This is a genomic window from Caulobacter sp. FV1ye6ST, from assembly GCF_058681225.1.
Window position 1 is genome coordinate 4,269,808 of record NZ_CM178733.1, and the last position, 57,509, is coordinate 4,327,316.

The window sequence follows — 57,509 nt, forward strand, 5'->3', positions numbered from 1 at the left end:
CAGCTATCAGCTGTCCGAGCACGGGCCGTTGCTGCGGGCCTCGTCGCTGGGCGCCCTGCCCGACACCCTGCGCCACGACATGGCCGACGGCTATATGCGCGGCTGGCAGCGCTTCGCCTCGATCATCTCCGACGGCATCGCCGACGGCTCGGTCCGCCCGATCGACCCCAGCATCGCCGCCCACATGATCAACTCGATGCTGAACGCCGCCGCCAGCCTGGAAGCCTGGACGCCGGGGCTTGAACGGGAGGAAGCGGCTGAGCTCTTCGCCAGGCCGCTGCTGACGGGGGTCTTGAACTAAGCCGAGGAACCGAAAACCCCGTCCTTCGACAAGCTCAGGATGAGGTTTTCTACGGCGACGTCGAGAAAGTAGTCCTCATCCTGAGCCTGTCGAAGGACGAGGACGGACCAAAGGTCGCGACCTATTAACCATAGTCTCGCCTCCCCCGACTGACGGCTGTACCCTGACGCGACTGAGTCGCTTCGAGCCCCGCCGTCATGACGACGATCAATCCGTATTCGTCGAACTACGCCCCCGGCCTGACCGCCGGGCAGACGGCCGCGCAGCGCGCCCAGCAGGCCGCCGCCAACGGGACGACCCGCGACCAGAGCCCGACGATCAACACCCCGGCGGTGAACGTCACCCTCTCGGCCGCCGCCCAGGCCGCGCTGAAGGCCCAGACCGACTCTCGCTCCGTCGACACGGTGGTCTCCGACGCCCGCGCCCAGATCGCCAGCCTGCTGAAGGCCGCCGGAACCAAGAGCGCCCTGAACAATGGCGACGCGACCATCGACCTCTCGGGCATGGACCGCCGCGGCCTCTACGCCGTGGCGTCGAACAAGGGCGGCCAGTTTCCGATGGACCAGCAGGTCGTCGCGTCCCTGGCCTTGAAGGACCAGCACGACACCGCCCTGGCCAGCCCCGCCGCCCAGGCGCGGCTGACCGGCGACTATGCCAGCCTGTACCAGGCCGCCCTCGACCAGATGGACGCCGCCGGGCCGGAGGAGAAGGCCTCCACCGCCTGGACCACCGAGCGCGCCGCCCTGGTCGAGGGCCGCAAGCAGGCCGTCGCCCGCCCGGGCCTGGCGCCCGCCGGCATCGAGAACGACAGCGTCGCCGCCTACATGAAGGAAACCGGCAGCGTCGTGGCCGGGGCCAAGACCCGCGACTTCGGCAAGGTGGCCGGCGACGTACGCACCGCGCTGGACAAGCAGTACGAGCTGGCCGTCGCCCCCGACGCGGCCAAGGACGGCGGCAGCGGCGCGATCGACTTCCGCCGCTTCGACGACCGCTCGCTGTCGGCCGTGGCCCTGAACAAGGACGACCAGTTCTCGACCCACGAGGTCGCCCAGGCCAAGGCGCAGATCCGCCAGCGCGATAGCGACGCCATCAAGGCCAGCTACCAGTCGACCTCGGACGCGGACGGCGGCTTCGGCAAGGCGATGATCACCCGCTACGCCGGCATGAGCACCGAGGAACGCGACGCCGCAGGCTGGACCCCGGAGGTCTACAACAAGATGGTCGAACTCCAGGCGGCCAGCGACAAGCTGGCCGAGATGTTCAACGCGGATGGCGAGGTGGCCGGGGCGCCGAGCATGTTGGATTATCTGTAAGGGCGCCCGTGAAACCCTCTCTCTTTGAGAGAGGGAGGGGCCCGCCGCCGCAGGCGGTGGGAGGGTGAGAGGTTTCACCGCTGGTCGGGAAATCCCGATTCCTTCCGTTGAGCGCCGGCTAGACCTGCGCCCATCCTGTTTCCATGGACAAGCTCGCCATCGCCCGCCGTCTGCGCCGGGACCAGACACTTGCCGAAAGGACGCTCTGGGCGCTCGTGCGCAACCGTCACCTGGGTGGGTTCCGGTTCCTGCGCCAAGTCTCGATAGACCGCTACTTCGCGGATTTTGTCTGCGAAGCGGCGAAGGTGATCGTGGAGCTGGATGGCGCCGCGCATGAGGGGCGCGAGGACTATGACGAACGCCGCACGGAAGTGCTGGAACTCTACGGCTATGTGGTTCTGAGATTTCGCAATGAGCGGGTCCTAACCGATCCTGGCGGCGTGGCGAATGAGATCCTAGCGGTGCTTCGTTCGGCGAGGCTGTAACCTCTCACCCTCCCACCGCTGCGCGGCGGGCCCCTCCCTCTCTCAAAGAGAGAGGGATCCATACGCCCCCTACCGCCTCTCCCCCGCCGTCTCGGCGCGGATGGCCTTGAACTCGGAGCCCGCCTTCCAGTCCGGCCAGGCGCGGGAATTGGCCAGGGCCTTGCCGGCTTCATAGGTCAAAGCGACGTCCTGGGCGGCGCCGCGCAGGTCCCAGTCGGGGCTCCAGGCGTCGCAGGGCTGGTGGTAGCAGCGGCTGGTGTAGTCGGCGACCCAGGCGTCGCCGGCGGCGCGACCGCCCTTGATCAGGTCCGCCCCGCCGCCCAGGCCCATCAGCAGCAGCACCGGCACGCCGCGGCGGGCCAGCGAGAAGTGGTCGGCGCGGTAGAACAGCGCCCGCTCGGGCTTGGCGTCCGGGGTGATGGTCCGGCCCTGCCTGGCGGCCTGGGCCGCGAGGCCGTCCTCCAGCGCGTTCTGGCCCGCGCCCACCAGCACCACGTAGCGCGCCGGCCCCACGGTCTGCAGCACGTCGAAGGTGTAGTTGGCCACCGTCTTGCCCAGCGGCGCGGTCGGGTGGTTGGCGTAGTATTCAGAGCCCAGCAGGCCGCGCTCCTCGGCGGTCCAGGCGGCGAACAGGATCGAGCGGTCGGGGCGCGGACCCTCGGCGAAGGCGCGGGCGGCCTCGATCACCGCCGCCACGCCGATGGCGTCGTCGGCCGCGCCCCGGCGGATGGTATTGCCCTGCGCGTCCGGCGCGCCGACGCCGTAAGCGTCCCAGTGGGCGGCGTAGACCACGGTCTCGTCCGGATGCTTGGCGCCCGGCAGGCGGGCCAGAACGTTGGCGCTGTCCATCGCCTGGTGGCTGACGGCGTAGTCGGCCGACAGGCTGGCGCCGGCCAGGGCGACGGGCTTGAAGGCGGCGGTGCGGGCCGCGCGCTTGAGCGCCTCGAAATCCAGGCCCGAACGCTTGAACAGATCGACCGCCACGTCGCGCTGGATCCAGCCCTGCATCAGCAGCTTGTCCTTAGCGGGATCGGGGCGAACGATGTCGTAGCCCTCGCCGTTCGAGGCCTTGACCGTCGTCCAGCCATAGCCGGCGCCCAGGCTCTCGTGGACAATCAGCGCGCCGATCGCCCCGCGCCGCACGGCCTCCTCGTACTTGTAGGTCCAGCGGGCATAGTAGGTGGCGGCCGAGCCGCCGAACTTGCCGGCCACGGGCTCGCCCGGCGCGGCCTCCAGGTCCGGGTCGCCGATCAGGAAGACCGCGATCTTGCCCTTCAGGTCGACGCCCTTGAAGTCGTCCCACGCCCGCTCGGGCGCGGCGACGCCGTAGCCGACGAAGACCAGCGGGGCCTTGTCGATCTTGACCTTGTCGACGGGGCGCAGGGTCATGACCTGCGACTGCTCGCCCTGGTTCAGGGTCAGGGGGCCGGTCTTGGTCGCCACCGTCAGGGTCGCCGGGCCATTGATCCGTGTACGGACCAGCGCCACCTTTTGCGTCCAGGCGCCGTTGTCGCCAGCCGGCTCCAGGCCCAGCGCCTTGAACTGGGCGCTGATGTATTCGATCGTCGGCGCCTCCCCTTCGCCGCCTGGCGCGCGGCCGGCGAAGCGGTCGGAGGCCAGCTCCCGCGTGATGTCCGACAGCCGCGCCGGATCGATCGGCCCGCTGTCTTGTGCGGCAGCGGCGGACGCGAGGATCAGGCCCGAGGCCAGGGCGAGGAGAGCGGCTTTGGACATGGACGGACCTTCGATCGACGGGAGACGATTGGTAGCGTGATCCCGCACCCCGTCACAAGAAATCGGCGCGCCCCGCGAAGGGCGCGCCGCAAGTTACCCACGTGCTCGAGGGAGGTCGCTAGAGCATTTTCCGACGAAGTGGGTACCGGTTCGTCGTCAGAAAATGCGCAACAACAAAACGCTAGAACTTCTTGCGCAGGCCCACCTTGTAGGTGCGGCCCAGCGGGTCGCCGGTGAACGGGTCGTAGCCCAGGTCGAGGCGGGCGTAGGACGGGTCCTTGTCGAACAGGTTGGTGATCGCCAGGGTGGCCGTCGTGTCCCAGGGCAGGAAGACGCGGTAGGCCAGGTCCGTCAGGATCTGCTTCTTGATCGTCTTGCCCGCGCTGACCGTGACGCCGGCGCCGGTGGTGTCCTTGTAGGCGTTGGCCGCGAACGGGGCGGTGCGCTGGTCGGTGTAGGAACCGATGTAGTGGACCGACAGGCGCAGGTTATGCGGACCCATGTTCCATTCGGCGAAGACGTCGCCCTTCCACTTGGGGATCGGCACGACCGTGGTCTGGTAGTTCAGCAGGCCCACGGCGTCGAAGGCCTTCTCGACCGTGATGCCTTCCACGACCGTGGCGCCGACCTTGTACTTCTGGATGTAGGTGGCGTTGCCGCCGAGGGTCACGTCGCCGCCGGCCACGTCCCGGAACCGGTAGTCGGCCGAGAAGTCGAAGCCGGCGTTCTTCACCGGCGCGCCGTTGATATAGGCGGTGCGCAGGCGGGCGATGCTGGTGGTCGGGGTCCCGCAGGCGCCGTTGAAGGTGAAGCGCGAGACCAGGCCCGCATAGGCCGGGTCGGCGCAGTTGTTCGCCCCGGCCGCGCCGTTCGGATAGAGCGAGGCGACCATGCCCGCCACCGGCTCGGCGACGATCGGATTTTTGAAGTCGAAGTAGAAGTAGTCGATGCTGGCCTTGAACTCTCCGGCCTTGAACAGCGTGCCGAAGTTGTAGGTCCTGGCCTTTTCCGGCTTCAGGTCCGGGTTGCCGAAGATGTCGACGGCCCGGAACACGCCCAGGATGCCCTGCAGCGAGGTCACCGAGGTGGTGGTGGTCAGCGGATCCGGCGGCCCCCGGAAGGTCGAGCCGGCCGAGGCGCGGAACGCCAGCCACGGCAGGGCCTGCCAACGCAGCGAGGCCTTGGGGTTGAAGGTCGAGCCGATGCCGTTGCCGTACTTCTCGTAGCGGGCCGCCAGTTGGGCCTGGAAGTCCTCGGTGATCGGGATCGACAGCTCGCCGAAGCCGGCCATCACGTCGCTCTGGTTATCGGCCTCGTTGCCGACGCCCAGGAACATGAAGGGGCCGTTGCGGGCCGAGCCGGTGCAGGTGGTCACCCCGAAGTCGGGGGTGTTCACGCACGGATTGATCGCGGCGTTGCTGATGTCGTTGTAGTCGGCCTTGAAGTAGGTGCGGCGATACTGGACGCCGGCCGCCCAGGCGACGTCGCCGCCCGACAGGGTGATGTTGGTCTTGCCGTTCAGCACCGCCTCGCCGACGAACAGGCGCGAGGACTGCTTGGTCGACAGCTTCTTGAAGAACCAGTCGACCAGGTCCTTGTTGTTCTGCAGCGTGGCGTTGTAGCCCGGATTGGCCGTGCCGGTGATGACGTTGGACGGGATCGCGCTGGCGAAGGGGTTGTAATACATGCAGCCGCCGACGCCCGGCGTGCCCTGGATGCCGGGCGTGCTGGGGCTGGTGTCGCACAGCGGACCGCCAAGGCCCTGCAGGGCCAGGGCGAAGCGGTTGACCAGGGTGTCATAGCCGGTGCGGATGCCGACTTCCTGCGAGTAGGTCAGGGCGATGTCCCAGCCGATGCCGTTGTCGAACTCGCCCGACAGGTCGCCAGAGACGCGGAAGGCGTCGAACGACCGCGCGCCGATCGAGGGGCCGTAGCCGAACTTTGGGTTGCCGCCGATCCCGAACGGCCGGTTCGCCACGTCCAGCGCCCCGCCGGCGAAGATGGCGCCAGGCACGGTGGTGACCGCCCCCGTCGCCAGGCTGTTCAGCTGAACCGTCGGATTGGCGGCGATGAAGGCCGCCAGCCCCGGATTGGTCGCCGGCACGAAATAGCGGCCGGTCAGGGCGGCGATCGGGGCCACTTCAGCGGTCGGCACGGCCAGGGCGGCGTAGGACGGCGAGGTGTTCCACTCGGGCACGTCGGTGTGGGAATACAGCACCTCGGCGTGGAACTTGGTCTTGGCCGACAGGTCGGTATTGACCTCGGCATAGGCCTGAACCGCGTTGGACTTTTCCACGACGTTGTCGAACGGCGTGTAGTGCCAGTAGCAGACCGGCGTCAGGCCGCTGAAGCCGGCGAAGCCGCCCAGGCCCGAGCAGCCCGGGTCGCGCATCGCGTTGGTGCTGCTGGCCAGGGGGATGAAGGTCGAGGGATTGCCCGCCGCCGACCAGCCCGCCTCGGGATTGCTGAGGTAGGACCGGTTCGCCCAGTCGCGGTCGGCGACCGACAGCTTGGACCGGTGCTGCCAGCCCACGCTGGCCAGGACATTGCCGTTGTCCCAGGTCTGGCCCCAGGTCAGGCTGCCGCCGTAGTCGCCCTTCGAGCCGCTGATGTGGCGGTAGTCGGCGGCCGCTTCCAGGCCGTTGAAGTTCTTCTTGGTGATGAAGTTGACGACGCCGGCGATGGCGTCGGAGCCGTAGGTCGCCGCGGCGCCGTCCTTCAGCACCTCCAGACGGCCGATGGCGGCGGCCGGAATGATGTTGGTGTCGACGATGCCCGCGCCGGCCTGGCCGAACGGGTTGATCGCCAGGCGGCGGCCGTTCAGCAGCACCAAGGTCCGCTGCGAGCCCAGGCCGCGCAGGTTGACCGAGCCCGAGCCCTCCGAGCCCTGGGCCCGGCTGTCGAACTGGTTGGTGTCGCCCAGCACGCCGTTGGAGATCGACAGGGCCTTCAGCAGTTCGACCGTCGAGGGCGAACCGCGCTTCTGGAGTTCCTCGGCGCTGACGACGTCGACCGGCAGGGCGGCGTCCTCGGGCGTCCCCCGGATGAACGAGCCGGTGACGACGACTTCCTCGACCTCGGTCGGCGCGTCGCTCTGTTTCTGCTGGGCCGCCGCCGCGCCCGCCATTCCGCCCGATACGGCGATGGCCAACGCGAGGCAGGAGCCTCCGCGCAGGAAGCTGGTTCGTCTCATGATGTTCCCTCCCTCGATTATCTTTGGATGGCCGGTCGTCTTCGCGGGGCCATTGGAGTTTTTCAGCTAGGTGGAAATCTCCCGGACAGGGCGGACGTCAGCCGTCGCGCACCGAAGCCGGCGCGCCGCGAGGAGCGTCCTTTTTCGAAACCCGACGATGCGCCCTGATAAGCCGACAAGCTTGGTTCCCCCCGGGGCCGAGTGCTTGAAAAGCCACGCATACTGCCTTGGCTTCGCAACCAAGGCGGATGCAGACAAAACATGTCGAACATCTGTTTCGATGATGCGGTATGTTTTGCCGTCACGTCAACCGCCCGAACAAATTGCAACGCTGACACGCGCTTCAAGCCCCGGATCAAACATTTCGCCGAGGCGATGTCGGAAAATCGGTTCGCCGTTCGTCGTTCCAGGGATCACGCCCCCAGGACCAGAATGCAGCCCCGCCCCTTTTACCGCCGGCTAGACGGCCTAAATGAACGACGATACGCCAGATCGTCGCCCCGCCGGACGCCGGGCCAAACGCGCGCCGGGACAGCTGCCCATCAAAAATACTTAAGCAGATTGACTGCTAAGCAGCTTAATAATATCGATCCGACCGTGACCTGCGATCCACCCTTGACCGGTCCGCGCTGGGGACCAGCCCACGTGCCGAGCGACCCCATCGCTCAACGCCTGAAGGCGATCGCCATGCTGAATCGCGAGATCGGCAAGAAGATCGGCGAGGCCCTGGGGGTGAACGTCACCGACATGGCGGCTCTGGAGCATCTCGTTAAGGACGGTCCGCTGACGCCCAGCCAACTCGCCAGCTGCCTCAAGGTCTCGACCGCCGCCGCCACCCAGATCGTCGATCGCCTGGAGCGCGCCGGACACGTCTCGCGACGCCGAATGGACGACGACCGTCGCAAGATCTTCGTCGTTCCCACGGAAGCTTCGATCGAACGCGCCTTCGAACACTTCGCGCCGGTGATCAAAGCCATGGACGAGACCTTAGCCCGCATGACCCAGACCGAACGACAGGTCGTCGAGACCTTCCTGGACCAGGTCATCTCCGTCTACCGCAATGCGACGACCCCGCCCCCCGCGTCCCCGGAAAACCCTTGAGCCCGATGCCTCCTCCGCGCCCGCACGCGCCGCGCCGTCTTCCGCCCACGGGCCTCGCCCTTGTGGCCTTGGCTGGCCTTAGCCTGGGGGCCTGCACCACGCCCTCGCGCCAGGTCGACGTGAAGCTGCCCAACACCTACGAGGCCCCGGCCGGAACCGTCCTGGCCTCGCGGGCTCTCGATCAGTGGTGGACCGCCTTCAACGACCCGGTCCTGGACGATCTGATCACGACGGCCCTGGCCCAGGCCCCCGACGCCCGCCTCGCCGCCGCCCGGCTGGAAGAGGCCCGCGCCGTCCGCGAGGGCCAGATCCGCCAGATCTACATCCCGCAAACCCCGCTGACCGGCTCGGCCAAGCGCACCGACACCCACATCATCGACCAGAGCGGCGCGGGCGGCTTCACCCAAGGTGGGGTCAGCAAGACCTATTCGGCCAATTTCGATGTCTCGTGGGAACTGGACCTGATCGGCCGTCGCGGCGCCGCGCGCCGGGTGGTCGACAACGACCTGGCCGCCGCCCGCTTCGTCTATGAAGGCGCCCGCGCCGCCCTGGCGGCCAATGTCGCCCAGAGCTATTTCGAAGCGCGCGGCTACGCCGTGCAGCTGGAGGACGCCCGCCAGAACGCCCGCATCGCCGAGAGCCTCTACAAGGTCTCGGACGAGCGGGGTCGCCGGGGCCTGTCGGCCACCTCGGAAGGCGACCGCACCGCCGCCGACCTGGCCCAAGCCCAGGCCCAGGCGGCCGCCCTGGAGGCCCAACTGCGGGCCTCGCGCCGCGGCCTGCTGATCCTGGTCGGCAAGGGCGTCGATCCGCTGGCCAGCCTGCCGGTCGAGCCGATCCTGGCCAAGGCGCCGCCGGTCCCGGCCGCCGCCCCGGCCGAGCTGCTGGCCCGCCGCCCCGACATCCGCGAAGCCGCCGCCCGCCTGGCTTCGGCCTCGGGTAATCTGAACATCAGCGAGCTGGCCCTGTTCCCGACCCTGACCCTGACGCCCGGCGTCGGGATCTCCAAGTCGATCAATCCAAGCTTCCTGCAGGCCGGTTCGGCCGTCTCGACCACCAGCTCGGCCTGGACCCTGGGGGCGAACCTGTCGATCCCGGTGCTGAACATCCCCAAGCTGATGTCCGACATCAAGGTCAGCGGCGCCCAGGTCGAGCAAGCCGCCGTGACCTATGAACAGACCGTCCAGAGGGCCTTCGGCGAGACCGAAAGCGCCCTTGTCCAACAGGAAGCCGACGAGCGCCGCGTCACCCTGCTGGCCGCCGGCGAACGCCGCGCCGCCGTGGCCTATGAGGCCAGCCGCAAGGGCTACGCCATGGGCCTGACCGACCTGACCACGGCCTTGCAGGCCGAGCAGGCCTGGCGCGGGGCCCGCACGGCCCTGACCGGGGCCCAGACCCAGGCGCTGCAACGCGCCGTCCAGACCTACAAGGCGCTCGGCGGCGGCTGGTCGCCCGCGTCCATTCCCTCCAAGCCTGCCGATCTTGGCAAGCCTTCCGCCCAATGAGACCCGCCCCGATGACGACCCGCTCTCCGATCGCCACCGCCCTGGTCTGCTCCGCCCTGCTTGTCGCGGGAACCGGCCTCACCGCCTGTGGCGGCAAGAAGGACAAGGAAGCCCCCGCCAAGACCGCCGCCGCCGCCTCCGCCGCCCAGGCGCGCACGGTCAGCATCGGCAGCGTCGAGACCCGGCCGCTGGGCGGCGGGGTCGAGGCCTCGGGCCTGCTGGTCTCGCGTGAAGAAGCCGCCGTCGGCTCGGAACTGACCGGCTACCGCGTCGCGCGGCTCTATGCCGACGAAGGCGACTGGGTCCGGGCCGGGCAGCCCCTGGTCCAGCTGGACGACACCCTGCTGCGCGCCCAGATCGAGCAGCAGGCGGCCGTCACCGCCCAGTCCCAGGCCGAGGCCAAGCGCGTCGACGGCCTCGACGGCCAGGGCGTCCTGTCCCAGGAGCAGATCGAGACCCGCCGCTATCAGGCGAAGGCGCAAGAGGCGGCGCTGAAGGAGCTGCGCACCCGCGCCGCGCGCATGACCATCACCTCGCCGGTCAGCGGCCGGGTGCTGTCGCGCGGCGTGCAACCGGGCCAGATCGCCGGCGGCGGCACGACCCCGTGGTTCACCATCGCCCGCGACGGCCTGGTCGAGCTGGACGCCGAGGTCAACGAGGCTGATCTGGCCGGCATCCGCGTGGGCCAGACCGCCCAGGTGTCCCTGCCCGGCGGCCAGTCGATCTCGGGCGTCGTGCGCCTGATCAGCCCGCGCGTCGACAGCGCCAATCGTCTGGGCAAGGTGCGCGTGCGCCTGCCCGTGCGTCCGGACCTGCGCCCCGGCGGCTTCGGCCGCGCCACCTTCGGAGCCTCGGGCGCGGCGGTCACCGCCATCCCGGAATCGGCCATTCGCTATGAAGCCGATGGCCTGTTCGTGATGACGGTCGACAGCGACAACCGCGCCCACATGGTCGGCGTGAAGATCGGCCGGAAGGGCGGCGGCTGGGCTCAGCTGGTTCAGGGTCCGCCGGCCGGAACCCGCATCGTCCTGGGCGGCGCGTCCTTCGTCACCGACGGCGACGTGGTGCGCCCCACCCCCGCTTCAGCCCCGCGGGCCGCCCGCTGATGGCTAGCCAGCAGAAGCCTCCAGAGCACAAGACCGGCGAGCTGCGGGTCTCCGCCTGGGCGATCCGCAATCCGATCCCGGTAGCGGTGGTGTTCATCGCCCTGATGATCGCCGGCATCGGCTGCTATCTGGGCCTGCCGATCAAGCAGTTCCCGAACGTCGAGTTCCCGGCCGTGACCGTGACGGTCACCCAGAGCGGCGCCGCGCCCGGCGAGATGGAGACCCAGGTCACCCGTCCGATCGAGGACGCGGTGGCCAGCATCTCCAACGTCAAGACCATCCGCTCGTCGGTGGTCCAGGGCGCCTCGACCACGACGATCGAGTTCAATCTCGGCGAGGACCTGCAGAAGGTCACCGACGAGGTGCGCTCCAAGGTCGACCAGACCCGCTCGCTGCTGCCCCGCGAGGTGGACGAACCGATCGTCCAGCGGCTGGAGATCACCAGCGCCCCGATCATCACCTACGCCGTCTCGGCCCCGAACATGAGCCCGACCGAGCTGTCGTGGTTCATCGACGACACCGTCACCCGCGCCCTGCAGGGCGAAAAGGGCGTGGCCCAGGTGGCACGCGTCGGCGGCGTCGATCGCGAGATCAATGTCATCCTCGATCCGGACCGCATGGCCAGCTTCGGGATCACCGCGCCGCAGCTGAATACGGCCCTGGCCAGCTTCAGCGTCGACGCCCCCGGCGGCCGCGCCAATGTCGGCGGTCGCGAGCAGACCCTGCGGGTGCTGGGCGCGGCGACCACGGTCGAGCAGCTGCGCCAGATCACCATGCCGATCGCCGGCGGCCGCTATGTGAAGCTGACCGACGTGGCCCAGGTGGGCCAGGGCGCCGAAGAGCAGCGCGGCTTCGCCCGCCTGGACGGCCGCCCGGTCGTCGCCTTCCAGGTGATGAAGACCCGCGACAGCAGCGACGTCGCCGTCGAGGACAACGTCAAGAAAGCGATCGACGCCCTTGGCCAAAAGCAGGCCGGCGTGTCGTTCGTGAAGATCTTCTCGACCGTCGACGAGACCCGCGCCAGTTTCGCGGCCACCGAGCACACCCTGCTGGAAGGCATGTTGCTGGCCTCGCTGGTGGTGTTCCTGTTCCTGCGCGAGTGGCGCGCCACCCTGATCACCGCCATCGCCATGCCGGTGTCGCTGGTCCCCACCTTCGCCTTCATGGCGATCATGGGCTTCTCGCTGAACGTCGTGACCCTGCTGGCCCTGACCCTGGTCATCGGCATCCTGGTCGACGACGCCGTGGTCGAGATCGAGAACATCGAGAAACGCGTGGCGCGCGGCCAACGTCCGTTCCAGGCCGCCATCGAAGGCGCCGACGCCATCGGCCTGGCGGTGGTGGCCACCACCTTCACCATCGTCGCGGTGTTCGTGCCGGTGTCGTACATGCCCGGCACACCCGGCCAGTTCTTCAAGGAGTTCGGCCTGACGGTCGCCGTGGCCGTGCTGTTCTCGCTGGTCGTGGCCCGCCTGCTGACCCCGCTGCTGGCCGCCTATTTCCTCAAGCCCGCCAAGAACCCGCACCCGCGCAAGGAATTCAGCGGCTTCTATCGCCGCGTGCTGGACTGGTCGCTGGACCACCGGATCCTGGCCTGCGTCATCGGCGGGCTGATCTTCATCGGCTCGATCATGCTGGCCGGCCTGTTGCCCACGGCGTTCCAGCCGGCGGCCAACAACAACTACTATTACCTGAAGGTCCAGGGCCCTCCCGGCGCGACCGTGGCCGACATGGAGCGGACCGTTCAGTCGGTGACGACCCTGTTCCGCAAGCGCCCGGAAGTGGCCCACGTCTTCGCCCAGGTCGGTTCTAACATCGGCAGCGGCTGGGGCGGCCAGAGCGGCGCCGACATCCGCGACGCCACCATCACCATCGTCCTCAACAGCGATCGCGACCAGACCGTCACCGAGATCAAGCAGGATGTTCGCCGGAGCCTGCACGACATCCCCGACGCCCGGGTCAACCTGCTGGGCGACTGGGGCACCTCGGAAGTCCAGACCATCCTGATCGCCGAGGACGGCCCGCTGCTGGAGCGCACCGCCGCCCAGATCGAGCGCGAAATGCAGAAGCTGTCCACGGTCGCCGATCCGCGTCCCTCGTCGCCGCCCAGCGGCCCGGAGATCCTGATCCGCCCCAAGGCCGACGAGGCCGCGCGCCTGGGCGTCAACTCGGCCGACATCGCCGCCATCGCCCGCGTGGCCACGGTCGGCGATATCGACGCCAATGTCGCCAAGATGACCCAGGGCGAGCGGCGGATCCCGATCCGCGTGCGCCTGCCGGCCGATAGCCGCCGCGACCTCGACGCCCTGGGCGCCCTGCGCGTCCCGACCGCCAATGGCGGCACGACCCGGCTCGACACCGTGGCCGACCTGTCGTTCCAGGCCGGTCCCGCCAAGATCGACCGCTTCGCCCGCAAGCGGCAGGTGACCATCGAGGCCGACCTCAACAATGGCGCTCAACTGGGCCAGGCCATGACGGACGTCGCCAAGCTGCCGACCATGGCGAAGCTGCCCGAAGGCGTCGGCCCGGCCTCGGCCGGCGACCAGGAGGCGTTCGTGGAGCTGTTCACCGGCTTCGCGGTGGCGCTGCTATCGGCCGTGGGCCTGGTGTTCGGCGTGCTGGTGCTGCTGTTCCGCAGCTTCTTCAAGCCGATCACCATCCTGTCGGCCCTGCCCCTGGCGATCGGCGGCGCGTTCTTCGCCCTGCTGGTCACCGGCCAGTCGCTGTCGATGCCGTCGCTGATCGGCTTCCTGATGCTGATGGGCCTGGCGGCCAAGAACTCGATCCTGCTGGTCGAGTACGCCATCGAGCAGGAACGCGACGGCATGACCCAGCGCGAGGCCATCCTCGACGCCTGTCACGAGCGCGCCCGCCCGATCGTCATGACCACCCTGGCCATGATGGCCGGCATGTTGCCGACCGCCATGGGCATCGGCACCGGCTCGGAATTCCGCCAGCCCATGGCCGTGGCCGTGATCGGCGGACTGATCACCTCGACCGTGCTGTCGCTGGTGCTGGTGCCGGTGGTCTATGAGATCGTCGACGACATCGAGATGTGGCTGAAGCCCAAGCTCGGCCGCATGACCACCCCGCGAGAGGCGCCCGAGGGCCACTAAGCGGCGCGTCCTACTCCGCCCTCGGCGCGTAGCTCAGCCGGCACACGGTCCACGCCCCCTCGCGCGTCATCTCGAACTGGCCGTTCAGCTGCTGGGCCATGGCGCGGACGATGCGCAGGCCCAGGCTCTTGGAACCGGCCGGATCGAAGCCGTCGGGCGGGCCGGCGCCGTCGTCGCGGACCGTCAGGACGTGGGTGTCGCCGGACTGGTCGAGATCGACGCGCACCTGGCCCGCACCGGCCGCGCCGAAGCCGTGCTCCAGCGCGTTGTTGAAGCTCTCCAGCATGACGAGGGTGACGGGCGTGGCCTGGTCGGGGTGCAGGGGCTGGTCCCCGCCCTCGATGGTCAGGACGACCTTGGCGCCGGCCGCCTGAGAGGCCTCGTTCAGGACAATCTCGGCGAAGGCGCGGAAGGGCGCCGGCTCGCCGACGGCGTTGTGCAGCTCTCGCTGGATGCTGGCGATCAAGGCGATCCGGCCGCCGGCCTCGTTCAGGGCGTGGCGGGCGTCCTCATCGGCCATGCCGGCGGCCTGCAGCCGCAGCAACGAGCCCACGACCTGGATGTTGTTGCTGACCCGATGGTGCAGCTCGCGATACAGCAGGTCGCGGCTCTCGGCCAAGGCGGCGTAGCGCGCCCGCTCCTCCTCCAGCTGACGCAGCGCCCGGCGCATGCCGTCGATGAAGAAGATGTCGATCACCACCACGAAGGCGTAGAACGCCAGGGCCACGCTGGTCGAAAAGTTGATGTGGAACGTGCGGTAGGGCGGGATGAAATAGTACCAGGCCGCCACGCCCGACAGGACCGCGCACAGGATCGCCGGCCGCAGGCCCGCGAAATAGGCGGTGATGACCACGGCCGGAAAGAAGGTCAGATAGGGAAAGCCGGGCGGGAACCAGTCGTTCAGCGCCAGGCGCAGCGCCCAGGCCGTCAGGGCCGCGAGCACCGCGAACCCATAGCCCGCCGGCTTGCCGCGAATGAACGCTCCCATCGCCAAGCGCCCCCCTGTCGCTAGACCCCGATGCGGCAAAGCTCGCGGCGCGTCAAGCGGGACCGGACCCAAAAGGCAGGTCGCCCACAAGCACGGCAAAAGGCCCCGGAGATTGCTCTCCGGGGCCTTCGCTTGGATCAGTTCAGCGCGTGCTGAAGAAGGTCGATTACTCGACGATCTTGGCGACGACGCCGGCGCCGACCGTGCGGCCGCCTTCGCGGATGGCGAAGCGCAGGCCTTGGTCCATGGCGATCGGGGTGATCAGCTCGACGTCCAGCTCGGCGTTGTCGCCCGGCATGATCATTTCCACGCCTTCCTTCAGCTTGATGATGCCGGTGACATCGGTCGTGCGGAAGTAGAACTGCGGACGGTAGTTGGTGAAGAACGGGGTGTGACGGCCGCCTTCTTCCTTGTTCAGGATGTAGGCCTCGGCCACGAACTTCGTGTGCGGGGTGATCGAACCCGGCTTGCACAGCACCTGGCCGCGCTCGACGTCTTCACGCTTGGTGCCGCGCAGCAGCACGCCCACGTTGTCGCCGGCTTGACCTTGGTCCAGCAGCTTGCGGAACATTTCGACGCCCGTGCAGGTCGTCTTCTGAACCGGACGGATGCCGACGATCTCGACTTCCTCGCCGACCTTCACGATGCCCTTTTCGATACGGCCCGTGACCACGGTGCCGCGGCCCGAGATCGAGAACACGTCTTCGACCGGCATCAGGAACGGCAGGTCAACGGGGCGTTCCGGCTGCGGGATGTAGGCGTCGACCGAAGCCATCAGCGCCAGGATCGCCTCTTCGCCGATCTTGGCGTCGCGGCCTTCGACCGCGGCCAGGGCCGAACCCTTGGTGATCGGAATGTCGTCGCCCGGGAACTGGTAGCTGCTCAGCAGCTCGCGCACTTCCATTTCGACGAGCTCCAGCAGCTCTTCGTCGTCGACCATGTCGACCTTGTTCATGAACACGACCAGGGCCGGCACGCCGACCTGACGGGCCAGCAGGATGTGCTCGCGGGTCTGCGGCATCGGGCCGTCGGCGGCCGACACGACCAGGATCGCGCCGTCCATCTGGGCCGCGCCCGTGATCATGTTCTTCACGTAGTCGGCGTGGCCGGGGCAGTCGACGTGAGCATAGTGACGGTTGGCCGTCTCATACTCGACGTGAGCCGTGTTGATCGTGATGCCGCGGGCCTTTTCTTCCGGCGCGGCGTCGATGTCGGCGTAGTTCTTGGCGGTCGCGCCGCCCGACTTCGCCAGCGTGATCGTGATCGCCGCCGTCAGCGTCGTCTTGCCATGGTCAACGTGACCGATGGTGCCGATGTTGCAGTGCGGCTTAGTGCGTTCGAACTTTTCCTTGGCCATCTTCTTAGCTCCAGGACCCCAGAGGGGCCTTCAAAATAGGTGGGACTTCTGGGGTGTTGGCGAGAGGGTTCCAAGGAACCCTCTCGATCTCTAACCCACGCTTTTCGTTAGGAAAAGCTTAGGCGTACTTCTTGATCACTTCGTCGGCGACGTGTTGCGGCACCGGATCGTAGTGGTCGTAGACCATGCTGAACTGGGCGCGGCCTTGCGACATGCCCCGCAGGGTGTTCACGTAACCGAACATGTTGGCCAGCGGCACGTAGGCGTTCACGACAGTCGCGTTGCCGCGCATGTCCTGACCCTGGATCATGCCACGGCGGCTGTTCAGATCGCCGATGACCGAGCCCAGGTATTCTTCCGGCGTCACGACCTCGACCTTCATGATCGGCTCGAGCAGCTTCGGAGCGCCCTTTTCGCGCAGCTCCTTGAAGGCGGCGCGCGAGGCGATTTCGAAGGCCAGCACCGACGAGTCGACGTCGTGGAACTTGCCGTCCGTCAGGGTCGCCTTGAAGTCGATCAGCGGGAAGCCGGCCAGCAGGCCGTTGTCCTTCACGGACATCAGGCCCTTTTCGACGCCGGGGATGTATTCCTTCGGCACGGCGCCGCCGACGATCGCGTTTTCGAACACGAAGCCCGAACCCGGCTCGCCCGGTTCGAAGGTGATCATGACGCGGGCGAACTGGCCCGTACCACCGGTCTGCTTCTTGTGCGTGTAGTCGATGTCGACCTTGCGGCCCAGCGATTCACGATAGGCCACCTGCGGCGCGCCGATGTTGGCTTCGACCTTGTAGGTGCGCTTCAGGATGTCGATCTTGATGTCGAGGTGCAGCTCGCCCATGCCCTTCAGGATCGTCTGGCCCGACTCGTGGTCGGTCGAGACGGTGAAGGACGGATCCTCGGCGGCCAGCTTCTGCAGGGCGACGCCCAGCTTTTCCTGGTCGGCCTTCGACTTGGGCTCGACGGCGATCTCGATGACGGGCGCCGGGAATTCCATGCGCTCGAGGATGACCGGCGACTTCAGCGGATCGCACAGGGTGTCACCCGTGCGGGTTTCCTTCAGGCCAGCCAGGGCGACGATGTCGCCAGCATAGGCTTCCTTGATGTCTTCGCGGTTGTTGCTGTGCATCAGCAGCATGCGGCCGACGCGCTCGCGCTTGTCGCGCGTGGCGTTCAGCAGCGACATGCCGGTTTCCAGCTTGCCCGAATAGATGCGGCAGAAGGTCAGCGAACCAACGAAGGGGTCGTCCATGATCTTGAACGCCAGAACCGACAGCGGCTCTTCGTCCGAGGCGTGACGCACGACTTCTTCTTCGGTCTTGAAGTCGATGCCCTTGGTAGGCGGGATGTCCAGCGGCGACGGCAGGTAGTCGACGACGGCGTCCAGGAGCGTCTGCACGCCCTTGTTCTTGAAGGCCGAGCCGCAGAGGATCGGATAGAAGGCGCCGGTCAGAACGGCCTTGCGCAGGCACTTCTTGATCGTGGCTTCCGAGGGCTCTTCGCCGCCCAGATAGGCTTCCATCGCCTCGTCGTCGAGCTCGACGGCGTTCTCGACCAGATAGGCGCGGGCTTCGATCGCCTTGTCCATCAGGTCGGCGGGGATTTCCTCGTCGCGGAAGTTCGCGCCCAGGGCGTCGTTGTCCCAGACCACGGCCTTCATGCGGACCAGGTCCACGAGGCCCTTCAGGTTCGTTTCCGAACCGATCGGGAATTGGATCGGCACGGCCTTGGCGCCCAGACGGTCACGGATCGATTCAACCGACTTGTCGAAGTCGGCGCCGATCTTGTCCATCTTGTTGACGAAGACGATGCGCGGAACCTTGTACTTGTCGGCCTGGCGCCAGACGGTTTCCGTCTGCGGCTCGACACCGGCGTTGCCGTCCAGCACGGTCACGGCGCCATCGAGCACGCGCAGCGAGCGTTCGACTTCGATGGTGAAGTCGACGTGCCCGGGGGTGTCGATGATGTTCAGGCGCTTGCCGTTCCAGAAAGCGGTCGTCGCGGCCGACGTGATCGTGATGCCGCGCTCCTGCTCCTGCTCCATCCAGTCCATGGTGGCCGCGCCATCGTGGACTTCGCCGATCTTGTGCGACTTACCCGTGTAATACAGGATCCGCTCGGTCGTCGTGGTCTTACCGGCGTCGATGTGCGCCATGATGCCGAAGTTACGGTAATCTTCGATGTTATGCTGGCGGGCCATGATGGAGCTCTGCGTAGCGCTGCGGTGAGGCAGGGACATTTAAACGTGCGGCGCGGGCGGTTTATCGCAAACCGCCCGCGCCTGAAAGAGTGCTGGTCGCGAAAAGCTTACCAGCGATAGTGCGAGAACGCCCGGTTGGCTTCAGCCATCTTGTGGGTGTCTTCGCGCTTCTTCACGGCGGTGCCGCGGTTGTTCGAAGCGTCGAGCAGCTCACCGGCCAGCTTTTCGGTCATGGTGTTCTCACCACGCTTGCGCGCGGCGGTCACCAGCCAACGGATGGCCAGGGCGCGGCGACGGTCCGGACGGACTTCAACCGGCACTTGGTAGGTGGCGCCGCCGACGCGACGCGACCGGACTTCGATCGCCGGGGCGACGTTGTCCAGGGCGGAGTGGAAGGTCTCAAGCGGACCTTGGTCCTTGCGCTTGGATTCCAGGATGTCGAAAGCACCATAGATGATGTTTTCGGCGACGGCTTTTTTGCCCTCGTACATCACGTAGTTCATGAACTTCGTGACAATCAGGTCCCCAAACTTGGGATCCGGCAGGACTTGGCGTTTCTCGGCGCGACGGCGGCGGGACATCTTCTTCTATTCCTTACTTCGGACGCTTGGCGCCGTAGAGCGAACGACGCTGCTTACGATCCTTGACACCTTGGGTGTCGAGGACGCCGCGCAGGATGTGATAACGGACGCCGGGCAAATCCTTGACGCGGCCGCCGCGGATGAGCACCACCGAGTGCTCCTGCAGGTTGTGACCTTCGCCCGGAATGTAGCACACGGCTTCGATGCCGGTGGTCAGACGGACCTTGGCGACCTTACGCAGAGCCGAGTTCGGCTTCTTCGGGGTCGTGGTGTAGACGCGCGTGCAAACGCCGCGACGTTGGGGGCAGCCCTTCAGGGCCGGCACCTTGTTCCGGACCGGCTTCGGGGAGCGCGGCTTACGGATGAGCTGGTTAATGGTAGGCATTAAGTCTCTGCTCTGATGGAAGCGTGTGCCTTTCGGCCGAAGCGCTTCAGGTCCTTGTCTTTGTTGTTCTTGGTTCAAGGCTCCGCTTGGAGACCCGATAAACACGAAACTCGCCGGGGCGCGGGAAGCACACCGGCGGGTTCTCCGCTCACGAGGAGAGGAAGCTCATCGGAACGGACGCGAACGACCGCCTCGAAAAAGAGCGCGGTATGTACTCGCGAAGGGGGCCAACGTCAACCGCCTGTTCCCGCGCCGGTTAACGCCGCCTTAAGCGCCCGCTCACGGTCAAGTTTTCGCCACCGCGGGCTGTGCAGTTTCGCGTCAGGATGGAGCGCCTTGCCTTGCCCGCCTTCCACACCACGTGGGAAGAGCGCGGGCAAGCGCGAGGGTGCCCAAATGGGGGCCATGTGGGAGGCCGGGTGAGCGTCGGTATCAGGAGCAGGATGGCCACTGTCCACAAGGATGGCCGACGCCGGGCGACGATTCTCGTCGGCTCGCTGCTGCTACACGTGGCGCTGCTGACCTGGCTGGCGATTCCCGCCCGCCCCTTGCTTGAGACCATGATCGCCGACGACCTGTCGGTGATGACGCTGGACCTGCAGCGGCCCATTCCCGAGACACGGCCAGAGCCCCGCCCCTCTCCCGCCTCGGCGGCCGCCGCCGCGGCCTCGCCCGTCCCGTCCTTCCAGGCGCGCGCGCCGGCCCGGCCCGCGCCGGCCGGGGTTCCCACCCTGTCGGTTCCGGCCACGGGGATCGGCCGGCCCGGGACGGCGATCCGTCCCGCGCCGCTGCCGGGCGAAGGCGCCGGCGACCTGCGCACGGCCCTGCGGGGCAGCGCCACGGGCTGCGTCAGCGCCGACGCCGTCGGCCTGAACCGCCGCGAGCGCGAGACGTGCGACGAGCGCTTCGGCGCCGCCCCGCCGCGCGGGACCTATGCTGGTCCGCTGAACGCGGCCAAGGCCCGCGAATTCGAGGCACAATCGATCACGCAGGAGCTGGCTCGCAAGTTCGACGAAGCCCCGATGGGGCCCGGCGTCGATCACCGCAGCAAGGACCAGCCGGGCACGATGAAGGAGATCCCCTTCGTGCTCGGCGCCGAGCAGGACGGCCTGGGCCGCACGCGCAACGCCCAGCAGCAGCGCCTCAAGCAGCTGCGCGACTACGACAAGGCCGACATCCGCGCCAAGCAGCGTTCCCGCGAGAACGACCAGCGCTGAGAAAGAGGCGGCGCTAAAAAGGGGGTTTCCTCCGTACGCCCCCGGAATACCCTCCCCGCCAGGTTGGCGCGCGGGCTCAAGGGGCGCGCCTTGGTTGTGAGGGGACATCATGCGTTTTTCGGCTTCGCTATGCGCCGCGCTGATCCTGGCCACGTCGACGACTCCGTCGGCGGTGATGGCTCAGGACTATTCGCAATTTTCCGACGCCGCGCTCGACAAGGAGTTGGCCGCCAAGGCCGACGTGCAGCTGTACGTCATGGTGCCGATGCGCGACGGGGTACGGCTGGCGACCCACGTCTATCGCCCCAAGGGCGCGACCGGGCCGCTGCCGACCATCCTGGTCAAGACGCCCTATAACGAGATGCCCTACAAGGCGGGGACCACGCGCGGCGCGCTGGACGCCATCAAGCACGGCTACGCCCTGGTGCTGCAGAACGAGCGCGGCCGCTACTACTCAGAAGGCGAGTGGGAGATCCTCGGCCATCCGCAGACGGACGGCTACGACACCCTGACCTGGATCGCCAAGCAGAGCTGGTCGAACGGCAAGGTCGGCACGCGCGGCTGCTCGTCGACGGCCGAGTGGCAGCTGGCCCTGGCCGGCCAGAACCACCCGGCCCACGCCGCCATGGTCCCGCAATCCTCGGGCGCCGGCATCGGCAAGGTCGGCGAGTTCCAGGAGCAGGGCAACTGGTACACCGGCGGCGTGCCGCGCAACCTGTTCTTCGTGTGGCTGTACGGCGTCGACAACCCGCTGCGCGCCCAGCCGCCCAAGGGCCTGGACTCCAAGACCATCGCCCGCCTGGCCAAGTACAACGACCTGGAGGCCAAGAAGCCCGAGGTGAACTGGCCCACCCAGATCCGCCACCTGCCGGTCAACGAGATGCTGCAGGACCTGGGCGAGCCCAAGGGCACGTTCGAGGAGCTGATCAACCGCGACGGCCCGGCCGACCCGGCCTGGCGCAAGGGCGGCCTCTATCACGACGACAAGGGCTGGGGCGTCCCGGCCCTGTGGTTCAATTCCTGGTACGACGTGTCGATCGGCCCGAACATGGCCCTGTTCAACCACGCCCGCACGGTGAACTCGGACAAGGAAGCCAGCGACAACCAGTACGCCATCGTCACGCCCAGCAACCACTGCGGCTTCAACGCCCGCACGCTGCAGGCTCCCTACAAGTCGGGCGACCGCGACATGGGCACGGTGAACTTCGACGCCGACAAGGAGGTCTACGCCTTCTTCGACCGCTGGCTGAAGGGCGACGTCAACGCCTTCCCGAAATCGACGCCGCCGGTCCGCTATTACGCGATGGGCGAGAACAGCTGGAAGCAGTCGGCCCAGTGGCCGCCGGAGGGCTCGGCCCCGATGAAGCTCTATCTGCGCTCCAGCGGCCGCGCCAACAGCCTGGCCGGCGACGGCAAGCTGACGACCGCCGCGCCGGGGGCCGGGGAGCAGGCAGACCGCTACGCCTATGATCCGGCCAATCCGGTCCAGACCGTGGGCGGCGGCGACTGCTGCAACGGCGGCCTGGTCATCGCCGGCGCCTTCGATCAGCGCGGCGTCGAGTCACGCCAGGACGTGCTCGTCTACACCAGCGAGCCGCTGACCGAACCGCTGGAGGTCTCGGGCTTCGTCCGCGCCTTCCTGAAGGTCTCGTCGGACGCCAAGGACACCGACTTCGCCGTGAAGCTGGTCGATGTCGGGCCGGACGGCACGGCCTATATCCTGGGCGACACCATCATGCGGGCCCGCTATCGCGACAGCTACGAGAAGCCCGTCATGATGACGGCCGGCCAGACCTACACGGTCAAGCCGACGCCGATCACCACCAGCAACACCTTCCTGCCCGGCCACCGCATCCGGGTGGAGGTCACCTCGTCCAACTTCCCGAAGTTCGTCCGTAACCTGAACACCGGCGGCGACAACGAGAAGGAGACCAAGTTCGTGGTCGCCAACAACGCCATCCACCACGCGGCCGGCGAGGAGTCGTACATCGAACTGCCGGTGGTGGGGCGGAAGTAGGACGGGCTAGGCGGCGCGTCGCATCGACGCCGCGCCGCCGACCTTGAACCGCTGCACCAGCGCGGCCAGGCCGTTGACCTCGTCCAGCAGCGCCTGGCTGGAGGCCGCCGAGCGGCTGGCCATCGCCGTGGTGTGCTGCGTGCCCTGGTCCATCTGGTTGACGGCCGTATTGACCTGGCCAAGGCCGGCGGACTGCTCCTGGGCCGAGGCGGCGATCTCGGTGATCACCGTGCTGATCGCGCCGACCTGGCTGGCGATGCGCTGCAGGGTCTGGCCGGCCGCGCCGACCAGCGACACGCCCGACTCCACCTGGCGCGCCGAGTCGCCGATGTGGATCTTGATCTCCTTGGCCGCGTCGGCCGAGCGCTGGGCCAGGGCCCGCACTTCCTGGGCCACGACCGCGAAGCCGCGACCGGCCTCGCCCGCGCGGGCGGCCTCGACGCCGGCGTTGAGGGCCAGAAGGTTGGTCTGGAAGGCGATCTCGTCGATCACCCCGATGATCTGGGCCACCTGGCGCGACGAGGCCTCGATGCCGCCGATCGCCTCGACCGCCGAAGCGACAACCTCGCGGCTCCGGCCGGCCTCGACCTGGGCCGCGCTGACGGCGCCGTGGGCTTCCTTGGCGCCCTCGGCCGTGCGGCGGACGGTGGCGGTGATCTCGTCGAGGGCGGCGGCGGTCTCCTCAAGACTGGCGGCCTGGGCCTCGCTGCGGCGCGACAGGTCGTCGGCGGCCGTGGCGATGCCGCCGGCCCCCGCGTTCAGCCCCGCCACGGCCGAGACCACGGCCGCCATGGCGCCCTCCAGCCCCTCGACGGCGCGGTTGAAGTCGGCGCGCAGCCCCTCGTAGTCGTGGGCGAACGGTTCGGTCAGGCGCACGGTCAGGTCGCCATCCGAAAGGCGATGCAGGCTCTCGGCCAGACGGCGGACCACCTGGGCCTGCTCGGCGGAACGGCGGGCGTTGTCGGCCCCGGCCGCATCGCGCTCGGCTTCCGAGGCCTCGCGATGGGCGGCGGCCTCGGCGGCGATGCGTTTCTTCTCCAGCGCCTCGTCGCGGAAGCGGTGAACGGCGTCGGCCATCAGGCCGATGTCGTCCGCTCGGCCGGCGAACGGGAGGGTGACGGTCAGGTCGCCGCCCATCAACCGGCTCATGGCGTCGCGCAAGGTCGACAGCGGCGACAGCTGGCGGCGGGTCATGAAGACCGAGACCCCGCCTCCGGCCGCCCCCAGCAGCACGCAGGCCAGGGCCAGCAAGGTCAGCTGACGATACACAGGCTGGAAGTAGTCAGCCTGCGGCACGCCGACATAGAGCACGCCGATCACCTGGCCCGACGAATCCTTGATCGGGTCGTAGGCGACGAAGAACGGCTTGCCGAGGATCTTTGCCTCGCCACGATAGGCCTCGCCCTTGCCCAGCACCGCGTCATGGACGGGCCCCTTGGCCAGGGCGGTGCCGACGGCGCGCGAGCCGTCCGTCTTGGTGACGTTGGTGGTGATCCGCGTGTCGCCCATGAAGACGGTGGCGGTGCCGCCGACCAGGCTCTTCACCCGATCGACGCCGTCGAAGTCGCCGTTAAGGACGTGGTCGCCGACCAGCAGCCTGTCACCCTCGCGCCGGAAGCTCTTGCCCCGCTCGCCGATGACGTCCCACGCCACCCGCATGCTGGACTCCTGCGCCTGCGTCGCCTGGCGACGGGCGAAGTCCAGGGAGCTTTGCGCCACGATCGCCAGGACCGCGACGGTCAGGACGACGAAGGCGGCGGCGATGGTCAGGCTGACCTTGGTGGAGATGCTGGCGCGCATGGGCTCTGGGCTTTTGAGGCGGATCAAAAACCTGCATCGCGCACATGGTTTAAAATCTTGATGAATATCAATGTTATGGAAGCTTCACAGCGACCTTCCGCGACACTCTGTCGCGGAATGACCGCCGCCGCCGCTTGCGATACTCCCCAATAGGAAGAAGGAGAGCGGCGCTCTAGCAGGCTGTTGAAGAAGCCTCCCGTCTGGCGATGAAGTTGGCTTCGTCGCCGCCGTGGAAGCAGATCTGGCCCTTGAGGGAGCCGTCGGGCTGGAGTTGAGCCCATCCGTCGCCCTGGGCCTCATCCATTTCGTCGTTTCCGCGCCAGTCGAACTGCACGGCGTCGTGGTCGCCGGCGGCGGCGAAGGCGCCAGTGACGCAGCCGAAGGCGAACTGGCCATGGGTGGCTTCGAAGAGGATGTAGGCGGGCTCCATCATGTCCCGATAGTCGTCAGTGTAGTCGGGCGTCTGGACGATGCGCCACTGGCCCAGGACGCTCATGCCGGGGCCGCCAGGAGCTTGGGCAGACGGATCAGGTTGTAGGCCGCCAGCGCCAGGGTGAAGGCGGCGTCGACCTTGGCGCGGCCGCGCACCTTGACCTTGGCTAGGCCGGCCGAGCCCTTGATCCAGCCGAACACCTCTTCGATGCGCTTGCGACATCGCTGGCTGATCGCATAGCCGGGGTGGCGCTTGGTGCGGCCGTCAATGGCGGTCGAGCGCGGCTTGCCCAGCTTGGACAGGTGGCCATCGACGGCGATGTGCGGTGTCACCCGGCGCGCCCGAAGTTGGCCAATGAAGTCGCGCACGTCATAGGCCTTGTCGGCGCCCAGGGTGATCCGACGCCGGCCGCTTCTTCGGTCCAGCATCGCCACAGCCGCCTCGCGCTCGGCTGTGCCCGTGGCCAGGGTCACCCCACCATCCGTCACCAGGCCATGGCGGTTCTCCATCAGGGCGTGGCCCATATAGCAGAGCCTCGCCGGCTGGCCGTCGCCCTTCTTATAGAGCCGAGCCTCAGGATCGGTGGTGCTGCGGTGCGTCTGGTTGGAACGCTTCTCCTTGTGGAAGCCGCGCTCGGCGTTGCGACCCGGCCCCTCGGGATCGCTGTCGTCGCCATCGACCCTGCGGAAGCTCTTGGTCGACGCCCAGGCTTCGATCAGCGTGCCGTCCACCGAGAAGTGGTCTGACGACATCAGCCGCTTCACCCGAGGCTGGGCCAGCACCGCGCGCAGGAACTTGCCGGCGATCTCGCCCGCCAACAGCCGGTCGCGGTTCTTGGTGAAACTGGAATGATCCCAGGCCGCATCGTCCACGCCAAGACCTACAAACCAGCGGAACAGCAGGTCAAACTCCATCCGCTCCATCAACTGGCGCTCCGATCGGATGCCGTAGAACGCCTGCAGCAGCATGGCGCGCAACAACCGTTCCGGCGGGATCGACGGACGTCCCAGCCTCGGCGGATAGAGCGCCGCGAAGTCCGCGCTCAAATCCCCAAGCGCCCCGTTCGCGATCTCCAGGATCGGCCGCAAGGGATGATCGCGCCGAACCCGAGCATCCAGATCTACATATGAGAACAGCGACCCCGTCCGCTCGTCCGACCCGCGCATCCACCCCTCCAGAGCTCCCGCCCAAAGAGTGAATCATGTCGAACTCCGCCCCGCTACGGACTTCTTCAACAGCCTGCTAGGTCTTCAACACATTCCGTAGCGACGCCTCGATCTGGCCGCCGGACCAGGCGTCGCCGTAGTCCTCGCGGGCCTTGCCGGCCAAAGCGCGCAACGGCGGCAGGGCGGCGACGCGGCGGACAAGGGCGGCGGTCATCGGCGCGGCATCGTCGAGGATCTGGCCGATGGCGTCGAAGCGTTCGATCAGGGTCGACCACAGGGTGGCCGTGACGACATCGGCGATCCCCGCCGCCTCGCCGCCCAGCAGGAAGCCCCCGTCGGCCTTCAGGCCGTGGCGGCGGCCGGTCTCCTCCCAGAACGACATCCACTTCCGTAGGCGGGGCACGAACGCCGCCCAGCTCTTCTCGGTCCACATCTCGCGGCCGCCGTCGTTGGTCAGCTCGTCGATGACGTCGTTGGCGTCGCAGATGACCTTCAAGGTCAGGGCGCGCAGCACCGGCGTCCCCGGCATCAGGTCCAGCGTCTCGCCCAGATACAGGATCACCGCGGGCATCTGCGCGATCGCCACCTTGGCCTTGGTGTCGACCAGCATCGGCGGCCCCATGAACGGGACCGGCATCGCCTTCAGCGGACCGCCCATCAGGTCCGAGATCTTCGCGTCGCCAGCCTCGGTCCAGGTCTTGCCGGCGTGGGCCAGGACCGCCCGCACGAACTGGCCGCGAAACGGCGCGGACCAGTAGTAGAGCTCATAGTCGGACATGGGGGGACCCCTGGCGGTGGACGTCCCAGACCAACGAAAAAAGGCCCGGGATCGCTCCCGGGCCTTTCCGCTAGTCAGTCACCCGTGACTGTTATTCGGCGTCCGCGAGCGCGATCTCGGCCGGCAGCGGCTCCATCGCGTCTTCGCGCTGCTGGGCCAGTTGCTCGTCGCGCTTGGCGGCGACGCGCTGCAGGCTGCGCAGGTAGGAACCCGTACCAGCGGGGATCAGACGACCCACGATGACGTTTTCCTTCAGGCCTTCCAGGGTGTCGGTCTTGCCGTGCACCGAGGCTTCGGTCAGGACGCGGGTCGTTTCCTGGAACGACGCGGCCGAGATGAAGCTCTTGGTCTGCAGCGAGGCCTTGGTGATGCCCAGCAGCACCGGCTGGGTCACAGCCGGACGACCGCCACGGGCGACAGCCTTGTCCTGTTCCTTGTCGAACTCCGGCTTATCAAGGTGGTCGCCCTTGATCAGGCCGGTGTCGCCGGGCTCGAGGATCTCGACCTTCTGCAGCATCTGACGAACGATCGTCTCGATGTGCTTGTCATTGATCGGCACGCCCTGCAGTCGATAGACCTCCTGGATCTCGTCGACGAGGAAGTTCGCCAGGGCCTCGACGCCCAGGATGCGCAGGATGTCGTGCGGATCCGGGTTGCCGTCGATGATGTACTCGCCCTTGGAGATGAAGTCCCCGTCGTGGACGGCGATGTGCTTGCCCTTCGGGATCAGGAACTCGACCGCCTCGGCCTGGTTGCCATCGGCGTCGACGTCCGGCGTGATCTTGATCCGGCGCTTGTTCTTGTAATCCTTGCCGAATTCGACACGACCGTCCATTTCCGCGATGACCGCGCAGTCCTTGGGACGGCGGGCTTCGAAGAGTTCGGCGACGCGCGGCAGACCACCGGTGATGTCCCGGGTCTTGGCGCCTTCGGTCGGGATACGCGCGATCACTTCACCCGGCTTCACTTCGTCGCCATCGGCGACGGAGAGAATGGCGCCGGCCGACAGGAGATAGCGAGCCTCGCCGCCGTTGCTCAGGCGCTTGTACGAGCCGTCTTCCGACAGCACGCCCATGGCCGGACGCAGGTCCGAACCGCGGGCCGACGTACGCCAGTCGGCGATGACGCGCTGGGCGATGCCGGTCGCTTCGTCGACTTCCTCGCGGATGGACAGGCCATCCACCAGGTCTTCGGCGCGGATCTTGCCGGCCACTTCGGTGATGATCGGGGTGGTGTAGGGGTCCCAATCGCCGAGGCGCTGGCCGCGCTTGACCAGGTCGCCGTCCTTGACCCGCAGGCGGGCGCCGTACGGCGGCTTGTAGGTTTCGCGCTCCTTGCCGTCGACCAGCACGCTGACCGAGGTGTTGCGGCTCATGATGACCAGCGCGCCGTCGGCGCCAATAACGGTCGGGCCGATCACGCGGACCGTACCCTCGTTGGAGGCTTCGAAGAACGACTGCTCGGCCACCTGGGCGGTGCCGCCGATGTGGAACGTACGCATGGTCAGCTGCGTGCCGGGCTCACCGATGGACTGGGCGGCGATGACGCCGACCGCTTCGCCGATGTTCACCGGGGTGCCGCGGGCCAGGTCGCGACCATAGCAGGCGCCGCAGACGCCGACCTTGGCTTCGCAGGTCAGGACCGAGCGGACCTTCACCGACTGGACGACCGCCGCCTCGATGGCGTCGGCGATGTTCTCGTCGACATAGGTGTCGGCCGGAACCACCAGCTCGCCGGTGCTCGGGTTCTTGACGTCCTCGGCCGTGAAGCGGCCCAGAACGCGCAGACCCAGCGAGACCAGAACGTCGCCGCCCTCGACGACGGCGCGCAGGGTGATGCCCCGCGTGGTGCCGCAGTCTTCCTCGACGATGATGCAGTCCTGCGCGACGTCGACCAGACGACGGGTCAGGTAGCCCGAGTTGGCCGTCTTCAGCGCGGTGTCCGCCAGGCCCTTACGAGCGCCGTGGGTCGAGTTGAAGTACTCCTGAACGGTCAGGCCTTCCTTGAAGTTCGAGACGATCGGGGTCTCGATGATCTCGCCGGAGGGCTTGGCCATCAGGCCGCGCATGCCGCCCAGTTGCTTCATCTGAGCTTGCGAACCACGAGCGCCGGAGTGGGCCATCATGTAGATGGCGTTGATTTCCTTCTCGCGGCCGTTCTCGTCCTTATGCTTCATCTGAAGCTCGGCCATCATCTCGTCGGCGACGCGGTCGGTGGCCTTGGCCCAGGCGTCAACGACCTTGTTGTACTTCTCGCCCTTGGTGATCAGGCCGTCGGCGTACTGTTGCTCGTACTCTTCGGCCAGGCTGCGGGTTTCGGCGACGATCGCCTCCTTCCGCTTCGGGATGATGATGTCGTCCTTGCCGAAGGAGATGCCGGCCTTGGCGGCTTCCTTGAAGCCCAGACCCATGATCTTGTCGGCGAAGATGACCGTCGCCTTCTGACCGCAGTGGCGGTAGACGATGTCGATCAGATTGCCGATTTCCTTCTTGGTCAGCGCCTTTTCGATCAGGCGGTGGCCAATCTGCGGGTGGTGCGGCAGCAGGGCGGCGATCTTCATGCGGCCCGGCGTGGTGTCGATCACCTTGCGCAGCAGCTTGCCTTCCGGGGTCATCTCGGTGTGGCGCGCCTTGATCTTGGCGTGCAGCGAGACGACGCCGGCGTCCATGGCGGCTTCGATTTCACCCAGGTCGGCGAAGATCTTGCCTTCGCCCGGCTCACCCTCGCGGGCGACCGACAGGTAGTACAGGCCCAGGACGATGTCCTGCGACGGCACGATGATCGGGCGACCGTTGGCGGGCGACAGGATGTTGTTGGTCGACATCATCAGGACGCGCGCTTCCAGCTGAGCTTCCAGGCTCAGCGGGACGTGCACGGCCATCTGGTCGCCGTCGAAGTCGGCGTTGAACGCGGCGCAGACCAGCGGGTGCAGCTGGATGGCCTTGCCCTCGATCAGCTTCGGTTCGAACGCCTGGATGCCCAGGCGGTGAAGCGTCGGGGCGCGGTTCAGCATGACCGGGTGCTCGCGGATGACCTCTTCGAGGATATCCCACACCTGCGGCTGTTCGCGCTCGACCATGCGCTTGGACTGCTTGACGGTGCCCGACAGGCCCTTGGCGTCCAGACGCGCGTAGATGAACGGCTTGAACAGCTCCAGGGCCATCTTCTTGGGCAGGCCGCACTCGTGCAGCTTCAGCTCGGGACCGACCACGATGACCGAACGGCCGGAATAGTCGACGCGCTTGCCCAGCAGGTTCTGGCGGAAGCGGCCTTGCTTGCCCTTCAGCATGTCGGCCAGCGACTTCAGCGGACGCTTGTTGGCGCCCGTGATGACGCGACCGCGACGGCCGTTGTCGAACAGGGCGTCGACCGACTCCTGCAGCATCCGCTTTTCGTTGCGGATGATGATGTCGGGGGCGCGCAGCTCGATCAGGCGCTTGAGGCGGTTGTTACGGTTGATGACCCGGCGATACAGGTCGTTCAGGTCCGAGGTCGCGAAGCGGCCGCCGTCCAGCGGCACCAGCGGACGCAGTTCCGGCGGAATGACCGGAACCACCGTCAGCACCATCCACTCGGGACGGTTGCCCGACTCCTGGAAGGCTTCCAGGATCTTCAGGCGCTTCGAAAACTTCTTCTGCTTCATGTCCGAGACGGTGCCGGACAGCTCCTCGCGCAGACGCTCGGCCTCTTTCTCGAGGTCGATGGCCTTCAGCAGGTTCTGGACGGCCTCGGCGCCGATCTCGGCGGTGAAGCTGTCGTCGCCGTACTCTTCCTGGGCGCGCATGTAGTCGTCTTCCGACAGCAGCTGGTGCTGCTTCAGCGGGGTCAGGCCCGGCTCGGTGACGATGTAGTATTCAAAGTACAGGACGCGCTCGATGTCCTTCAGCGGCATGTCGAGCATCATGGCGATACGCGAGGGCAGCGACTTCAGGAACCAGATGTGGGCGACCGGCGAGGCCAGTTCGATGTGGCCCATGCGCTCGCGACGGACGCGGGCCAGGGTGACTTCGACACCGCACTTTTCGCAGATGATGCCCTTGTATTTCATGCGCTTGTACTTGCCGCACAGGCATTCGTAGTCCTTGGTCGGGCCAAAGATACGGGCGCAGAACAGGCCGTCACGCTCGGGCTTGAACGTGCGGTAGTTGATGGTTTCCGGCTTCTTGATCTCGCCGAACGACCACGAGCGGATCTTTTCCGGCGAGGCCAGCGAAATGCGGATCTGGTCGAAGGTCGGAGCGGCCTGGACCGGATTGAAGATGTTCAGGACTTCCTGGTTCATCTTGGTTCCTTCTGCGGGATCACCCGCGAAAAATTCTCTTTAGAGCGCTCCTCCCCCGCGTTGCGGGGGAGGTGGCGGCGAAGCCGACGGAGGGGGCTAGCTGGAGATCGGCCGAGTTGGCCCCCTCCGTCCCTCCGGGACACCTCCCCCGCATCGCGGAGGAGGATCCTCAATCGACTCAGCTGTTCTCCAGCTCGACGTTCAGGCCGAGCGAGCGCATTTCCTTGACCAGCACGTTGAAGCTTTCCGGGATACCGGCTTCGAACGTGTCGTCGCCACGGACGATCGACTCGTAGACCTTGGTCCGGCCGGCCACGTCGTCGGACTTCACCGTCAGCATTTCCTGCAGGGTGTAGGCCGCGCCGTAGGCTTCCAGAGCCCACACTTCCATTTCCCCGAAGCGCTGACCGCCGAACTGGGCCTTACCACCCAGCGGCTGTTGCGTGACGAGCGAGTACGGACCGATCGAACGGGCGTGGATCTTGTCGTCGACCAGGTGGTGCAGCTTCAGCATGTAGATGTAGCCGACCGTGACCGGACGCTTGAACTGCTCGCCGGTCAGACCGTCGTACAGGATCGACTGACCCGACTTGTTGACGCCGGCCATTTCGAGGTGGTCCTCGATATCGCTCATGCGCGCGCCGTCGAACACGGGGGTGGCGATCGGAACGCCCTTGCCCAGGTTCTTGGCCAGCTCGATCAGACCCTCTTCGGTGTCAGGCAGTTCTTCGTCCGGGCCGTAGATGTCACGCAGGCGCGTCACCAGGGCTTCCTTCTGACCGCCGTGCTGCCAGTCTTCCAGCAGGTTGGTGATCTGCTTGCCGAGGTTGGCGCAGGCCCAGCCGAGGTGGGTCTCGAAGATCTGACCGACGTTCATGCGCGAGGGCACGCCCAGCGGGTTCAGAACGACGTCGACGTGCGTCCCGTCGGCGAGGAACGGCATGTCCTCGATCGGCAGGATGCGCGAGATGACGCCCTTGTTGCCGTGACGGCCGGCCATCTTGTCGCCCGGCTGCAGCTTGCGCTTCACGGCCACGAAGACCTTGACCATCTTCATGACGCCCGGGGGCAGTTCGTCGCCGCGCTGCAGCTTGTCGACCTTGTCTTCGAAACGACGGTCGAGGCGCTTGCGGTTCTCGTCGAACAGGCGGCGCAGGCTTTCCAGTTCGCCCATCGCCTTCTCGTCCTCGAGGGCGATCTGCCACCACAGGCCCGAAGCCACCTGGCTAAGGTTCTCGGCGGTGATCTCGCCGCGCGACAGGCCCTTGGGACCCGACAGCGCGACCTTGCCGATCAGCAGTTCCTTCAGGCGGCCCGAGATGTTGCGGTTCAGGATCGTGAACTCATCGTCGCGGTCCTTGCCCAGACGGTCGATCTCGGCCCGTTCGATGGCCAGGGCGCGTTCGTCCTTGTCGACGCCGTGACGGTTGAACACGCGCACGTCGACGATCGTGCCGGCGACGCCCGGGGGCAGGCGCAGGCTGGTGTCGCGGACGTCCGAGGCCTTTTCACCGAAGATGGCGCGCAGGAGCTTTTCTTCCGGCGTCATCGGGCTTTCGCCCTTCGGCGTGACCTTGCCGACCAGGATGTCGCCCGGCTGGACCTCGGCGCCGATCGCCACGATGCCGGCTTCGTCGAGGTTGCGCAGGGCTTCCTCGCCGACGTTCGGGATGTCGCGGGTGATTTCTTCCGGACCCAGCTTCGTGTCGCGGGCCATGACTTCGAATTCCTCGATGTGGATCGAGGTGAAGACGTCGTCGCGGACGATGCGTTCGGAGATCAGGATCGAGTCTTCGAAGTTGTAGCCGTTCCAGGGCATGAACGCGACGAGCGCGTTGCGGCCCAGGGCCAGTTCGCCCAGCTCGGTCGAGGGACCGTCGGCGATGATGTCGCCCGAGTTGATCCGGTCGCCAACCTTCACCAGCGGGCGCTGGTTGATGCAGGTCGACTGGTTCGAACGCTGGAACTTCGACATCCGGTAGATGTCGACGCCCGAACGGGCCGCGTCGGTTTCCTCGGTGGCGCGGATGACGATACGCGTACCGTCGATCTGCTCGACCACGCCGGTGCGCTTGGCGATGACGACGGCGCCCGAGTCACGGGCGACGACGGCTTCCATGCCGGTGCCGACCAGCGGGGCGTCCGACTGCACCAGCGGCACGGCCTGACGTTGCATGTTCGAGCCCATGAGGGCGCGGTTGGCGTCATCGTTTTCGAGGAACGGGATCAGGGCGGCGGCCACCGACACGACTTGGCGCGGCGACACGTCCATCAGGTCGACCGTTTCCTTTTGCAGGAGGGTCGGTTCGCCGTTGATGCGGCCCGGCACCAGGTCGTCGACGATCTCGCCTTCGAACACCGCGATGTTCGACTGGGCGATGACGTGCTTGGATTCCTCCATCGCCGACATGTAGACGACTTCGTCCTGCGGCTTGCCGTCCTTCACGCGACGGTACGGGCTCTCGATGAAGCCGTACTTGTTGACGCGGGCGTGGGTGGCCAGCGAGTTGATCAGACCGATGTTCGGGCCTTCCGGCGTTTCAATCGGGCAGATCCGGCCGTAGTGGGTCGGGTGAACGTCGCGGACCTCGAAGCCGGCGCGCTCGCGGGTCAGACCGCCCGGGCCGAGGGCCGAGAGACGACGCTTGTGGGTGATTTCCGACAGCGGGTTCGTCTGGTCCATGAACTGCGACAGCTGCGAGGAGCCGAAGAATTCACGCACGGCGGCCGCGGCCGGCTTGGCGTTGATCAGGTCGTGCGGCATCACGGTGTCGATGTCGACGGACGACATGCGTTCCTTGATGGCGCGTTCCATGCGCAGCAGGCCGACGCGGTACTGGTTTTCCAGCAGCTCACCGACCGAGCGGACGCGACGGTTGCCCAGGTTGTCGATGTCGTCGATTTCGCCACGACCGTCGCGCAGGCCCACCAGGACCTTCAGCACGGCCAGGACGTCGTCCTTGCGCAGGATGCGGACTTCGTCCGACACGTCCTGCTCCAGGCGCATGTTCATCTTCACGCGGCCCACCGACGACAGGTCGTAGCGCTCGGCGTCGAAGAACAGCGACTTGAACATCGCTTCGGCCGCTTCAACGGTCGGCGGCTCGCCCGGACGCATGACGCGATAGATGTCGAACAGCGCGTCCTCGCGGACGGCGTTCTTGTCCACGCGCAGGGTGTTGCGCATGTAGGCGCCGACCGTGACGTGGTCGATGTCCAGCACGTCGATGGTGTCGAAGCCTTGGTCGGCCAGGGCCTGGATCGAGGTGACGTCCAGCTCGTCGCCGGCTTCGGCGTAGATTTCACCGGTCGAGAAGTTGACCGCGTCGCGCGCCAGATAGCGGCCCGTCAGGGCTTCCGGGGCCAGCAGCAGGGTCTTCAGACCGCCGTCGGCGAACTTCTTGGCCTGGCGAGCCGTGATCTTGGTGCCGGCCGGAGCGACTTCCTCGCCGGTGTCGGCGTCGACCAGCGGGAACTCCGGCTTCACGCCGCGCCAGCGCTCGGGCTTGTACGGGGTGGCCCAGCCGCCCGAACGCTTTTCGAACGGGACGACGTCGTAGAACGTGGTCAGGATCTCTTCGCCGTCCATGCCCAGGGCATAGAGGAAGGTCGTGGCCGGCAGCTTGCGGCGACGGTCGATGCGGACGTAGACGATGTCCTTGGCGTCGAACTCGAAGTCCAGCCACGAGCCGCGGTACGGGATCACGCGGGCGGCGAACAGCAGCTTGCCCGAGGCGTGGGTCTTGCCCTTGTCGTGGTCGAAGAACACGCCCGGCGAGCGGTGCATCTGCGAGACGATGACGCGCTCGGTGCCGTTGACGATGAAGGTGCCCTTGTCCGTCATGAGCGGGATATCGCCCATGTAGACGTCCTGCTCCTTGATGTCCTTGACCGAGCGGGCGCCGGTTTCTTCTTCGGTCTCGAACACGATCAGGCGCAGCTTGACCTTCAGCGGCGCGGCGAAGGTCATGTCGCGCTGGATGCACTCTTCAACGTCGTACTTGGGCTCTTCGAATTCGTACGAAACGTATTCGAGCACCGCGCGCTCGTTGAAGTCCTTGATCGGGAAGACCGACTTGAAGACCGCCTCGACGCCTTCGTCGCGGCGTTGGCCCGGACGGACCTCGCGCTGAAGGAACTGCTCGTAGGAAGAGCGCTGAACCTCGATCAGGTTCGGCATCTGCACAGCTTCGGGGATGCGGCCGAAAGACTTCCGGATCCGCTTCTTGCCGGTGAAGGATTGCGCCATGTTGTTTCCCTGCGGCGCGGACGGAATCCGCGCGTGAATTAGAATGTCCGTAGCGTCCACCCTCGCCGCTCGCCTTCTCAGGGAGCCGCGGACGCTGGAATTCCCCTATCGGGCGACCGGGATCGGAAGCCTGATGGGCGCCCCTTCGCGCGGATCGGAGGGCGGCTGATCGCGCCTCGGGGCGTAATACGGACGCGCCAAAGCGCTCCGCCGATGTAATCGTGAACGCGGGGATATAGGGGAACGAAGCGCGGAAGGAAAGGGGGATTCGTAAACGGGCGTAAATAGGCCTCGCGCGGACGAAATCCCTAGGCCTTCTTCATCATCTTCATCACCAGCGAGACGCCCAGGGCGATCAGGCAGACGAAGAACGCGACCTTGGTGATGGCGCCGGCCACGTTGGCGACGAAACCCAGGATCCCGAACAGGATCATCAGGACGAGCAGGACACCGGCGACCTTGAGCATGGCGAAGCTTCCTTGGAGACCAACCCGCCAATAGCGCACGGCGACGCTTGGCGTTCCCAGGTTCTAGACTAGGCGCTGAAGTCCACGAATTGCGGAACGGCCGTCCCGCCCAGCGGCTGGCCCTTGCGCTTGGCTTCCTCGCGCGCCGCCTCCATCGCCTCGTCGATCTTGCGCCGTACATACTCGTCGATCTGCTGCATGGCCTTGGCCCGGGCCTCCGGCGACATGGCGTCCAGCTTTTCCTGGGTCAGGCCCATCGCCTTCATGGCCTCGTCCTTCCAGCGCCTGACCTTCTCGGCCCAGGCCTCAGCCTTGGCCTGCTTGGCGAAGGCGGTGAGGCCCTTCTCGCGAACCTTGTCGACGTCGCTGCTTTCGCCCGTATCGACGCGGACGGTCGCGGTTCCCCGCGTGCGCTCGGCGCTCGCGGCGGCATAGGCCGACCAGTTTCCGTTTCCGATACCCGAGACCGACATCCCGTCCTCCGAGGCGAACACGCCTGGAGGTTGCAAGAATCACACCAACGCGAGTGGCGTTGAAAACCCTCGGCTTTCGCCGAAGCGAGGCGGCGCCTTTTGCCGCCTCAGGCGCGCCAGAGCCCGATCGCGCCCTTCGGTCCGCACAGCACCGCCGACTTCTCCGAACCGAGCCGCACCGTGTTCATCGGCGCGGCCGAGACCCGCTGGAACGGCCCGCCCTTGCGGCTGACGATGGTCCCGGCCAGGCCGGTGGCCATCACGGTCGAGCCCTTGACCGAGATCCCCGACAGGTAGCCGGTCGGCGCGGCGACTGGCTCGAAGCTCACCCGGCCCGGATCCAGCCGCGCCAGGTTGACGCCCTCGGCGCGGGGCTTCTGGTAATCGCCGCCGCAGACCCACAGCGCCCCGTGCTTGTCATAGGCCACCGCGAAGGCGCCCTTGGACGGCGCGTCGGCCAGGATCGGCGTGTCCAGCGCCACGAAGACACCGCCCCCGCCGCGCGAGACATAGACCCGCGCCTTGCCCGCGCCGCCGGAGCAGAAGGCGACCTGGCCGCGGGGGCCGATCGCCACGCAGCCATTGCTGGCGGCGAAGGCTCCCTCGTTCGGCGCTGCCGGAGGCACGCCCTCGTCCTTCAGCCGCGCCCAGGTCTCGCCGCCATCGGCGGTGTAGAGCACCGTGAACCGCCCCTGGGTCGGGTCGCCCAGGATGAAGCCGCGCCGGCTGTCGACGAAGGCGATCGAGTCCCAGAAGCCTTCCGGATCCGGGTTGGCGGCGATGCGCTTCCAGGTCTTGCCGCCGTCCTTGGTGCGCCACAGCTGCGAGGCCTCGCCGGGGCCGGCGCTCATGGCCAGGACATGGTTGTCGTCGAAGGCGTGCAGCCCCCGGAAGTCCAGCTTCTCGGCCCCGACGATCCGCATCGCGTCCTGCCGCTCGTCATGCCCGCGGATCAGCCAGCCCTTAGAGCCCGAGGCCCAGTAGCGCTTGCCGCCGGTCGGCGAGAGGCCGCGCAGCTCGGTGTCGGCCACCGAGGCCGGCATACGGATGCCGCCAACGCCCTGAGCGAGCTCGTCCTGGGCCAAGGCCGGCGTCGCGACCAGGCTGGGCGAGACCGTCAAGGCGGCGGCGGTGGCGAGGAAGTCTCTGCGCTTCAAGATGCGGCTCCTGCGAATCTTGGTCATCAGGCGGGCAAATCGGCGTCCGCGCAAGCGATCGCGCGGGGCGGCGAGGCTCGCGGCCCGACGAAATCTCCGGTTTCAGCGGCAGTTAATATCTGGCGGTTAACAATGATCCTTTCGATTTCGCGGCCGGAGAGAGGGCTGAATGTCGACGCCCTACCGCCTGTATGCCGAAGAGGCGCCGCGGGCCTTCGACGTGGCGTCGGACACCGCCCAGCCGCGGATCGACATCCCTTTCTGGACCTGCGTCTTCGCGACGCTGATCTTCAGCCAGTTCTACCTGATGCTGTTCACCGGCCCCGGCACCGGCGGGGCGAACCCGTCGTCGAGCGCGGCCAACAGCCAGTCCGCCGCCCTGCGGATGATCTTCTTTCCGGTCTATCTGGCCGTCCTGATCACCATCTGCGCGCGCCCCGCGCGCTTCCTTGCCGCCCTGGCCCGGTCCTGGCTGCTGCTGGGACTCCTGAGCGTCGCGGTCGCCTCGGTGTTCTGGAGCCTGCAGCCCGACGTGACCCAGCGCCGGCTGGTCGCGGTCGTGTTCACCACCTTGGCCGGGGTGTTGCTGGCCGAGCGCTTCGAATGGCCCAAGACCCTGGAGGTCCTGGCCGCCACGTTCGCCTTCGTCGTCGTGCTGTCCTTCGTCTTCGGCCTGCTGATGCCGGCCTATGGCGTGATGTCGGTGGACTTCCCCGGCGCGTGGCGCGGCGTCTACGGGTTCAAGAACCAGCTGGGCTACGCCATGTCGCTGGCGACGCCGACCTTCCTGGCCGCCGCCATCGCCAACCCCCAGCGGCGCAAGCTGTGGCTGGGCTTCGCCGCCGGCGCCCTGGCCCTGATCCTGCTGTCGACGTCGAAGACGGCCCTGCTCTCGTGCCTGGCGGGCCTGGCCTTCGTGCCGCTGATCGCCCTGTGCCGGCGGGGGCCGGCGCTGGGCGCGCTGGCGATCCTGGCCGCCGTCAGCGCCCTCGCCCTCGGCGGCGCGGTCCTGTGGCTGGCGCCCGAGGCGGTCTTCGGCCTGATCGGTCGCGACGCCACCTTCACCGGCCGCACCCTGATCTGGGACGCCGTCCACCGGCAGATCCAGCATCAGCCGATGACCGGCTACGGCTACGGTGCGGTCTGGGACGACCAGTCGGGACGGGGGCCGGTCGCCTGGATCTCGCACGACCAGGGCTTCACGATCTTCTCCGCCCACAACACCATCCTCGGCGTCTGGCTGGAGCTTGGCTATATCGGCGTCGCCGCCTGGCTGATGCTGCTGGTCGGGGCCTGGCTGAAGGGCCTGCTGCGCCTGGCGACCGCGCCGGCCTATTTCTTCCTGCCGTTCCTGGTGATCTTCACCCTGCACAGCCTGACCGAGGCCGATGCGCTGATCCAGAACGACCTGGGCTGGGTGATCTTCTCGATGACCGTGACCAAGCTGGCCCTGCCCTGGCGCTCGGCGGACTGACACCCGCCAGGAGCGGACGCTCCCGCGCCTCACATCCCCAAAAGGGAAACGGCCCCGGAGGTTTCCCTCCGAGGCCGCTCGGCAGTCCTGGATCCCGGCTTTCGCCGGGATAAGTCGTTCCACGCTGACGCGTGGACCAACTTACTTGATTTGGACGGTGGCGCCGGCTTCCGTGAGCTTCTTGGCGACTTCGTCGGCTTGGGCCTTCGAGACGTTTTCGACGACGTTCTGCGGAGCGCCTTCGACCAGGTCCTTGGCTTCCTTCAGGCCGAGGTCCGGACGGACGCCGCGGACTTCCTTGATCACGTTGATCTTCTTGTCGCCACCGTTCGTCAGAACGACGGTGAACTCGGTTTGCTCTTCAGCGGCTTCAACCGGGGCGGCGGCGCCACCAGCGGCGGCGACGGCGACCGGAGCGGCGGCCGAGACGCCCCACTTTTCTTCCAGCAGCTTCGACAGTTCAGCGGCTTCCAGCACCGACAGGGTGGACAGTTCTTCGACCAGCTTTTCGAGCTTCGACATGTGTCAGTTCCTAAAGAGAGATTGGGATAGATATGCGGGGATGACCGTTACGCGGCGTCTTTGGTCGCGTAGGCGTTGAAAACGCGAGCCAGCTGGGCAGCCGGGGCCTGCAGGACGCCAGCGATCTTGGTCGCCGGAGCCTGGATGAGGCCGATAAGCTTGCCACGCAGTTCGTCCAGCGACGGCAGGGTCGCCAGAGCACGCACGCCGGCTTCGTCGAGCACGTTGGTCTGGTCCAGAACGCCACCGACAATCTTGAGCTTGTCGTTTTCCTTGGCGTACTGAACCGCGATCTTCGCGGCCGAGACGGCGTCCGGGCCGTAGGCGATGGCGACCGGGCCAGTGAACAGGGCGGAGCCCGTATCACCAAGCTTGCCGTCCAGAGCCTTGAGGGCCAGGGTGTTCTTCACAACCTTGATCGCGGCGCCTTCCTTGCGGAGGCGAAGACGAAGGTCGGTCATTTCCGCAACGGTCAGACCCATGTAGTGGGTCACGACGACAGCGCCGGCGTCGGTGAACACGCTTTTCAGCGATTCAATCGACTCCTGCTTTTGAGCGCGGTCCATTGCGGTCTCCTACTCAGTTAGCAGCGGCCGGACCATTCCGGCAGCCAGATGCGGTCCCATGCGGAATTGCTCCCGCGCGCGAGTCGCATATGCCTGTTCCAAGGAAAGTCGGCCGCGCTCCGATCTCGGACATGCCTTCCGAAGAAGGGGCCCTCCTGGGAAGGCGTCGCGAGCAGGAGACCTTGGCGTCTCTATCCCTGTCTCCCGACGGCGAGGAAGGGCTCTTCCTCGATTACGGCGTTGGTGACCCCACGCCCCGTAGTTCTCAAACAGGTTCTCCGTCGGACCGGAGTCCAGCGAAGAGGCGCGCCGTATAGACGAAGTGGGGGAGGATATCAACACCCGCGCGCCTTCTTCTCCCGCGAGAGGAGAAGGGTGATAGTGCGCCCAAGCTCCAAGGGGGATCCGCCATGCACCGCACCGCCGCCGCGTTCACCGCGCTTCTGCTGGCCTTCGCCAGTTCCGTCTGGGCCAGTCCCGCCTTCGCCGAGCTGAAGGCCCCGCCGACGCCGCGGGCCGTGGTCGCCGATCCGGCGCGCGACAAGGACCATCCCGCCGACATGGCCGCCTTCCAGGTCGACATCGCCGGGTCCAAGGTCAACGCCATCCTCTACACGGCCTCGGGGACGCAGCCGCATCCGACGATACTGTTCCTGCACGGCTTCCCGGGCAACGAGACCAATATCGACCTGCTGCAGGCCGTGCGCCGGGCCGGCTGGAACGCCATGCGGATCAACTATCGCGGCTCGTGGGGAAGCGAAGGCAAGTTCAGCTTCGCCAACGCCCGCGCCGACGGCGAGGCGGCGGTGGCCTGGCTGCTGGATCCGGCCAATGTCGCCAAATACCACATCGACGTGAAGCGCATCGTCGTGGCCGGCCACAGCATGGGCGGCTTCATGGCCGCCGACGCCGTCGCCGCCGAACCGCGCGTGGCCGGGGCGGTGCTGATCGACTCGTGGGACATCGGCAAGGAAGCCGCCCAGATCACGAGCGACCAGGCCCGCAAGGCCGCGATCGAGGGCATGCGGCCCGACACCGCCCCGTTGGCCACGACCCCTGAAGCCCTGGTCGCCGAGATCGAGCGCGACGCGATCAAGCTGGACCTCGAGAACCTCACCGCCAGCATCTCCGACCGTCCGGTGCTGCTGATCGGCGCCGAGTTCGCCGGCGCGCCCGGCACGCGCAAGCTGGCCGCCGCCGCCAAGTCCGCCGGGGCCAAGGACCTGACCGAGGCCTACTATCCCACCGACCACAGCTTCTCGGACGCCCGCATCGCGCTGGAGAGCGAGGTGATCCGCTGGCTGGCGCGGTTCGACCCGACGATCGCGCCGGCCGGGTCGCGCATTCCGCTGAAGGCCGCTTACGATCCGAACAACCCGTTCGCCAAGATCATCCGCGGCGAGCTGCCGGCCTGGAAGGTCTATGAGGACGCCGACGTGCTGGCCTTCATGGACCGCGCCCCGCTGGAGGCCGGCCACGTGCTGGTGATCTCCAAGACCTCCAAGGCCCGAAACCTGCTGGACATGGATCCCAACGACCTCGCCAAGGTCATGGCCGTCGCCCAGAAGGTCGGCCAGGCGGAGGTGGACGCCCTGGGGCTGGAGGGCTTCATGCTGATCCAGAACAATGGCGTCGGCCAGAGCGTGCCGCACCTGCATGTCCACGTGATCCCGCGCATCGCCGGCAAGCCCGTCTATCTGGCGGAGAACGCGCCGGCCGATCCGAAGGACCTGGAGGCCATGGCGGCCAAGATCCGGGCGGCGATGAAACCCTAAAGCCGCGCCAGCGCCTGCTTCCCCGCCGCCATGCCGGTGGCGAAGCAGGCCTGCAGCAGGTAGCCGCCGGTCGGGGCCTCCCAGTCCAGCATCTCGCCGGCCAGGATGACGTCGGGGCGGCCCTTCAGCGCCAGGCCGTCCAGGCTCTCGAACCGCACGCCGCCGGCCGCCGAGATGGCGCGGTCCAGTGGCTGGACAGCGGTCAGCACGATCGGCGCGGCCTTGATCGCCTGGGCCAGCGCCGCCGGTTCGGCGGGCAGGTCGAGGCCGTGCGCCTCGCGCAACAGATTGACCTCGACCGGCGACAGCTTGACCGCCTTGCGCAGGAAGTTGGCCAGGCTCTGGCCGCCGCGCGGCGCGCCCAGCCGGCGCGCCAGGGTTTCGACCGGAATGTCCGGCCGCAAGTCGATGCTCAGCACCGCCCGCCCGTCAGCTTCAACCGCGTCGCGTAGGCTGGCCGCCAGGGCGTAGACCGCTCCGCCCTCCAGGCCGTAACCCGCGACCATGGCGTCGCCCCGCGCGCTGGCCTCGCCATGGCGCAGGCCGATGTTCTTCAGCGGCTCGCCAGCGAAGCGCTCGCGGAAGATCGGGCTCCAGGCGACGTCGAAGCCGCAGTTGGCGGCGCGGAACGGCGCGACGTCCGCGCCCTGCCCCTCCAGCGCCGGAACCCAGGCCGCGTCCGAACCCAGCTTGGCCCAGCTGGCCCCGCCCAGCGCCAGCACCACCGCCCGCGCTCGCACGACCTCGCCATTGATCAGCAGGCCGCCGTCGGCGCTCCAGCCGGTCCATTCAGCCCGCGTGCGCAAGGCGACGCCCTGCCCCTCAAGGCGCGCCAGCCAGGCCCGCAGCAGCGGCGAGGCCTTCATCGCCTTCGGAAACACCCGACCGCTGGCCCCGACGAAGGTCGGCTGGCCCAGCCCCTCGGCCCAGGCCGTGAGATCCTTGGGCGCGAACGCCTCCAGCAGCGGCGCCAAGGCTCCCGACCGCGCGCCGTAGCGCTGGCCGAACCGCTCGAAGTCCTCGGAATGGGTGAGATTGAGCCCGCCGCGCCCGGCCATCAGGAACTTGCGCCCGAAGGTCGGCATCTTCTCGAACACCGCCACGGACTTGCCCGCGCGCGCCACGGTCTCGGCCGCCATCAGCCCGGCCGGCCCGCCGCCAATCACGGCGACGTCGAAGGTCTGGTCGCTCACCTCAGGCCGCCTCGATATCCGTCAGGGCGAAGTCGTCGCCCTTGTAGAGCAGCGGCACGCCATGAACCTTGGCGCACGCATAGGCGAAGCAATCGCCCATGTTGAGCTTGGCGGGGTGGACGCCCTTGCCGAAGCGGGCATGGGCTTCGAGGGCGACCGCTTCCTCGGAAACCCCGATCGAGACGGTGCTAGCCCCAACCCTCGCCATATAGGCGCGGGTCAATTCCGCCGCTCGCGCCGGCTCGACCTGAATGGACTTGGCGACGGCGCGGACGGTTTCCCAGACAGCGATTGGGGAAACCAGCACCGCGCGCGCTCCCAGCAAGCGCTCCTCGAGTATCAACGCCTCGGGTTCGTTGGCTAGAATGGCGACCCAGGCCGAAGCATCGACAAACATCAGTCGCCGTTGATTTCGTCGAAGAACGCCTTGTCCGCGACCTCACCGGTCCGAGGATAGCTGTTGAGCTCATCCCGGATCGCCTTCAGCGCCGCGCGCCGCTTGGCCAGATCGTCTTCATCGGCCGCGCGCGCCTTGGTCACGGCCAGCTTGATGGCCTCATCGATGCCGACGCGCTGTTCTTCGGCGTAGGACCGCACCATCGCGTCGGCCTCGGGATCACGAACGTGAATAGACATCGAAACCTCCACCTTGGGCCGAAGATAACATCGCCCGGCCGCCCCGCCAAACCCCAGCCCAAACGCAAGACGGGCGCTGGATCGCTCCAGCGCCCGTCCAGGTAGCTTAAGCTTCAGCGGCGATTAGCCGACCGAGGCGGTGTCCACCTTGAAGCCCGGACCCATCGTCGACGACAGGCCGATGCGCTTCACGTAGACGCCCTTGGCGCCCGACGGCTTCGCACGGTTCAGGGCTTCGATCAGAGCCTTGACGTTGATGACCAGGGCTTCGTCGGTGAACGAGGCCTTGCCGATGCCGGCGTGGACGATGCCCGCCTTCTCGACGCGGAACTCGACAGCGCCGCCCTTGGCGTCCTTGACGGCTTGGCCGACGTTCGGCGTCACGGTGCCGACCTTCGGGTTCGGCATCAGGCCGCGCGGGCCCAGCACCTTACCGAGGCGACCGACCAGGGCCATCATGTCCGGCGACGCGATGACGCGGTCGAAGTCCATGAAGCCGCCGGCGATCTTTTCGTACAGGTCTTCGGCGCCGACGTGCTCGGCGCCCGCCGCGGTCGCTTCAGCGGCCTTGGCGTCCTTGGCGAAGACGGCGACGCGGACGTCACGGCCCGTGCCCGACGGCAGGTTCACGACGCCGCGGACCTGTTGGTCGGCGTGACGCGGATCGACGCCGAGGTTGACCGAGATTTCGATCGACTCGTCGAACTTGGCCTTGGCGTTGGCCTTGACCAGGGCGATGGCGGCTTCGACCGAGTGAGCGGCCTCACGGTCGCCGGTCCAGGCCTTGATGCGCTTGGGTTGCTTAGCCATGTGATTAGGCCTCCACGATCTTCAGGCCCATGGCCTTGGCGGAGCCTTCGATGATCTTGGCCGCGGCCTCGATGTCGTTGGCGTTCAGGTCCTTCATCTTCTTTTCGGCGATTTCGCGCAGTTGCGTGCGCGTCACTTCGCCGACGGTCTCACGGCCGGTCAGCTTCGCGCCGGACTTCAGGCCGGTGATCTGCTTCAGGTAGTGGGTCGCCGGGGGCGTCTTGGTGATGAAGGTGAACGACTTGTCTTGGTAGACGGTGATCACGGTCGGCAGGGGCGTGCCCTTTTCGACGTTCTCGGTGCGCGCGTTGAACTCCTTGCAGAAGCCCATGATGTTGACGCCGCGTTGACCCAGAGCCGGGCCGATGGGGGGCGAAGGCGTGGCCGAGCCAGCCTTCACCTGGAGCTTGATGTAGCCCAGGATCTTCTTAGCCATATTATCCTCTCGTGAGGGCCGGAGCCCTCGCTGGTGAGCCGTGGTCCGGGCTTGGCGGCCCTCCCACGGATTTGAGCCCGCCGCCGAAACGACAAGCACGCTCCAAAACACCCAAGGTCCAAAGGACCGGGGTTCGGGAGCGAGGCGCGGCGTTTAGCAGGTGGTCAGGGGAGAGTCAAAGGGCGCGAGGCCCGTGCTCAGGCCGCGTGCTCAGGCCGCGTTCGGGCAGCGCAGCATGGCGTAGAGGTCCGCCGTCAGGCTTGGACGCGCCGCGTCGGTGGCGCAGGCGGCGGCGGGCGCCAGAACCGCGACCTGGCTGGTTTCCAGGAACACCGCGTCGCTGGCGTCGCCGCAGGCCCAGTCGTAGATCGCGCCCAGATAGTTGGCGTAGATCACCCGCCCCAATCGGTCGGGATCGACATGCGGCGCGATTTCGCCGGCGACCTGGGCCTGGATCATCGCCTGGATGACGATCTGGGCGACGTCGCGGCCCAGGTGGGTGCCCTCGAACAGCACGCGCGGGATCCGCACCAGCACCTGGCGATAGAGGTGCGCGTCGTCGATATAGAGCTGGGCCGAAGCGCGGGCCGCCTCCAGCGCGAAGGCGACGCCGGTCGCCGCGGATCGGGACAGCAGCGACTCGACCCGGTTCATCGCCACGTTGATGACCGCCAGGCCCACGGCGTCCAAGCCACCGATCAGATTATAGATGGTCTGGGGCGACACCTGGGCGGCCGCGGCGATTTGACTGAGTGAGACCTTGTCAAACCCGTGCTCACGCCACAGAACAGCCGCCGCGCCGACGATCTCGGCATATCGGCGCGCCTTGCCCCGCTCCCGCAGGGCCATCCCAGAGTTTGGAACAGAATCCATTTTCATTGATACGTCTATTTTTAGACTGTATTCCATTTTCCGAACAAGCGGAACCTTGCGACCACCACCCGCGCCGAATTTCAGAAAGCACGCACTTGGGACTCTTCGACAGCCACTCCGCCCTGGCCGCCCGCTACGAGACGGCTCGCGCTTCCGGCCAGATGCCGACCGGCGTGGTGATGGACCAGCTCCTCTCGGCCAGCGAGGCGATCATCAACGGCCGCAAGACCGTGACCGTGGGGACGCACAACTATCTGGGCCTGGCCTTCGACGAGGCCAGCATCGAGGCCGCGGTCGAGGCGGTGCGTCGCGAAGGCACGGGCACCTGCGGCTCGCGGATCGCCAACGGCTCGTTCTCGGACCACGTCGCGCTGGAGCGTGAACTGGCCGAGCTGCACGGCATGCGCCATTCGATGGTGTTCTCGACCGGCTACCAGGCCAATCTCGGGATCATCTCGACCCTGGTCGGGGCCGGCGACTTCCTGCTGCTGGACGCCGACAGCCACGCCTCGATCTACGACGCCTGCAAGCAGACCCAAGCCAGCGCCATCCGCTTCAAGCACAACGACGCCGCCGACCTGGACAAGCGCCTGCGCCGCCTGGCCGATGAGCCGGGCAACAAGCTGGTCGTCGTCGAGGGCATCTATTCGATGCTGGGCGACATGGCCCCGCTGAAGGCGATCGTCGAGGTCGCCAAGCGCCACGGCGCCTACATCCTGGTGGACGAGGCCCACTCGATGGGCGTGCTGGGCGACAACGGCTGCGGCCTGGCCGAGCGGGAAGGCCTGCTGGATCAGGTCGACTTCGTGGTCGGCACCTTCTCCAAGAGCCTAGGCGCCGTCGGCGGCTACTGCGTGTCGAACCACGAGCAGTTCGACCTGCTGCGCATCGCCTGCCGCCCCTACATGTTCACCGCCTCGCTGCCGCCGGCGACCGTGGCCTCCGTGCGCGCCTCGCTGAAAGCCGTCAAGGAACGCCCGCACCTGCGCGCCAAGCTGTGGGCCAACGTCAACCGCCTGTACGGCGCGCTGGAGGCCGCCGGCTTCCAGCTGGGCTCGACGCCCAGCCCGATCGTCGCCGTCTGCCTGGAGTCGGACGCCACGACCCTGGGCATGTGGCGCGCGCTGCTGGAGGCCGGCTACTACGTCAATATCGGCCTGCCGCCGGCCACGCCGTCGGGCGAGAGCCTGCTGCGCTGCGCCATCTCGGCCGCCCACACCGAAGCGCAGATGGACGGCCTGGCCGAAGCCATGATCCGCCTGGGCCACGCGTTCGGCGTGCTGTCCGAGCCGCGCCTGATGGCCAAGGCTTAGGGGGGAGCGAAAACCTCGTCCTTCGACAAGCTCAGGATGAGGTTTTCTACTGACATACGGCGCTGAAATTCGTCCTCATCCTGAGCTTGTCGAAGGACGAGGACGGCCCCGCTGATTTGCCCCCCTACCCCTTCGCCAACTCGGCCTCGACCTGGCTCAGCCGCTCCTTGCCGAAGAACATCTCGCCGCCGACGAAGAAGGTCGGGATGCCGAAGACGCCGCGCGCGACGGCGGCCTCGGTGTTGGCCACTAGCTCCCCTTTCACCTCGGGCTCTCCGGTCGCCGCCAGCAGGGCCGCGCCGTCCAGTCCGGCCGCGTTCGCCGTCGCGACGAACACCTCGGGATCGTCGAGCTTGAGGCCCTGTTCCCACATGCCCTTCAGCATCGCGTCGAGATAGGCCTCGCCGACGCCCATCCGCTGGGCGGCGATCTGGCCGCGCATCAAGAGCAGGGTATTGACCGGGAAGTGCGGATTGAACCGGAACGCGGAAAGCCCGTGCGCTTCGATGAACCGGCGCATCTCCAGCATTTCGTAGTCCATCTTGCCCTTGACGCCACCGAAGGCGATCGCCGGGGCCTGGTTGCCAGTGGCCTTGAAGATGCCGCCCAGCAGGCACGGCAGCAGAGTCACGCTCGCCCCGTGGCGGCCGACGATGTCCGGCAGCACCTTCCAGGCCAGGTAGGCGTTGGGGCTGCCGAAGTCGAAGATGAAGTCGACGGTCTTGCTCATGGCGCTCACCACACTTCTCCCCAAGGCCTAAGGTCGATCTCGTGGGTCCAGGCCGAGCGCGGCTGGCCGTGCAGCCAGACATAGTTCGCGGCGATCTCGGCGGGTTTCAGGATCTCGTCGCGATCCAGCAGGCCCTGGACGTCCTCGCGAATCGAGCGGGTGAAGACCCCGTCGATCGCCCCGTCGACCACGACATGGGCCACGTGGATCCCCTTGGGCCCCAGCTCCCGCGCCGCGCTCTGGGCCACCGCCCGCAGGCCGGCCTTGGCCGAAGCGAAGGCCGAAAAGCCGTCCTTGCCACGCAGGCTGGCGCTGGCTCCGGTGAACAGGATCGTGCCCCGACCGCGCGGAACCATCACGCGCGCGGCCTCACGGGCGGTGAGGAAGCCGGCGAAACAGGCCATCTCCCAGACCTTGCTGAACACCTGGGCCGTGGTCTCGGTCAGGCCAAAGCGCACGTTCGCGCCGATGTTGAAGACGACAATCTCCAACGGCCCGACCTCGGCCTCGATCCGATCGACCAGGGCGATCATCTCCGCCTCCTGGCGGGCGTCGACGCCATAGGCGCGGGCCGCGCCTCCGCTCTCGCCGATCTCGGCGGCCAGGGCTTCCAGCTGCTCAAGGTGGCGCGGGCGGCGGGTCATGCAGACCGTATAGCCCTCGGCCGCGAAGGCCTTGGCGATCGCGCCGCCGACCCCGTCGCCGACACCCACCACCAGGCAGGCGCCTTTTGGACTGCTCATCGCCCAACTCCTTCATCCACTCCGAGGCAGGTTCGTCTTGAATCGCTACGGAGTCGAGAGGCGCTGGCGCGCGCGCCTTGATCGGATAACGTATCTGCGAAACAGCGCAGGGGCGCGGGGGAGTTTTCATGGATCGTCGTCAGTTTCTGCTGGGCGTCGCGCTGACGCCGCTGGCCGTCTCGCCCGCCCTCGCCGCGCCCGGATCCCCATTGGGAGCTAAGGACGCCGAGCTCAAGGCGCTGCTGGACCAGTTCTGGGAAGCCGACCTCGACGCCTCGCCCGAGACGGCCACCAGCCGTGGCCTGGACGTCGGGGCCCGCGCCGGCCAGCGCGCCCAGCTGAACGACGGCTCGCGCGCGGCTCGCTCCGCCTGGGTCGCCCAGCGCAAGGACCGCGTCGCGGCCCTGGCCAGGATCGACCCGGCCCAGCTGTCACAGGCCGCCCGCGTCGACCACGAGGTCACCACCTACACCTACAAGCGCATCGTCGAAGGCGGCGAAAAATTCAGATATGGCGAGGGCCCGGCCGGCTTCGGCTACGCCCCCTATTCGCCCTATGTGCTGAGCCAGCTGACCGGCCCATACCAGGCGGTCCCGGACTTCCTGGATTCCCGCCATCCAGTGAAGACCAGGGAAGACGCCGAAGCCTACCTCTCGCGGCTGGAGGCCTATGCCCGGGTCCTCGACGACAACACCGCGTCGTTCAGGATGGACGCCGCCGCCGGCGTGCTGGCCCCCGACTTCGCCCTCGACGCGGGCCTGGCCCAGCTGAAGCGACAGCGTTCGCCCGCGCCGGAGCAGACCAGCATCGTCCAGTCCCTGGTCGCGCGCGCGGCCAAGGCCGGTCTCGCCGGCGACTGGTCGGCCCGCGCCAGCGCCATTGTCGGCGGCAAGGTGCAGCCGGCCCTCGACCGCCAGATCGCCGCCCTGGAGGCCCTGCGCCCCAAGGCGACCGGCGACGCCGGGGCCTGGAAGCTGCCCATGGGCGAGGCCTTCTACGCCGGGGCCCTGGCCTTCCAGACCACCACCCGCCGCACGCCCGAGGAGGTCCACAAGCTGGGCCTCGACCAGGTGGCCGACCTGACCGCCCAGATTGATGTCCTCTTGAAGAAGCAGGGCCTGACCACCGGCACGGTCGCCGCGCGGCTGACGGCCCTGTCGGCCCGCCCCGACCAGCTCTACGCCAACACCGACGCCGGCCGCGCCATGCTGCTGGCAGACCTCAACGCCCAGACCAAGGCCATCCGCGCCCAGCTGCCGACCCAGTTCCGCACCCTGCCCGCCGCCCCGGTCGAGATCGTCCGCGTGCCGCCCGAGATCGAGGACGGCGCCCCGAACGGCTACGCCCAGCCGCCGTCACTGGACGGTTCGCGCCCGGGCCGCTTCTACATCAACCTCAAGGACACCACCGAGTGGCCGAAGTTCAGCCTGCCGACCCTGACCTATCACGAGGCCCTGCCCGGCCACGTCTGGCAGGGCTCGATCGCCCTGGGCTCGCGGGAGATCCCGATGCTGCGCCGGGCCGGCATGGGCTTCGCCGCCTATAGCGAGGGCTGGGCGCTCTATGCCGAGCAGCTGGCCGCGGAGATGGGGGCCTATCACGACGACCCGCTGGGCGAGATCGGCTTCCTGCAGTCGCTGCAGTTCCGCGCCGTGCGCCTGGTGGTCGACACCGGGATGCACCACAAGCGCTGGAGCCGCGCCCAGGCCACCGACTACATGGTCGACAACACCGGCATGCCGCGCTCGCGGGTGCAGCGCGAGATCGACCGCTACTGCATCTGGCCCGGCCAGGCCTGCAGCTACAAGATCGGCCACACCGAGTGGGAGCGCCTGCGCGACGTGGCCAAGGCCAAGGCCGGCGCCAAGTTCGACCCCAAGGCCTTCCACGACGTGCTGCTGCGCGGGGCCATGCCGCTGGTGGTGCTGGAGCAGGTGCTGAGCACGATGTCCTTCACCGCCTGACCGCCCGATCTTGACGATCCCGCCGCCGCACCCACAGCTTGAGCAGACCTCGGGCGGATGCGGCGGCGATCGAGACCACCGCGCGGACCGGGGTACGGGAGAGAGACTTGGCCGATCCGCGCGATTTCCACACGCCCCAGGACCACTACACCAAGGCCGACCTGCTGAAGTCGGGCCTGGGCGGCTATTTCGGGCCAGGCAACGCCCAGCTGCCCGCGCCGCCGATGCTGATGATGGACCGCATCACCGAGATCAGTCTCGACGGCGGCGACTTCGGCAAGGGCCACGTGGTCGCCGAGCTGGATATCACCCCCGACCTCTGGTTCTTCGATTGCCACTTCATCGGCGACCCGGTCATGCCCGGCTGCCTGGGGCTGGACGCCATGTGGCAGGTGATCGGCTACTGGCTGGGCTGGTCGGGCTCGCCCGGCAAGGGCCGCGCCCTCGGCGTCGGCGAGGTCAAGTTCCGCGGCGACATCACGCCGGCGTCCAAGCTGGTCCGCTACGAGATCAGCCTGCGCCAGGTCCGCCGGGGCAAGCTGGCCCTGGGCCTGGCCAATGGCCGCCTGATCGTCGATGGCGAGTGCGTCTATACGGCCACTGATCTGAAGGTGGGGATGATCGAGACGCGGGCGTGAGGCGCGCGCGTCTCGGAGCCTAAGCCGCCATGGCCGCGTGAATGGCCGCTTGCAGCTGCTGATCCGACACCGGCTTGAACAGCACGCCCGCCGGATGGTCCATATTGATGCGCTCGATCGTCGCCGGCTCGCGCGAGCCGGTGACGAAGATGACCTTCGAGCCCACGGTCTCGTAGATGGCCAGGGCGGCGTCGACGCCGTCCTTGTCGCCCAGCAGGCGCATGTCCATCAGGACCACCGCCGGGCGATATTGCTGAGCCAGCGCCACGGCGGCGTCGGCGGTCGCGGCCGTGCCGCAGACGACGAGGCCCATGTCCTCCACCTGCATGGAAAGCCCTTGAGCAATCAGGAACTCGTCGTCCACCACGAGGACGGTGTCACCAAGGGTCTTCGTCATAGCACGGGTCCAGGCAGATCGATTTCGGTGTGAAAACCGGGGCCGCGTCGGACGGTCAGGGTCCCGCCCAACTGCCGCACGAGGCCGTCGACGATCGTCACGCCAAGCGACGCCGGCGCCGGCGCCGCGTCAGAACCGCTGTTCGGCGCGGCGGCGCCGTCGTCGGACACGATCAGCGTGACCCTGTCGTCTTCGCCGCGCTTCAGCAAGACCTCGATGGCCCCGTCTCCGGAGGGGAAGGCGTGTTTCAGCGAATTGGTCACCAGTTCCGTGACGATCAGACCCAGGGGAATGGCGAAGTCCAGCCCGACCCGCAGCGGCATGGCGTTGACGGACAGGCGCACGTCCTTGGTCGCCACGCCCTGCAGCAGGTTGTTGGACAGCTCCTCGAGGAAGGGCGCGGCGTCGAACGTCTTGAGATCCCGCGACCCCATCAGCTGATGATGCACTAGGCCCAGGGCGAAGACCCGGCCGCGCAGGCCCGCCAGGGCGGCCCTGGCCTCGGGATCGCCGAGCCGCCGCCGCTGCATCACCAGCAGGCTGTCGATGATCTGCAGATTGTTCTTCACCCGGTGATAGACCTCCCGCAGCAGGAGATCGCGCTGGGCGATGGTGGCCGCCTGCTCCGCCGACAGGACCTCCAGGTCGTGCTTGGCGTTGACCAGCGCCAGCCTTGAACGGTGCTGTTCGTCGATGTTCTCGACGACGGCGGCGGCCAGGATCGGCTGGCCCGTCTTCGGCGAGCGCGTGACGGTCGCCGACACGCGCGCCCAGATCACTTCGCCGTCGCGGCGCACATAGCGCTTTTCGCGGATATAGGCGGGAACCTGGCCGTCCAGCATCAGTTGATAGGCGTCTTGATCGGCCTGCCGGTCCGTCTCGAGCGTCAGCTCCCAGCCGACCCGGCCAACCAGGTCCTCCGGCGCGTAGCCCAGCATGGCGGCGAACGCCGCATTGACGCGAATGATCCGTCCGGAGAGGGGTTCGGTCTGGACCTTGCCCACGGCCGCGTTCTCGAAGCTGGCGCGGAACTGCGCCTCGTTCAGGATCAGCGCGTCCTCGACCCGCGCATGCTTTTCCAACGCCGACCGCCGGAGACCACAGACGCCGATGATCAGACCCCCAACGATCGCGGCGGTGATCAGCGCGCGGGCTTCCTGGGCGTTGACGACGAACGAGAGCGGCTGACCCAGATAGACATACCAGGCGCCGAGCAGCCCCCCGACCAGGCAGAGCCATCCGGCGACCGGTCCCAGGCGCAGGCACGTCACCAGCAGGATGGGAAAGACCGCCATCAGGGGCTCGCCGCCGCCGGCATGGGCCTGGAGCAAGGCCCCCAGGGCGACCGACAGTCCGGCCGCCAGGGCGCCGCCAAGGACCTTGGCGCCCAGGCTCGCCGGAAGCGCCTCGCCGTGGATCCACGACATCATCATGTGGAGCCTGGAACGGCCGCGCTCGACGGTCCAGGCGGTGACAAAGACATATGCGGCCCGATGACAGAACAAGAAGGATTGGCCCGATCTTGACGCTATCACGACTTTCACGCGAACCCAGCCCTTTCCCACGCGCGATGTTTGCGGAAAGCGGGCGACGTGAGGCCGGCTCGGTCGCGTCGGAGGGGGATGTTGTCCGCTGTGGACGAGGCCCAGGGTCCGTTGTCCGAGCGCGCTAGGGGCTCCGTTTTCTGCCCAAGCCGGGCGTTGAAACCCTCTCCTTTAGGGAGAGGGAGGGGCCCGCGCGAAGCGTGGGAGGGTGAGGGGTTACGAGCTGGACGGCGTGCCGGCACTCAGTCGAGCGCCGTAACCCCTTACCCCAGCCCTCTCCCTATGGGAGAGGGAGCACGGGCCGTTTCCCTCCCTCTCCAGTCTTTCGGAACGTCCGCTTTCGGGCGGGTCTTCGATCTTGCGTAGCGGGAGGGAAGGCCGCGGGCTTTCACGACCCGCACTGGAGGCTTCGATGTCCCACTTCTCACCGGCGAGCTGGATCGCGGTTCTCGTGGCGATCAGTGGGGCGCTCATCGTCGTCTTTGTGAAACGTGGGCGTCGATAGCCGCGCCCTACCGCCCCTTTCGTCCCAGCTTCTGGAGGGTCGCGCGCATGACGACGGCTTGGGCGGCGGGGGGCTTGGTTCGCGGCTCCGGCGCCTCGGGGACCAGGGCCCGGGTCGCCGCCGCTTCGAGGCGTTCGAGGAGATCGTCCGGAATGGCCGGCTCGGGCCGCGCCCTGGCCGGCGAGGCGGCGCGGACCATGCCGGCGATCTTGCGGGCGTCGGCGGCCAGCTGGCCGCAGGCGCGGGCCTTGAGGCGAGCCTGGGCGACCACGGCGGGGTCGGGGCTGTCCTCGATCAGCGCCCAGGCGGCGTCGACGGCGGCCATCAGCTTGGCCTGCAAGGCGGCGCACCAGGCGCTGGGGTCTCGGGTCGGGCTCATGACCCTAGCATGCGGCCGCCGCGAACGCCGATGATGTGAAACCGGCGTTTTTTGCCAAGCCCTTGAGCGACAACAGAAACGCTCATGACGGTGCGGGGATACAGGCCGGCCAATCCCCGTGCTCACGCCGCGGCGCCAGGCCCGCGACGTCAAGGCGTCCGGCGCTCCGGCACGCCGCGCTCAGGACGTCCGCGACGCGGCGCCCTGTGGATAACTCAGGCGGCCGATCACGAAAAAGCCCCGCGTCGGGCGACGCGGGGCCTTTGTCGTTCGGTGCTGGTCGCCAGCGCGGATCGAAGGATCAGGAGATCTTTTCGACCTGGGCGTATTCCAGCTCGACCGGGGTCGCGCGGCCGAAGATCGAGACGGTGACCCGCAGGCGGGCCTTTTCCTCGTCGACCTGCTCGACCGAGCCGTTGAAGCTGGCGAACGGGCCGTCGATGACGCGGACGTTCTCGCCGACTTCGTACAGGACGACGGTCTTGGGCTTCTCGACGCCTTCCTCGATGGCGCCGACGATGCGCTGGACTTCCTTTTCGGAGACCGGCATCGGCTTGGAGCCGCTGCCCAGGAAGCCCGTGACCTTCGGAGTGTTCTTGATCAGGTGGTAGGCTTCGTCCGAGAGGTTCATCTTCACCAGGACATAGCCAGGGAAGAACTTGCGCTCGGCGTTGACCTTGCGGCCGCGGCGGATCTCGACGACCTCTTCGGTCGGCACGAGGATCTCGGAGAAGTTCTCTTCCAGGCCCTGGTTCTTGGCCTGCTCACGGATGCTCTCGGCCACCTTCTTCTCGAAGTTCGAGTAGGCGTGGACGATGTACCACTTGTGGTTCGGGTTGGACGCGGTTTCGGTGCTCATCGTCTCTATCTTATCCCGCGGTCGCCAGCTTCAGGAGCTGATTGATGGCGAAGCCCAGGCCGCCATCGACGGCCAGGAAGAACAACGACGCCAGGACCACCATGATGAAGACCATCACGGAGGTGATCCAGGTTTCCTTGCGGCTGGTCCAGGTGATCTTGCGGGCTTCGGCGCGCACTTCACGGAAGAACTGCACCGGCGTGGTGCGCTTCTTGGGCGCCGCGGGCGCGACAACGGCGGCGGCCCCGGCGGGCGCCATCGCCGCGGCCGTCTTGGCGGCGCGGTTCTTGATCGCTGACGGGCTGGATCCCGGTTTCCTGGCCATGCTCTAGAGGCTCACGACTTCCTAAGTTGGACCCGGACCGACAAGCGGCCCGGTGGCCATAGCCGGGTCCGAAAGCGACCCGTCAGACATATATAGTGGCAGGAGTGGGGGGACTCGAACCCACGACTTTCGGTTTTGGAGACCGACGCTCTACCAGCTGAGCTACACTCCTGCGGACCGACCACCCTTTCGGGCCGACGGACATCCGGAGACAGACAGCGCGCCGGGAGGCTTGGAAGCCTCGGCGCGCCACGTCCTGTCGCCAGAGCCGCGCCATTTAGCAGGGTCGCGTTCGGCGGGCAAGCGGCGCGGAAAGGTTTGAGCGGCTTCGAAGGCCGGACAGCCACTTTTGTCCTGGCCGGCGGGGCTCGACACGCGGATCAAAGCCGCGCCCGGGGCGTTGTTTCGCCATGCCCACGATCAGCAACCCCGCCTCGCCCTCCGATCGTCCGTCGAATCGCGAGGTCGAGAACGAAAACCAGAAGTCCCCGTCCCGCGACGGCGCGCCGCCGCGACCGGCCACCGAGCCTCACGGCGCGGCCGACAGCACCCGTTCGCCGAAGACCGAGACGGATCCGGGCTCCGGCGAGGGTTGAGACATCCAGTCCCGCTTGATCGGGACTGGCCTTCTACGTGACCAGGCCGCGCGACCTAGCCGGCCTTGGCCAGCTTGGCCTTGTCGCCCTTGGCGGCCGTGGTCGAGTCGCTGGCCGGGGTGGTCGCGCCGCACTGGATGCCCAGATACGACCACTTCACGTCCGTCAGCTCGCGGCCGCACTGGGTGTTCTTGCCCGCGTCCCTGCCCCGCAGCGAAACCGCGACGCCCTTGGACAGGTCCGGCGCCGGACTGGCGCTGCTAATGTCGTAATAGCCGCCGCCACGCCCCTTCACGACCAGACAGTTGGTCTTCTCGACGGGCCGCACGCAGCCCGACGCCGTGACAGAGGTGGATTCCACGACAACCTGATTGGCTTGCGCGAGTTTCGTCTTCGCGCCGCCGTCACTGCAACCAGCCAAACCAAACGCTAACAGACCGGCCGCCGCGGCGGCCTCTATGAACCTTACCCGCATACGTTCCTCCGTGTCGTTGGCTTCGCGAACGAAGCAAAAGCAAGCTTGCGCCTCGTTTGGAGTAGCGGCAATCACATTTTTGCCGTTTTCGAAAAACCGGTCCGCTGATTTGACGGTTCGAGACAAAGATTGTCGCCAACCCGACGACAGGCGCACGGCTCGGCGAAGCTGAACGTCGAAGACGAAATCTGCTACCGTCGACGGAAGATAACTCTTCTCATCTGAACATCTGTTCGCGAACCGAGACGCCGCTTTCCGCCCCTTGGCGAATACTGGGTCTGATCTTTCGACTCCCCGACACACCGTCGTCGCCCAGCCCGCACCGGGGCGCGTGGACGCGAACCCGGCGGCGAAGTTTTTCCGACGACGGCTTTAGACAACCGGCGTTGACATCAAGACGGGCTTGCACAAATGAGACGGGCGTCGCCTCAGGGCCGTGGCGGCGCCCGTTTCTCTCAAGGATTTCAGAGCTCAGATGACGGCCACCGCGAGCGCTTCGCCCCCCATTGGCACGCCGGTTAAAGACGCCCCGTTCCACGTCGAGAAGGTGCTGTGGGTCAAGCACTGGACCGACCGCCTGTTCAGCTTCGGCATCACGCGGCCGGCGTCCCTGCGCTTCCGCTCGGGCGAGTTCGTGATGATCGGCCTGCCGCCACGCGAGGAACTGGGCGAAAAGAAGCCGATCCTGCGCGCCTATTCGGTGGCCTCGCCGCACTTCGCCGAGGAGCTGGAGTTCTTCTCGATCAAGGTCCCGGACGGTCCGCTGACCTCGCGCCTGCAGCTGATCCAGCCCGGCGACGAGATCCTGCTGGGCAAGAAGCCGACCGGCACCCTGGTTCTGGACGCCGTCCGCCCGGGCAAGCGCCTGTTCCTGTTCGGCACGGGGACGGGCCTGGCGCCCTGGCTGTCGGTGGCCCGCGACCCCGACGCCTACAGCCGCTTCGAGCGCGTGATCGTCGCCCATGGCGTCCGCGAGGTGAAGGAGCTGGCCTATCGCGACCTGTTCACCCACGACATCTTCGACGACCCGCTGGTCGGCGACGAGGCCCGCGCCCAGCTGACCTACTACCCGACCGTGACCCGCGAGCCGTTCGAACGCCAGGGCCGCTTCACCGACCTGATCGAGAGCGGCAAGCTGTTCAAGGACCTCGGCCTGGAGCAGACCAAGTTCGACCCCGAGAACGACCGCGCCATGCTGTGCGGCTCGATGGCCATGATCAAGGACACCGCCGCCCTGCTGGAGGCCCACGGCCTGAAGGAAGGCTCCAACGCCGAACCGGGCGACTTCGTGATCGAGCGGGCGTTCGTGGGGTAGAGGGGGCCGCTCCCCCAACAGGGGAGCAGAAGGATATAAG

Annotated in this window: 47 protein-coding genes, 1 tRNA gene and 4 pseudogenes (1 of these 52 running past the window's edge); 18 read left to right on the top strand and 34 right to left on the bottom strand. The window is 67.4% G+C overall.

The genetic code is table 11. The features are described from left to right. The 3 genes from ACW175_RS20295 to ACW175_RS20305 all read left to right on the top strand — a co-directional run. On the top strand, nt 1-301 hold the final stretch of the coding sequence (locus ACW175_RS20295) for a TetR/AcrR family transcriptional regulator (RefSeq protein WP_492101764.1). Its footprint begins 926 nt before the window's first position; 301 of the gene's 1,227 nt are visible here — the last part of the coding sequence; the start codon falls outside the window, past its left edge; its stop codon occupies nt 299-301. A 197-nt stretch (nt 302-498) separates the two neighbouring features. After that, entirely contained in the window at nt 499-1,614 is a 1,116-nt protein-coding gene (locus ACW175_RS20300; protein WP_492101765.1) for a hypothetical protein, read from the top strand. A 143-nt stretch (nt 1,615-1,757) separates the two neighbouring features. Next, nucleotides 1,758-2,099: an endonuclease domain-containing protein gene (locus tag ACW175_RS20305; RefSeq protein WP_492101766.1), complete on the top strand. Its 342-nt coding sequence runs from the start codon at nt 1,758-1,760 to the stop codon at nt 2,097-2,099. A 69-nt stretch (nt 2,100-2,168) separates the two neighbouring features. On the opposite strand, the gene ACW175_RS20310 is transcribed toward ACW175_RS20305, so the two are convergent. After that, nucleotides 2,169-3,833 carry a M20/M25/M40 family metallo-hydrolase gene (locus ACW175_RS20310; RefSeq protein WP_492101767.1) on the bottom strand — a complete coding sequence of 555 codons (1,665 nt, stop codon included), beginning with the start codon at nt 3,831-3,833 and terminating at the stop codon, nt 2,169-2,171. Between the two features lie 181 nt (nt 3,834-4,014). Next, a pseudogene (locus ACW175_RS20315) lies at nt 4,015-7,327 on the bottom strand (TonB-dependent receptor); the annotation flags it as partial. A gap of 344 nt (nt 7,328-7,671) precedes the next feature. Here ACW175_RS20315 and ACW175_RS20320 point away from each other — a divergent pair. The 4 genes from ACW175_RS20320 to ACW175_RS20335 are packed head-to-tail and all read left to right on the top strand — an operon-like array spanning nt 7,672 to nt 13,854. Beyond that, on the top strand, nt 7,672-8,127 hold the full coding sequence (locus ACW175_RS20320) for a MarR family winged helix-turn-helix transcriptional regulator (protein ID WP_492101768.1): 456 nt from the start codon (nt 7,672-7,674) through the stop codon (nt 8,125-8,127). A gap of 5 nt (nt 8,128-8,132) precedes the next feature. After that, the gene (locus ACW175_RS20325) at nt 8,133-9,632 is read left to right on the top strand and encodes an efflux transporter outer membrane subunit (protein ID WP_492101769.1); all 1,500 of its coding nucleotides are present in this window, start codon (nt 8,133-8,135) and stop codon (nt 9,630-9,632) included. Beyond that, the gene (locus ACW175_RS20330) at nt 9,629-10,738 is read left to right on the top strand and encodes an efflux RND transporter periplasmic adaptor subunit (protein WP_492101770.1); all 1,110 of its coding nucleotides are present in this window, start codon (nt 9,629-9,631) and stop codon (nt 10,736-10,738) included. Before ACW175_RS20325 ends, ACW175_RS20330 begins: the two co-directional genes overlap by 4 nt. Then, nucleotides 10,738-13,854: an efflux RND transporter permease subunit gene (locus ACW175_RS20335; RefSeq protein WP_492101771.1), complete on the top strand. Its 3,117-nt coding sequence runs from the start codon at nt 10,738-10,740 to the stop codon at nt 13,852-13,854. Before ACW175_RS20330 ends, ACW175_RS20335 begins: the two co-directional genes overlap by 1 nt. A gap of 10 nt (nt 13,855-13,864) precedes the next feature. On the opposite strand, the gene ACW175_RS20340 is transcribed toward ACW175_RS20335, so the two are convergent. From ACW175_RS20340 to rpsL, 5 genes are all read right to left on the bottom strand, one after another. Next, nucleotides 13,865-14,842 (bottom strand): sensor histidine kinase, encoded by a 978-nt coding sequence (locus ACW175_RS20340; protein WP_492101772.1) that lies wholly within the window; start codon nt 14,840-14,842, stop codon nt 13,865-13,867. A gap of 166 nt (nt 14,843-15,008) precedes the next feature. Continuing rightward, nucleotides 15,009-16,199, bottom strand: coding sequence for an elongation factor Tu (gene tuf, locus ACW175_RS20345; RefSeq protein ID WP_096051670.1), 1,191 nt, complete (start codon nt 16,197-16,199; stop codon nt 15,009-15,011). A 118-nt stretch (nt 16,200-16,317) separates the two neighbouring features. After that, entirely contained in the window at nt 16,318-18,396 is a 2,079-nt protein-coding gene (gene fusA / locus ACW175_RS20350) for an elongation factor G (protein WP_492101773.1), read from the bottom strand. A gap of 107 nt (nt 18,397-18,503) precedes the next feature. After that, nucleotides 18,504-18,977 carry a 30S ribosomal protein S7 gene (rpsG, locus tag ACW175_RS20355; RefSeq protein WP_047403744.1) on the bottom strand — a complete coding sequence of 158 codons (474 nt, stop codon included), beginning with the start codon at nt 18,975-18,977 and terminating at the stop codon, nt 18,504-18,506. 13 nt (nt 18,978-18,990) lie between these two features. Beyond that, nucleotides 18,991-19,362, bottom strand: a complete 372-nt coding sequence (rpsL, locus tag ACW175_RS20360) for a 30S ribosomal protein S12 (RefSeq protein WP_004624021.1) — start codon at nt 19,360-19,362, stop codon at nt 18,991-18,993. A gap of 23 nt (nt 19,363-19,385) precedes the next feature. On the opposite strand from rpsL, the pseudogene ACW175_RS20365 reads away from it, so the two are divergent. From ACW175_RS20365 to ACW175_RS20375, 3 genes and pseudogenes are all read left to right on the top strand, one after another. Further along, nucleotides 19,386-19,633 (top strand): annotated as a pseudogene (locus ACW175_RS20365) (hypothetical protein). Between the two features lie 172 nt (nt 19,634-19,805). Continuing rightward, a complete protein-coding gene (locus ACW175_RS20370) occupies nt 19,806-20,579 on the top strand; it encodes a hypothetical protein (RefSeq protein WP_492101774.1) in 774 nt (257 codons plus the stop codon). A 175-nt stretch (nt 20,580-20,754) separates the two neighbouring features. Then, complete coding sequence (locus ACW175_RS20375) at nt 20,755-22,596, top strand: CocE/NonD family hydrolase (RefSeq protein WP_492105018.1); 1,842 nt, start codon at nt 20,755-20,757, stop codon at nt 22,594-22,596. 6 nt (nt 22,597-22,602) lie between these two features. Here ACW175_RS20375 and ACW175_RS20380 read toward each other — a convergent pair whose 3' ends face one another. The 9 genes from ACW175_RS20380 to ACW175_RS20420 form a co-directional block, all read right to left on the bottom strand. Beyond that, nucleotides 22,603-24,396: a methyl-accepting chemotaxis protein gene (locus ACW175_RS20380; protein ID WP_492101775.1), complete on the bottom strand. Its 1,794-nt coding sequence runs from the start codon at nt 24,394-24,396 to the stop codon at nt 22,603-22,605. A 172-nt stretch (nt 24,397-24,568) separates the two neighbouring features. Then, a complete protein-coding gene (locus ACW175_RS20385) occupies nt 24,569-24,892 on the bottom strand; it encodes a hypothetical protein (RefSeq protein ID WP_492101776.1) in 324 nt (107 codons plus the stop codon). Continuing rightward, a complete protein-coding gene (locus ACW175_RS20390) occupies nt 24,889-25,995 on the bottom strand; it encodes an IS5 family transposase (protein ID WP_492101777.1) in 1,107 nt (368 codons plus the stop codon). The genes ACW175_RS20385 and ACW175_RS20390 overlap by 4 nt, the downstream gene beginning before the upstream one ends. A 76-nt stretch (nt 25,996-26,071) precedes the next feature. After that, complete coding sequence (gene gst / locus ACW175_RS20395; protein ID WP_492101778.1) at nt 26,072-26,773, bottom strand: glutathione transferase, Atu5508 family; 702 nt, start codon at nt 26,771-26,773, stop codon at nt 26,072-26,074. 91 nt (nt 26,774-26,864) lie between these two features. Further along, nucleotides 26,865-31,055, bottom strand: a complete 4,191-nt coding sequence (gene rpoC / locus ACW175_RS20400) for a DNA-directed RNA polymerase subunit beta' (protein WP_492101779.1) — start codon at nt 31,053-31,055, stop codon at nt 26,865-26,867. Nucleotides 31,056-31,233: 178 nt separating this feature from the next. Beyond that, complete coding sequence (gene rpoB, locus ACW175_RS20405) at nt 31,234-35,304, bottom strand: DNA-directed RNA polymerase subunit beta (protein ID WP_492101780.1); 4,071 nt, start codon at nt 35,302-35,304, stop codon at nt 31,234-31,236. 308 nt (nt 35,305-35,612) lie between these two features. After that, nucleotides 35,613-35,771 (bottom strand): hypothetical protein, encoded by a 159-nt coding sequence (locus tag ACW175_RS20410; protein WP_492101781.1) that lies wholly within the window; start codon nt 35,769-35,771, stop codon nt 35,613-35,615. A gap of 68 nt (nt 35,772-35,839) precedes the next feature. Next, nucleotides 35,840-36,244 (bottom strand): hypothetical protein, encoded by a 405-nt coding sequence (locus ACW175_RS20415; RefSeq protein ID WP_492101782.1) that lies wholly within the window; start codon nt 36,242-36,244, stop codon nt 35,840-35,842. A 107-nt stretch (nt 36,245-36,351) separates the two neighbouring features. Next, nucleotides 36,352-37,401, bottom strand: coding sequence for a WD40/YVTN/BNR-like repeat-containing protein (locus ACW175_RS20420; protein ID WP_492101783.1), 1,050 nt, complete (start codon nt 37,399-37,401; stop codon nt 36,352-36,354). Nucleotides 37,402-37,570: 169 nt separating this feature from the next. On the opposite strand from ACW175_RS20420, the gene hfsI reads away from it, so the two are divergent. Next, nucleotides 37,571-38,875 (top strand): polysaccharide biosynthesis protein HfsI, encoded by a 1,305-nt coding sequence (gene hfsI / locus ACW175_RS20425; RefSeq protein WP_492101784.1) that lies wholly within the window; start codon nt 37,571-37,573, stop codon nt 38,873-38,875. 141 nt (nt 38,876-39,016) lie between these two features. Here the strand turns inward: hfsI and rplL are convergent, their stop codons facing one another. Together rplL and rplJ are read right to left on the bottom strand one after the other, a co-directional pair. Continuing rightward, a complete protein-coding gene (rplL, locus tag ACW175_RS20430; RefSeq protein WP_099581159.1) occupies nt 39,017-39,397 on the bottom strand; it encodes a 50S ribosomal protein L7/L12 in 381 nt (126 codons plus the stop codon). A 47-nt stretch (nt 39,398-39,444) separates the two neighbouring features. Further along, complete coding sequence (rplJ, locus tag ACW175_RS20435) at nt 39,445-39,963, bottom strand: 50S ribosomal protein L10 (protein ID WP_047403719.1); 519 nt, start codon at nt 39,961-39,963, stop codon at nt 39,445-39,447. 410 nt (nt 39,964-40,373) lie between these two features. On the opposite strand from rplJ, the gene ACW175_RS20440 reads away from it, so the two are divergent. Then, nucleotides 40,374-41,738 (top strand): alpha/beta fold hydrolase, encoded by a 1,365-nt coding sequence (locus tag ACW175_RS20440; protein ID WP_492101785.1) that lies wholly within the window; start codon nt 40,374-40,376, stop codon nt 41,736-41,738. Here ACW175_RS20440 and ACW175_RS20445 read toward each other — a convergent pair. The 6 genes from ACW175_RS20445 to ACW175_RS20470 form a co-directional block, all read right to left on the bottom strand. Then, nucleotides 41,735-42,949 (bottom strand): TIGR03862 family flavoprotein, encoded by a 1,215-nt coding sequence (locus ACW175_RS20445; protein ID WP_492105019.1) that lies wholly within the window; start codon nt 42,947-42,949, stop codon nt 41,735-41,737. The genes ACW175_RS20440 and ACW175_RS20445 overlap by 4 nt on opposite strands. Then, nucleotides 42,933-43,328, bottom strand: a complete 396-nt coding sequence (locus tag ACW175_RS20450) for a type II toxin-antitoxin system VapC family toxin (RefSeq protein WP_492101786.1) — start codon at nt 43,326-43,328, stop codon at nt 42,933-42,935. Before ACW175_RS20450 ends, ACW175_RS20445 begins: the two co-directional genes overlap by 17 nt. Then, complete coding sequence (locus ACW175_RS20455) at nt 43,328-43,567, bottom strand: type II toxin-antitoxin system VapB family antitoxin (RefSeq protein WP_492101787.1); 240 nt, start codon at nt 43,565-43,567, stop codon at nt 43,328-43,330. The genes ACW175_RS20450 and ACW175_RS20455 overlap by 1 nt, the downstream gene beginning before the upstream one ends. Before the next feature lie 123 nt (nt 43,568-43,690). Beyond that, complete coding sequence (gene rplA, locus ACW175_RS20460) at nt 43,691-44,377, bottom strand: 50S ribosomal protein L1 (protein ID WP_492101788.1); 687 nt, start codon at nt 44,375-44,377, stop codon at nt 43,691-43,693. 4 nt (nt 44,378-44,381) lie between these two features. Continuing rightward, nucleotides 44,382-44,813: a 50S ribosomal protein L11 gene (gene rplK, locus ACW175_RS20465; RefSeq protein ID WP_058346464.1), complete on the bottom strand. Its 432-nt coding sequence runs from the start codon at nt 44,811-44,813 to the stop codon at nt 44,382-44,384. Between the two features lie 210 nt (nt 44,814-45,023). Beyond that, a complete protein-coding gene (locus ACW175_RS20470) occupies nt 45,024-45,662 on the bottom strand; it encodes a TetR/AcrR family transcriptional regulator (RefSeq protein ID WP_492101789.1) in 639 nt (212 codons plus the stop codon). Between the two features lie 119 nt (nt 45,663-45,781). Here ACW175_RS20470 and spt point away from each other — a divergent pair, with 119 nt between their 5' ends. Then, on the top strand, nt 45,782-46,999 hold the full coding sequence (gene spt, locus ACW175_RS20475) for a serine palmitoyltransferase (RefSeq protein ID WP_492101790.1): 1,218 nt from the start codon (nt 45,782-45,784) through the stop codon (nt 46,997-46,999). 8 nt (nt 47,000-47,007) lie between these two features. Then, nucleotides 47,008-47,105 (top strand): annotated as a pseudogene (locus ACW175_RS20480) (hypothetical protein); the annotation flags it as partial. Nucleotides 47,106-47,123: 18 nt separating this feature from the next. Here ACW175_RS20480 and ACW175_RS20485 read toward each other — a convergent pair. Then, on the bottom strand, nt 47,124-47,729 hold the full coding sequence (locus ACW175_RS20485; RefSeq protein ID WP_492101791.1) for a 2-hydroxychromene-2-carboxylate isomerase: 606 nt from the start codon (nt 47,727-47,729) through the stop codon (nt 47,124-47,126). A gap of 5 nt (nt 47,730-47,734) precedes the next feature. Then, the gene (locus tag ACW175_RS20490) at nt 47,735-48,472 is read right to left on the bottom strand and encodes an SDR family NAD(P)-dependent oxidoreductase (protein ID WP_492101792.1); all 738 of its coding nucleotides are present in this window, start codon (nt 48,470-48,472) and stop codon (nt 47,735-47,737) included. A gap of 128 nt (nt 48,473-48,600) precedes the next feature. Here ACW175_RS20490 and ACW175_RS20495 point away from each other — a divergent pair, with 128 nt between their 5' ends. Next, the gene (locus ACW175_RS20495) at nt 48,601-50,436 is read left to right on the top strand and encodes a DUF885 domain-containing protein (RefSeq protein ID WP_492101793.1); all 1,836 of its coding nucleotides are present in this window, start codon (nt 48,601-48,603) and stop codon (nt 50,434-50,436) included. 107 nt (nt 50,437-50,543) lie between these two features. Then, entirely contained in the window at nt 50,544-51,074 is a 531-nt protein-coding gene (gene fabA, locus ACW175_RS20500; protein ID WP_492101794.1) for a bifunctional 3-hydroxydecanoyl-ACP dehydratase/trans-2-decenoyl-ACP isomerase, read from the top strand. Between the two features lie 19 nt (nt 51,075-51,093). Here the strand turns inward: fabA and ACW175_RS20505 are convergent, their stop codons facing one another. From ACW175_RS20505 to ACW175_RS20535, 7 genes and pseudogenes are all read right to left on the bottom strand, one after another. Next, the gene (locus tag ACW175_RS20505; RefSeq protein ID WP_492101795.1) at nt 51,094-51,471 is read right to left on the bottom strand and encodes a response regulator; all 378 of its coding nucleotides are present in this window, start codon (nt 51,469-51,471) and stop codon (nt 51,094-51,096) included. Next, complete coding sequence (locus ACW175_RS20510; protein WP_492101796.1) at nt 51,468-52,904, bottom strand: sensor histidine kinase; 1,437 nt, start codon at nt 52,902-52,904, stop codon at nt 51,468-51,470. The genes ACW175_RS20505 and ACW175_RS20510 overlap by 4 nt, the downstream gene beginning before the upstream one ends. Before the next feature lie 285 nt (nt 52,905-53,189). Continuing rightward, nucleotides 53,190-53,372, bottom strand: a pseudogene (locus tag ACW175_RS20515) (hypothetical protein); the annotation flags it as partial. A gap of 155 nt (nt 53,373-53,527) precedes the next feature. Beyond that, nucleotides 53,528-53,899 (bottom strand): hypothetical protein, encoded by a 372-nt coding sequence (locus ACW175_RS20520; RefSeq protein ID WP_492101797.1) that lies wholly within the window; start codon nt 53,897-53,899, stop codon nt 53,528-53,530. 301 nt (nt 53,900-54,200) lie between these two features. Next, nucleotides 54,201-54,758 (bottom strand): transcription termination/antitermination protein NusG, encoded by a 558-nt coding sequence (nusG, locus tag ACW175_RS20525; protein ID WP_099581184.1) that lies wholly within the window; start codon nt 54,756-54,758, stop codon nt 54,201-54,203. A gap of 10 nt (nt 54,759-54,768) precedes the next feature. After that, nucleotides 54,769-55,083: a preprotein translocase subunit SecE gene (gene secE, locus ACW175_RS20530; RefSeq protein WP_492101798.1), complete on the bottom strand. Its 315-nt coding sequence runs from the start codon at nt 55,081-55,083 to the stop codon at nt 54,769-54,771. Nucleotides 55,084-55,179: 96 nt separating this feature from the next. Then, nucleotides 55,180-55,255, bottom strand: a tRNA-Trp gene (locus ACW175_RS20535). Nucleotides 55,256-55,493: 238 nt separating this feature from the next. Between ACW175_RS20535 and ACW175_RS20540 the strand changes: the two genes are divergently transcribed. Continuing rightward, complete coding sequence (locus tag ACW175_RS20540; RefSeq protein ID WP_492101799.1) at nt 55,494-55,679, top strand: hypothetical protein; 186 nt, start codon at nt 55,494-55,496, stop codon at nt 55,677-55,679. Between the two features lie 55 nt (nt 55,680-55,734). Here the strand turns inward: ACW175_RS20540 and ACW175_RS20545 are convergent, their stop codons facing one another. Then, nucleotides 55,735-56,154: a hypothetical protein gene (locus ACW175_RS20545; RefSeq protein WP_492101800.1), complete on the bottom strand. Its 420-nt coding sequence runs from the start codon at nt 56,152-56,154 to the stop codon at nt 55,735-55,737. Between the two features lie 475 nt (nt 56,155-56,629). Here ACW175_RS20545 and ACW175_RS20550 point away from each other — a divergent pair, with 475 nt between their 5' ends. Next, entirely contained in the window at nt 56,630-57,469 is an 840-nt protein-coding gene (locus ACW175_RS20550) for a ferredoxin--NADP reductase (protein WP_492101801.1), read from the top strand. Nucleotides 57,470-57,509 lie beyond the last annotated feature (40 nt).

Coding starts and splice junctions, on each gene's coding strand:
- ACW175_RS20335 (WP_492101771.1), top strand. CDS start 10,738: ATGGCTAGCCAGCAGAAGCCTCCAGAGCACAAGACCGGCGAGCTGCGG.
- ACW175_RS20545 (WP_492101800.1), bottom strand. CDS start 56,154: ATGCGGGTAAGGTTCATAGAGGCCGCCGCGGCGGCCGGTCTGTTAGCG.
- rpoC (WP_492101779.1), bottom strand. CDS start 31,055: ATGAACCAGGAAGTCCTGAACATCTTCAATCCGGTCCAGGCCGCTCCG.
- ACW175_RS20310 (WP_492101767.1), bottom strand. CDS start 3,833: ATGTCCAAAGCCGCTCTCCTCGCCCTGGCCTCGGGCCTGATCCTCGCG.
- ACW175_RS20325 (WP_492101769.1), top strand. CDS start 8,133: ATGCCTCCTCCGCGCCCGCACGCGCCGCGCCGTCTTCCGCCCACGGGC.
- tuf (WP_096051670.1), bottom strand. CDS start 16,199: ATGGCCAAGGAAAAGTTCGAACGCACTAAGCCGCACTGCAACATCGGC.
- nusG (WP_099581184.1), bottom strand. CDS start 54,758: ATGAGCACCGAAACCGCGTCCAACCCGAACCACAAGTGGTACATCGTC.
- rpsG (WP_047403744.1), bottom strand. CDS start 18,977: ATGTCCCGCCGCCGTCGCGCCGAGAAACGCCAAGTCCTGCCGGATCCC.
- ACW175_RS20305 (WP_492101766.1), top strand. CDS start 1,758: ATGGACAAGCTCGCCATCGCCCGCCGTCTGCGCCGGGACCAGACACTT.
- ACW175_RS20415 (WP_492101782.1), bottom strand. CDS start 36,244: ATGTCGGTCTCGGGTATCGGAAACGGAAACTGGTCGGCCTATGCCGCC.
- ACW175_RS20390 (WP_492101777.1), bottom strand. CDS start 25,995: ATGCGCGGGTCGGACGAGCGGACGGGGTCGCTGTTCTCATATGTAGAT.
- ACW175_RS20440 (WP_492101785.1), top strand. CDS start 40,374: ATGCACCGCACCGCCGCCGCGTTCACCGCGCTTCTGCTGGCCTTCGCC.
- rplA (WP_492101788.1), bottom strand. CDS start 44,377: ATGGCTAAGCAACCCAAGCGCATCAAGGCCTGGACCGGCGACCGTGAG.
- ACW175_RS20510 (WP_492101796.1), bottom strand. CDS start 52,904: ATGATGATGTCGTGGATCCACGGCGAGGCGCTTCCGGCGAGCCTGGGC.
- rplL (WP_099581159.1), bottom strand. CDS start 39,397: ATGTCGAAGCTCGAAAAGCTGGTCGAAGAACTGTCCACCCTGTCGGTG.
- ACW175_RS20340 (WP_492101772.1), bottom strand. CDS start 14,842: ATGGGAGCGTTCATTCGCGGCAAGCCGGCGGGCTATGGGTTCGCGGTG.
- ACW175_RS20550 (WP_492101801.1), top strand. CDS start 56,630: ATGACGGCCACCGCGAGCGCTTCGCCCCCCATTGGCACGCCGGTTAAA.
- rplJ (WP_047403719.1), bottom strand. CDS start 39,963: ATGGACCGCGCTCAAAAGCAGGAGTCGATTGAATCGCTGAAAAGCGTG.
- ACW175_RS20495 (WP_492101793.1), top strand. CDS start 48,601: ATGGATCGTCGTCAGTTTCTGCTGGGCGTCGCGCTGACGCCGCTGGCC.
- rpsL (WP_004624021.1), bottom strand. CDS start 19,362: ATGCCTACCATTAACCAGCTCATCCGTAAGCCGCGCTCCCCGAAGCCG.
- hfsI (WP_492101784.1), top strand. CDS start 37,571: ATGTCGACGCCCTACCGCCTGTATGCCGAAGAGGCGCCGCGGGCCTTC.
- ACW175_RS20485 (WP_492101791.1), bottom strand. CDS start 47,729: ATGAGCAAGACCGTCGACTTCATCTTCGACTTCGGCAGCCCCAACGCC.
- ACW175_RS20540 (WP_492101799.1), top strand. CDS start 55,494: ATGCCCACGATCAGCAACCCCGCCTCGCCCTCCGATCGTCCGTCGAAT.
- rplK (WP_058346464.1), bottom strand. CDS start 44,813: ATGGCTAAGAAGATCCTGGGCTACATCAAGCTCCAGGTGAAGGCTGGC.
- ACW175_RS20370 (WP_492101774.1), top strand. CDS start 19,806: ATGGCCACTGTCCACAAGGATGGCCGACGCCGGGCGACGATTCTCGTC.
- ACW175_RS20410 (WP_492101781.1), bottom strand. CDS start 35,771: ATGCTCAAGGTCGCCGGTGTCCTGCTCGTCCTGATGATCCTGTTCGGG.
- ACW175_RS20385 (WP_492101776.1), bottom strand. CDS start 24,892: ATGAGCGTCCTGGGCCAGTGGCGCATCGTCCAGACGCCCGACTACACT.
- ACW175_RS20470 (WP_492101789.1), bottom strand. CDS start 45,662: ATGGCCCTGCGGGAGCGGGGCAAGGCGCGCCGATATGCCGAGATCGTC.
- ACW175_RS20520 (WP_492101797.1), bottom strand. CDS start 53,899: ATGAGCCCGACCCGAGACCCCAGCGCCTGGTGCGCCGCCTTGCAGGCC.
- rpoB (WP_492101780.1), bottom strand. CDS start 35,304: ATGGCGCAATCCTTCACCGGCAAGAAGCGGATCCGGAAGTCTTTCGGC.
- ACW175_RS20375 (WP_492105018.1), top strand. CDS start 20,755: ATGGCTCAGGACTATTCGCAATTTTCCGACGCCGCGCTCGACAAGGAG.
- ACW175_RS20300 (WP_492101765.1), top strand. CDS start 499: ATGACGACGATCAATCCGTATTCGTCGAACTACGCCCCCGGCCTGACC.
- ACW175_RS20490 (WP_492101792.1), bottom strand. CDS start 48,472: ATGAGCAGTCCAAAAGGCGCCTGCCTGGTGGTGGGTGTCGGCGACGGG.
- gst (WP_492101778.1), bottom strand. CDS start 26,773: ATGTCCGACTATGAGCTCTACTACTGGTCCGCGCCGTTTCGCGGCCAG.
- ACW175_RS20330 (WP_492101770.1), top strand. CDS start 9,629: ATGAGACCCGCCCCGATGACGACCCGCTCTCCGATCGCCACCGCCCTG.
- ACW175_RS20505 (WP_492101795.1), bottom strand. CDS start 51,471: ATGACGAAGACCCTTGGTGACACCGTCCTCGTGGTGGACGACGAGTTC.
- secE (WP_492101798.1), bottom strand. CDS start 55,083: ATGGCCAGGAAACCGGGATCCAGCCCGTCAGCGATCAAGAACCGCGCC.
- ACW175_RS20450 (WP_492101786.1), bottom strand. CDS start 43,328: ATGTTTGTCGATGCTTCGGCCTGGGTCGCCATTCTAGCCAACGAACCC.
- ACW175_RS20455 (WP_492101787.1), bottom strand. CDS start 43,567: ATGTCTATTCACGTTCGTGATCCCGAGGCCGACGCGATGGTGCGGTCC.
- fusA (WP_492101773.1), bottom strand. CDS start 18,396: ATGGCCCGCCAGCATAACATCGAAGATTACCGTAACTTCGGCATCATG.
- ACW175_RS20380 (WP_492101775.1), bottom strand. CDS start 24,396: ATGCGCGCCAGCATCTCCACCAAGGTCAGCCTGACCATCGCCGCCGCC.